Below are 57,671 nucleotides of genomic sequence, written 5' to 3' on the forward strand. Positions count from 1 at the left end.
GTTTTTGTGCTGTTGATACGGGCCCCATCGCGGGCAAGTGCATGCGGCCACCTATACTCAAAACAGAGATTTTCCAATCACCGAGCCTCCGGTTCGATGACAACTGTAGGAAGCCACCATCGTGAACCTGCGTTCACTGATCGTCGCCGTGCTGGTGGTGTTGGCGGGATGCGCCACGCCGCCCCGTGCCCCGGTGGAGGCACCGTCGGTAATGGTCCCGGCCAGCACCTGGCAGCAAGTGGACCAGGAGATCGTCGCCGCGTCGCAGTCGGCCACCGAGCAGACCCGAATCTACGCCCGCGGCGCCATGGAATACTGGCGCACGCGAGTCTATGAGTTGACCGAAGAGAATTTCATTCCATGGTTCAGCAGTTACTGGACCCAGGAATGGCTGTCGGTGAAGGTCAGCTGGTACAACCTCAGCGCCGAGGGTGAGCAGGATGCCTCGGCCAAGCGCCTGGCGGCGTACCTGCTCGAAGCCTATCAGGATAAGGTCCTGGCCCCGGTGGCGGCGGAAATCGATCCCGATGCGATTCTTGGCCTGGCCGCGGCGTTCTACGTCGACATCCTCAAGGAAGAACTGCAGAAAATCTCCACCCGCCACGGCGTGCCGATGGCCCAGCTCAACGGGCGCATCCAGAAAGTCCCGGCCATCGCCCTCGGGCCGCCGCCGGCGCGGGATGCTTCGTTGTACCAGATCGTGCATACCGAACAGCTGAACTCATTGCCGGCCTTCGCCGCGTTGATCGACAAGATCCACAAGGCCGGCGGTGACAAGGGCGTGGGTTCGACCGACACCGCGATGGCGCCGGTGGCCAAGCGCGCCAGCCAGCGCATGGAAGCCGAGATGGCCCCGCGCGGGGCCGCGAGTGCCGTGGCCGCCGCCGCCGGGAGAATCGCCGGCGGCTTGATCACCGTCGGTGTAGCGGCCATACGCGCGATCATTCAGGCCAACGACCGGCCAGACAGCGAGGCGTTGATCCGCAGCAGCCTGGGCAACACCTTCGACAAGGCCTGGATGAAACTGGTGCAGAACCCGACCACCGGTGTCATGGCCGGCACGCTGTACATGGCGGGGCAGATCGAAGGCAATCTGGGCGGCAGTGCACAACCGCCGGTCGGTTTGAGCGCCGGCACTGTCGAATGGACGCCGGCGCAACCGACTACCCAGCAGAACACCCCATGACCCAAGGAGAAACACTCATGTCTTATGTCGATGGTTTCATTGCTGCCGTACCCACCGCCAACCGTGCGCAATACCTCACGCACGCCAGAATCGCCGCTTCGGTCTTCAAGGAAAACGGTGCCTTGAGCGTGGTCGAATGCTGGGGCGAGGATGTCCCCGAAGGCAAGTTCACCTCGTTTCCAATGTCGGTGAAGCTCAAGGAAGGTGAAACCGTCGCCTTTGGCTGGATCATCTGGCCGGACAAGGACACCCGCAATGCCGGAATGGACAAGATGATGCAGGATCCGCGCATGAAGCCAGACGTCAATCCGATGCCCTTCGATGGCCAGCGCATGGTCTATGGCGGGTTCGAAGTACTCCTCCAGGCCTGACGCCGCACGCGGGATCACTCCGGCGTCGGGGTGATCCTGCAACTCTTGCGCTGGCGGATCTCGTCGTCCGTCGGCCGCTCGCGGACGAACTCGAAGCGCGGCTCACCTTCGCTGTAATGCACCAGCCAGCCCCATTCCAGCTTGAGTTCATCCTGACCTGGTTCGGGCGGTCTGGCCCACCAGGGCTCTTTGCTGATGATCTGTCGCATGGTCCCCTCCGGTTTTGCGGGATGCCAGAACTATAACTCGCCAGCCGCCCGGCGCCACAAATGCGCTGGCCGGCTGGCGGGTGTTGAGTACACTCAGACAGTCTTTGATCAAGGAGTGCGGCATGAACGACGAAACGCGCGAGCCGTTCAAGCGCCTGTTCTTTGCGCTGGACTGCGCCCCGGCCCAGCGCCGGGAGATAGCCCGGTGGCGCAGTGCGCTGCAGTTGCGCAACGGACGGCCGGTGCCGGCGGACAACTTTCACCTGACGCTGAAGTTTCTGGGGGCGGTGGCGGTGGCGCAGATCGCCGAGATCTGCACCGCCGCGGCGTCCATCCGCGTGCCGGGCGAGCGTTTGACGGTGCAACTGGATCGGCTGGACGTGTGGCGCAGGGCAGGGGCGCTGGTGCTTGCGCCAGAGCAGGCGCCCCCGGCATTGTTGCGCCTGGTGTATGACCTGGAACAGGCGATGTTGCCGTTCGCACTGGAGCAAGCGCCGAGGGAATACCGTCCGCACCTGACCCTGGCGCGGGACTATCGGGCGTCGGTACCGGAGTCCCCGACCGCACCGGAGTTCTTCCTGAGCGCCGAGCGCTTCACTCTGTTCGAATCCCACAAGGGCCGTTATCGGGCACTGGCCGAATGGCCGTTGAACGGTCCCCAATAAAAAAAGGCGCCCGAGGGCGCCAACATTCACCTGAACCGAGGGAGCCAGGTGAGGCCGTTCTACTTGCAGGAGAGGCAGCGGTGGTAAGGCGCTGCGTGAACGGAAATGGGTAAAGCTGAAATCTGTGTTGGATGTGAGGGCCCCATCGCGAGCAAGCTCGCTCCCACAGGGATCCCGGGGACCTCAAGGTACATGCCGTACCTGTGGGAGCGAGCTTGCTCGCGATGGCGATTTCGAGTGAATTATTGGCCCAACTTCACCTTGGTCCAGCCACGGGTCATGACCCGCTGAACGGCGATCGGCTGGTCCGGCACGGCATAGAGCGTGGCCATCACCGCTTCCGACGGGTAGGAGCCCGGTTCGTTGCGGATGGCTTCATCCACCAGTGGCGTGGCCGCCGCGTTGGCGTTGCTGTAGCCGATGCTGTTGGTGATGTCGGCGATCACGTCGGGGCGCATCAGGAAATTCATGAACAGGTAAGCGTTCTCGACGTTGGCGGCATCGCGCGGGATGGCGAGCATGTCGTAGAAGCTGGCCGCGCCTTCTTTCGGGATGCTGTAGTCGATCTTCACTTTGTCCCCGGCTTCCTGGGCGCGGGCCTTGGCCTGCAGCACGTCGCCGGAGTAACCGACGGCCACGCAGATGTTGCCGTTGGCCAGGTCGGAGATGTATTTCGACGAATGGAAGTACGCCACGTTCGGGCGAATCTTCATGAACAGCGCCTCTGCTTCGGCGATGTGTTGTTTGTCCTGATCGTTCACCGGGTAGCCCAGGTAGTGCAGGGCGGTCGGGATCATTTCGGTCGGCGAGTCGAGGAAGCTGATGCCGCAGGCTTTGAGCTTCTCGGCGTTTTCCGGTTTGAACAGCAGGTCCCAGGAGTCCGTCGGGGCATTGGCGCCGAGCACTTCCTTGACCTTCGCCGGGTTGAAGCCGATGCCGATCGAGCCCCACATGTAGGGGATGGCGTGGGCGTTGTCGGGATCGCTCGCGGAGGCGTTTTTCAGCAGCACCTGGTTGAGGTTTTTCCAGTTCGACAACTTCGACTTGTCCAGTTCCTGATAGACGCCGGCCTTGATCTGCTTGGCCAGGAAACTGTTGGACGGCACGACGATGTCGTAGCCGGATTTGCCCGCGAGCAGGCGTGCTTCAAGGGTTTCGTTACTGTCGAAGACATCGTAGGTCACCTGGATGCCGGTCTCGTCTTCGAACTTCTTGACGGTGTCCGGGCCAATGTAATCCGACCAGTTATAGACGCGCAGAACCTTGTCATTGGCCTGGGCGCCCGTGGCGATTGCGCCCAATAAGGACAGTGTCAGCAGAGTCCTGCCAAGCATTTTCATCGGTACAACTCCATTTCTTTTTTATTCAAAATCACATAGCAAACATTTGTAGGAGCGAGCCTGCTCGCGAAAAACGCAAGGACGCCGCGTTGATTCAGACAGCCAACGCCATCGTTTACCTCCATCGCGAGCAGGCTCGCTCCTACAGGGGGGCATCAGGCCGTTGCGCCTGCCATTTGTTTTTTCGGTTGCTGCCAGGATTCGCTGGCGGTCTGGTCCATGGCTTCCTGGATCGCGCGCTTGCGGCTTTCTTCGGCGCGGCGGCTGAAGTACCAGACCATGAAGGTCACGATGGAAACCGCCAACAGGATCAGGCTGGCCACGGCGTTGATCTCGGGCTTCACGCCCAGACGCACCGCCGAGAACACTTCCATCGGCAGGGTCGTGGAACCCGGGCCGGATACGAAGCTCGCCAGCACCAGGTCATCCAGCGACAGGGCGAACGACATCATGCCGCCGGCCGCCAGTGACGGCGCGATCATCGGAATGGTGATCAGGAAAAACACCTTGAATGGCTTCGCACCCAGGTCCATGGCCGCTTCTTCGATGGACAGGTCCAGCTCGCGGAGGCGGGCGGAGACTACCACCGCCACGTAGGCAGCACAAAACGTGGTGTGGGCGATCCAGATGGTGACGATGCCACGCTCCATCGGCCAGCCGATCATCTGCGCCATGGCCACGAACAGCAGCAACAGCGACAGACCGGTGATCACCTCAGGCATCACCAGCGGCGCGGTGACCAGGCCACCGAACAGCGTGCGGCCCTTGAAGCGGGTAACGCGGGTCAGCACGAACGCGGCCAGCGTCCCCAGTGCAACGGCTGCGATGGCGGTGTAGCAGGCGATTTCCAGCGAGCGTCCCACCGAGCCCATCAGTTGGCTGTTATCCAACAAACCGGCATACCACTTGAACGACCAGCCACCCCACACCGTCACCAGCTTGGAGGCGTTGAACGAGTAGATCACCAGGATCAGCATCGGCAGGTAGATGAACGACAGGCCGAAAATCAGCATGAACTTTGAAAATCCGAAGCGTTTCATCCCCGTGCCTCCATCTCTTTGGCCTGGCTGCGGTTGAACAGCAGAATCGGCACAATCAGGATCAACAGCATCACCACCGCCAGGGCGGACGCCACCGGCCAGTCGCGGTTGTTGAAGAACTCTTGCCACAACACACGGCCGATCATCAGGGTTTCGGGACCGCCGAGCAGTTCCGGAATCACGAACTCACCGACCACCGGAATGAACACCAGCATGCAGCCGGCGATGATGCCGTTCTTGGCCAAGGGCACGGTGATTTTCCAGAAGCTGTTGAAGGTGCTCGAACCCAGGTCGGACGCGGCTTCCAGCAGGCTCTGGTCGTGCTTGACCAGGTTGGCGTACAGCGGCAGCACCATGAACGGCAGGTACGCATACACCACGCCGATGTAGACGGCGGTGTTGGTGTTGAGGATCTCGATCGGGTGCGACGTCAGCCCGGTCCACATCAGGAAACCGTTGAGCAGGCCGTTGTTGCTGAGGATGCCCATCCACGCATAAACGCGGATCAGGATCGCGGTCCAGGTCGGCATCATGATCAGCAGCATCAGCACGTTCTGCGCTTCCTTGCTGGCCTTGGTGATGGCGTAGGCCATCGGAAAACCGATCACCAGGCACATCAGCGTGCTGAAAAACGCGACCTTCAACGAACCCAGGTAGGCGGAGAGGTACAGCACATCCTCGCCCAGCAGGGTGTAGTTGCCGATGTTGAGCATCAGCTGGAATTTCTGCTCGGCGAAGGTGTAGATCTCCGAGTAGGGCGGAATGGCCAGGGCCGCTTCCGAGAAGCTGATCTTCATCACCAGGAAGAACGGCAACATGAAGAACAGGAACAGCCAGATGAATGGAATCCCGATGACGAGCTTGCGCCCGCTGGGGACCAGTCTCAGGAATTGCTGATTGAAGGTTTTCATGCGCGCAGTACCACGCCGCTGTCGTCTTCCCACCACACGTAGACCTGATCGTCCCAGGTCGGACGTGCACCACGGCGTTCGGCGTTGGCCATGAACGACTGGACGATCTTGCCGCCAGGCAGTTCGACGTAGAACACCGAGTGACCGCCGAGGTAGGCGATGTCATGCACCTTGCCGCTGGACCAGTTGTAGCGGTTGTCCGGCTTGACGGTGCTGACCAGCAGTTTTTCCGGGCGGATCGCGTAGGTGATCGACTTGTCCTGCACCGAGGTGCTGACGCCGTGACCGACGTAGATCTTCTGCTCCAGGTCCGGGCTGTGAATGATCGCGTGACCTTCCAGGTCCTCGACCACGGTGCCGTCGAAGGCGTTCACGTTGCCGATGAATTCGCAGACCATGCGGCTGACCGGTGCTTCATAGATGTCGACCGGGCTGCCGATCTGGGCGATCCAGCCCAGGTGCATGATCGCGATGCGCTCGGCCATGGTCATGGCCTCTTCCTGGTCGTGGGTCACCATCACGCAGGTCACGCCGACGCGCTCGATGATTTCCACCAGCTCCAGCTGCATCTGCGAGCGCAGCTTCTTATCCAGTGCACCCATCGGTTCGTCGAGCAGCAACAGCTTCGGACGCTTGGCCAGGGAACGGGCCAGGGCCACGCGCTGGCGCTGGCCGCCGGACAGTTGGTGCGGTTTGCGCTTGGCGTACTGGGTCATGTGCACCAGGCGCAGCATTTCCTGCACGCGGGCGTCGATTTCGGCCGCTGGCAAACGGTCCTGCTTGAGGCCAAAGGCGATGTTCTGCGCCACCGTCATGTGCGGGAACAGGGCATAGGACTGGAACATCATGTTGATCGGTCGTTCGTACGGCGGCATGTCGGTGATGTCGACACCGTCGAGCAGAATCCGGCCTTCGGTCGGGCGCTCGAAACCGGCGAGCATGCGCAGCAGCGTCGATTTGCCGGAGCCGGAACCGCCGAGCAGGGCGAAGATTTCACCCTGGTGGATTTCCAGGGACACATCGTCCACTGCGGTGGTTTCGTCGAATTTCTTGGTGACGCGATCGACTTTCACCAACACCTTTTTCGGTGCCTGGTGACCTTCAATTGCCTTCCTGTAAATGCTGGAGGCGTTTGCCATTTGAAACTCCCAACAGGTTTCAGTCGCCCGGCCAACACGGCCCGGCTTAATAGTGGATTGCAAACCCGGAGTCGACGCCGCCTCTCTGTAGGAGCGAGCCTGCTCGCGATGGTCGCCAACGATGACGCTGGCAGTCTGAATGCCCGCGCTGTCCGGACATCCATCGCGAGCAGGCTCGCTCCTACAGGGAATTGCGTTTCCCGTCCCGGGTTGATTCGGCGCCGCCGTCCTGGCTGCCTGGTAGTACTTGTTGTTATCGCAGTGTGTTGTTCTGGCGAGCGGGACGCGCAAAAGCGCCTGCCCGCTCGCGTGGGCAGTCAATCGTTGAATGTGGGTTGGGTCGTCAGCTCGAGTGACGCAGAGCCGCCCGTTGCCGGCAGGCTTCGCCGAACGCCTGGAAAATACTCAAGTAAGGAGGGTTATCCAGCACTTGCCATTCCGGGTGCCATTGCACGCCGAGGGCGAAGGCCTTGCTGTGCTCGACCGAGATCGCCTCGATCAGGCCATCGGGCGCGACGGCTTCGGCGCGCAGGCCGGGCGCGAGGCGGTCGATGCCCTGGCTGTGAATCGAATTGACCTGGAACACCGGTGGCAGGTCCAGCGCCTGGAACACACCGCCGGGCTGCACATCCACCGCATGGGCCGCTGCGTATTGCACGGCCAGGTCCGGGTGGTTGGCTTCACGGTGATCGAGGAAGCCCGGCAGCTCATGGACTTTCTGATGCAGGCTGCCACCGAACGCCACGTTCATTTCCTGGAAACCACGGCAGATGCCGAGCACCGGAACGCCCGCTGCAATAGCGGCGCGGATCAGGGGAAGGGTGGTGGCATCCCGCGCCGGATCATGATCCGTACCGGGGGCGCTGTCCGGGCCTTGATAGTGGAAGGGTTCCACGTTCGACGGCGAGCCGGTCAGCAACAGACCGTCGAGCTGCGGGAGCAGATCATCGATTTCGGTCAGGTCGCCCAGGGAAGGAATAACGACAGGCAGCCCCAGCGCCGCAACGCTGACAGCACGCAAGTACTTGTCACCGCTGATGTGGTAGGGGTGCAGGCCAATCTGTTTGACGCACGCTGTAACGCCGATCAATGGCTTGAATGCCATTTTTATCACCTCGAAGTTTCACACTTGAACGAGCTTTTCCGGAGCTTAGCCTTGTTGATTTTAATTAACAACTCTCATGTAAAAAATTCTAAACGCCGCACGTCCGATCTTCAGGATTTACGGGCGTTTTGGGGAGTATCTGGCACTCTCGTGCCTCTGAAGTGCCCGAAAATAAACGCTGAAAGGCCAGGTGTTCGCTATTGACTTCACTTTGCCTTTCGGATTGACTGGGCTCGTGAAAGGGCAGTGAACATAATAATTAACAGCTAAATAGGTGCAACATGTCGGTCCCCCTGCGTACCGTTCAACTCAACGAAGCAAACGCATTCCTTAAGAAATATCCTGAGGTTTTGTACGTCGACCTTCTGATTGCGGATATGAACGGTGTGGTGCGCGGCAAGCGCATCGAACGCACCAGTCTTCATAAGGTTTACGAGAAAGGCATCAACCTGCCGGCGTCTCTGTTTGCTCTGGACATCAATGGCTCCACGGTGGAAAGCACCGGCCTGGGTCTGGACATCGGCGACTCCGACCGGATCTGCTACCCAATCCCGGGCACCCTGAGCATCGAACCCTGGCAGAAGCGCCCGACTGCGCAACTGCTGATGACCATGCACGAACTCGAGGGCCAGCCATTCTTCGCCGACCCGCGTGAAGTGCTGGCCAATGTCGTGCGCAAGTTCGACGACATGGGCCTGACCATCTGCGCCGCGTTCGAGCTGGAGTTCTACCTGATCGACCAGGACAACGTGAACGGTCGTCCGCAATCGCCACGTTCGCCGGTTTCCGGCAAGCGTCCGATGTCGACCCAGGTGTACCTGATTGACGACCTCGACGAATACGTCGACTGCCTGCAAGACATCCTCGAAGGCGCGAAAGAGCAGGGCATCCCGGCTGACGCCATCGTCAAGGAAAGCGCCCCGGCGCAGTTCGAAGTCAACCTGCATCACGTGGCTGACCCGATCAAGGCGTGCGACTACGCGGTCCTGCTCAAGCGTCTGGTGAAGAACATCGCCTACGACCACGAGATGGACACCACCTTCATGGCCAAGCCGTATCCGGGCCAGGCGGGTAACGGTCTGCACGTGCACATTTCGATTCTCGACAAGGAAGGCAACAACATCTTTGCCAGCGAGGATCCCGAGCAGAACGCCGCGCTGCGACACGCGATCGGCGGTGTGCTCGAGACCCTGCCGGCGCAGATGGCGTTCCTCTGCCCGAACGTCAACTCCTACCGTCGTTTCGGCGCACAGTTCTACGTGCCGAACTCGCCGAGCTGGGGCATCGACAACCGCACCGTCGCGGTACGTGTGCCGACCGGTTCGCCGGACTCGGTGCGCATCGAACACCGCGTAGCGGGCGCCGATGCCAACCCGTACCTGCTGATGGCGTCGGTCCTGGCGGGCGTGCACCACGGCCTGACCAACCAGATCGAGCCGGGCGCCCCGGTGGAAGGCAACAGCTACGAGCAGAACGAGCAGAGCCTGCCGAACAACCTGCGCGACGCACTGCGCGAGCTGGACGACAGCGAAGTCATGGCCAAGTACATCGACCCGCTGTACATCGACGTGTTCGTGGCGTGCAAGGAAAGCGAGCTGGCCGAGTTCGAGAACTCCATCTCCGACCTTGAGTACAACTGGTACCTGCACACCGTTTGATGGCGTTGGCGGCGTACACAAAACCTTTGTACGCCGCCCACTGTAGGAGCCGGCTTGCTGGCGATAGCGTCGGACCTTCCAGCATCGATGGCGCCTGACACACCGCTTTCGCCAGCAAGCCGGCTCCTACAATGATCGCATTTCATTTTTTGATTGGGCGGGCGTTCGTCCGACGATCACTCAATTCCCCTGCGTCGAGTCACAACCATGACAAACACTCGCAGCGATTGGGAGCAACGCTTCCAGTCCCTCTCCATTGAAGGTCGCGCATTCATTGACGGCCAATACTGCGCGGCCGCCAGTGGCGCCACGTTCGAATGCCTGAGCCCGGTGGACGGTCGTTTCCTGGCCAACGTCGCCAGCACCGACGAAGCCGACGCCAATGCGGCAGTCGCCGTCGCGGGCCGTGCGTTCGAATCCGGCGTCTGGGCCAACCTGGCCCCGGCCGAGCGCAAGCGCATCCTGATCCGTTTCGCCGATCTGATCCTGGCCAACCAGGAAGAGCTGGCCCTGCTCGAAACCCTCGACATGGGCAAGCCGATCAGCGACTCCATGAGCATCGACATTCCGGCGACCGCCAACGCGATCCGCTGGACCGCCGAAGCCATCGACAAGATCTACGACGAAGTCGCCGCCACGCCTCAGGACCAGCTGGGTCTGGTGACGCGCGAAGCGGCCGGCGTGGTCGCGGCCATCGTGCCGTGGAACTTCCCGCTGATCATGGCCAGTTGGAAATTCGCCCCGGCCCTGGCGATGGGCAACTCGTTCATCCTCAAGCCTTCGGAAAAGTCGCCGTTGACGGCGATCCGCATCGCCCAGCTGGCACTCGATGCCGGCATCCCGAAAGGCGTGTTCAACGTCTTGCCGGGCTACGGCCACACCGTGGGCAAGGCGCTGGCGTTGCACATGGACGTCGACGTGCTGGCCTTCACCGGGTCCACGGCGATTGCCAAGCAGTTGATGATCTACGCCGGGCAAAGCAACATGAAACGCGTCTGGGCTGAAGCCGGCGGCAAGAGCGCGAACGTGGTGTTCGCCGATGCGCCGGACCTGCGCGCCGCTGCACAAGCGGCGGCCGGTGCCATTGCCTTCAACCAGGGCGAAGTCTGCACCGCCGGTTCGCGGTTGCTGGTGGAGCGTTCGATCCGCGAGCAATTCATTCCGCTGTTGGTGGAAGCACTGCAAGCGTGGAAGCCAGGGCATGCGCTCGATCCTGCGACCACGGTCGGCGCGGTCGTCGACCAGCGTCAACTGGACAACGTGCTGCGCTACATCGGGATCGGCAAAGAGCAGGGCGCTCAGTTGATCGCCGGCGGCAGCCGCACCCTCGAAGACACCGGTGGCCAGTACGTGGAACCGACGATTTTCGACGGCGTGACCAACGCCATGACCATCGCCCAGGAAGAAATCTTCGGCCCGGTGCTGTCGGTCATCACCTTCGACACGACTGAAGAGGCTTTGGCGATTGCCAACGACAGCATCTACGGCCTGGCCGCCGGCGTCTGGACCAGCAACCTGAGCAAGGCCCATACCTTCGCCCGTGCCTTGCGTGCCGGCAGCGTCTGGGTCAACCAGTACGACGGCGGCGACATGACCGCACCGTTCGGCGGGTTCAAGCAATCGGGCAACGGTCGGGACAAATCGCTGCACGCGTTCGACAAGTACACCGAACTCAAAGCGACCTGGATCAAGCTCTAATAACAATAAAGCGGCGGTCGCCGGCAACTTGCGGCGGCCATCGGAGAAATTTATGAAACACAGCACTTCTAATCAACAGCATGTAAACAGCTACTACGCCGCCACCCGCAACTTCACCGGCGACTTCCCGGTGCTGGAAGGGGCGGTGGACTGCGACGTCTGCGTGATCGGTGCCGGCTACACTGGCCTGTCCTCGGCCCTGTTCCTCGCCGAAGCGGGCTACAGCGTGACCGTGCTCGAAGCGGCCAAGGTCGGTTTCGGCGCCAGCGGTCGCAACGGCGGCCAACTGGTCAACTCCTACAGCCGCGACGTCGACGTCATCGAAGAGCGCTACGGCGACAAGACCGCCGAAGTCCTCGGCAGCATGATTTTCGAAGGCGCCGACATCATTCGTCAGCGCATACAGCACTACGACATCCAGTGCGACTACCGTCCCGGCGGTATCTTCGCGGCGATGAACAAGAAGCAGCTCAAGGGCCTGGCTGAGCAGAAGAAGAGCTGGGAGCGCTACGGCAACAAGAACCTGAAAATGCTCGACGCGGCCGACATCAAGCGCGAAGTCGGTTCCGATGCCTACGTCGGCGGCCTGCTGGACATGCAGGGCGGCCACATTCACCCGCTGAACCTGGCCCTCGGTGAGGCCTCGGCCATCATCGGCCTGGGCGGCAAGATCTACGAGCAATCGGCGGCGGTGGAAATCACCTACGGCGAACCCATCACCGTGCGCACCGCCAAGGGCCTGGTGAAGGCCAAGTACCTGCTGATCGCCGGTAACGCCTACCTGCCGCAGGGCCTGGACAACCGCGTGACCAGCAAGAGCATGCCGTGCGGTTCGCAGATCGTCGTCACCGAGCCGTTGTCGGAGCAGCAAGCGCGCAGCCTGATCAAGAACAACTACTGCGTCGAAGACTGCAACTACCTGCTCGACTACTACCGCCTGACCGCGGACAACCGCCTGCTGTACGGCGGTGGCGTGGTCTACGGTGCACGCGAGCCGGACGACATCGAACAACTGATCCGCCCGAAAATCCTCAAGACCTTCCCGCAATTGAAGGACGTGAAGATCGACTACCGCTGGACCGGCAACTTCCTGCTGACCATGTCACGCATGCCGCAATTCGGCCGTATCGAGAAAAACGCCTACTACATGCAGGGCTACAGTGGCCACGGCGTAACCTGCTCGCACCTGGCCGGCAAACTGATCTCGGAAATGATCCGTGGCGACGCCGAGCGCTTCGACGCGTTTGCCTCCTTGCCGCACATGCCGATGATCGGCGGGCGCACCTTCTCGGCCCCGCTGACCGCCCTCGGCGCCGTGTACTACTCGCTGCGTGACCGTTTCGGCATCTAAGCTTTACCTCGCCGGCGGCATCTCCCCCAAAGGGTGCCGCCGGCTTTTTAACACCTGAAACACCGCGGTCCCCTGTAGGAGCCAGCTTGCTGGCGATGAGGCCATATCAGCCAAAGTAGATGTCGCCTGACACACCGCTTTGGCGAGCAGGCTCGCTCCCACAGGTGGTTTTTTCCAGCCGTCTATCGAACCTGCTGAGCATTACGAACAAACGTGATTTAATAGCCGCCTTTCACGTTTCCGGGACCGGAAAACGGCGTGATCCGCGCCTGCTCTCCACCCCCATTACCCTTAAGCGGTACGCACATAAGGCTGTCATGGACACGGGCTCACGACTCAAATTAGTACGCGAAAGCTACAAACTGTCCCAGCGCGAGCTGGCCCGGCGTAGCGGCGTCACCAATGCAACCATCTCCCTGATCGAACAGAATCGGGTCAGTCCTTCCGTCAGCTCCCTGAAGAAATTGCTGGAGGGCATTCCCATGTCCCTGGCCGACTTCTTCACCTTCGATCAGCCTCCGCGCGAACACCAATACGTCTTTCGCGCCAGCGAACAGCCCGACCTCGGTCGCCATGGCCTGCGCCTGCTGCTGATCGGCGCCTCCGTACCCAGCCGGCAGATGCGCCTGCTGCGCGAGCAATACGCACCGGGTGCCAGTTCCGGCGAAGAGCCGATCGTGCATTCCGAAGGCGAGGAGTGCGGGCTGGTGACACGGGGCACCGTGGAATTGACCGTGGATGGACAGGTGAGCGTGCTGAACGCCGGGGATGGCTATTACTTCCCGACGACCTTGCCACACCGGTTTCGCAATATCGGGGCGGATGAGGCGGAAATCATCAGCGCCAATACCCCGGCGAACTTCTGATAGAGTCTGCTCCCCACCAGGATCAGACGATAAAAACCCGCATTAATGCGGGTTTTTTTACGACTGGAATTGGCTTACAGCGCCTTGGAGACCTCAATACCCCGCCGCTCGCCCGCGGGAGCAAGCTCCCTCGCCACGGGGGGGTAAATTCCTACATGGTTTTCGGATGTCAGGGATGTGACTTCACTGCGTCATAAACCCGCGAATCGCCGCAATCGTCTGCGTCGGCGCCTCTTCCATCAACCAGTGCCCGGCCCCCGGAATCACCACTTCCGTGACCTTGTCCGCGGCATTGCGCATCACGATGGCCTCATTGGCGCCAAAGGATTTCTCGCCCCCGACCGCCAGCACCGGCATGCTCAGTTTTTTCGCCATCGACGCTTCATTGTCCACGGCGTCCTGGCGAATGCTGCGAAACTGGGCGAAGGCGGCGTGCATGGCGCCGGGGCGGGCGTAGAGTCTGGCGTAGTGCTGGCGGGTGCCTTCGTCGACCTTGGCCGGGGTGCCGGCGAATTCGTTCCAGAAGCGGTCGAGGTAAATGCGTTCACGCCCGGCGACGAGACGTTCCATGTCGGCGCCGCCGAAGTCGAAGTGCCAGAGCATCGGCGAATGCACGATGTCGTTCCACGGTGGAATGCCCGGCACAGGTGCGTCCATCACCACCAGGCGGTCGGTGCGCTCCGGGTAGCGCGAGGCATAGGCGAAGGCGACCATGGTGCCGATGTCGTGGCCGACGACAACCGAGTGTTCGATCTTCAACGCGTTCAACACGCCACGGATGTCCGCTGCTTGAGTCTTCTTGTCGTAGCCGCTTTGCGGTATCGACGACAGGCCCATGCCGCGCAGGTCCGGCACCACCACGGTGTGGTCCCGCGCCAGGTCGGCCGCCAGTGGTGCCCACATGTCGCCGGTGTCGCCAAAGCCGTGCAACAGCACCACCGCCGGCCCCTTGCCGCCGACGCGCACGTGCATCGTGACGCCATCGACGGGGATGTCCTGGGTGTGGAAGGACGCCGGGAACGGCGTGACATCGGCGTGCGCCGCAACACTTGCGGCGAGCAGGGCGAGAGCGGTGAGCAGGGGGCGGATCATGGCGATGTCTCCAGGGCGGCGCAGTGAGTGGAATGCAATCGACTAGCCCCATCCTTCGCTAAACGCCTGCAAGGCTTCGACCGGTTGAGCGTAGACGGTTTGGCGGCAATGACTCGAGGGAACCAACCTCGGCAATAACGTCTAAATTTCAGGGAACATTCCCGCCACGAAGGAACGACTCATGTTCAAGTCTCGAGCGTTGATTGCAGCAATCACCTGCCTGGCCCTGGTCAGCGGCCCCGTGACTGCGCTGGCCGATCCCGGTAACGGCCAGGGCAACGGCAAGGCAAGCCATGGCAACCAGGGCAGTCATGGCAACAAAAACAAGAATTCCGGCGGCGGCGACTGGAGCCATGGCCCGAGCATCGATCGCGGCAGCGTGCTCGGGATCATCGGCGCAAGCACGGGCTACTGGAGCCCGGGGCCAGCCTTGCCGCCGGGCATTCAAAAGAACCTGGCCCGAGGCAAGCCGCTGCCACCGGGCATCGCCAAAAAACTGGACGGGCGATTGGTCGGCAGGCTGCCTCACTATGACGGTTACGAGTGGCAGCAAGTCGGCACGGATCTGATCCTGGTCGCGCTGGCTACGGGGCTCGTTTATGAAATTCTCAACGGTGCGTTCGATTGACGTGTGAAGGACGGCATGGCGCTGTGCTGTAGCTGGTTTAAGGACCTGCAGCCACTGGTCGTCGAGCTTGAACTGTTCGAGGGATATCGCGTCATAAGACACGCGATATCAACCTCCTACGGAAGCAATCATGCTTTTCAAAAACAAGAGTCTCGTTGCTGTAATGTCCTGCGCCATGATGCTTGCGGCCGCCCCGTTACTGCCTGATGGCCTGTCGATCATGGGGTCCGCATACGCGAAGGATGGCGGTGGCGGTGGCGGTGGCGGCGGTGGAAACGGCGGCGGAAATGGTGGCGGAAACGGCGGTGGCCACGGCGGCGGTGTAGGTGGCGGGCACGCCGGTACAGGCCATTCCGGCAGCAACGGCCGCGGCAACGGGCTGGACAGCGACCATGCCGGCAAGTCCGTGCGCGACCATGGCCTGAGCGGGAACCATTACGGTAGTGAGCGCAATGATGACAATGGTCACGGCACCACGACCTCAGGCCTGGCCCATTCCAAAGATACCCGCGGCGTCGCCAAGGCCAGGTCCATTGCGGACTCGACACCGGGTGAACACAACACCAAGGGCTTGAGCAAAGCCGGACTGTCGGGTTCGAAAAAATCCCATTGAGTTGACAGACGTTGCGAGCAGTTCGGGAAACCCGCTGAAAAAGCGGGTTTTTTGTGCCCGGAATTTGATCGCCGGACATTGCGCAACACATTTCCCACCCGGCAAACCCTTGGTTCGCGGCGGCAATACCGGCCGCACAACGGGCCATACACGGACAGAAAGCGAGCCACCCGGACACATCGCGCAGTGATTTGCGTTTGCAGGCGGTTTGTCATGTTCAGCGCCATTTCAATGTAGATATTAGTCAGCCCAACGCTATTCCAATGAGGCTGCACTGTGTTCCAACGACTCGTTTGTTCGCTGTCTGTTTTGAGCCTGTCCATCGCTGCCGCCCAGGCTGCCGAAACGGTCTCCCTCAACACGCCACGCCTGAAGAGCATCGACAATTTCCGCGATGTCGCAGGCCTCACCACGGCGTACTCCACCGCCAATGACGGCACCATGCGCGGCGGGGTGTTTTACCGCTCCAACGCGCTGACCCCGTCGGTGGCGGATCTGGCGACCCTGAACGGCCAGGGCATCAAGGCCATCTACGACCTGCGCACGCCCGTCGAGATCGCCGCGACGCCTGACACGATGCTCACGGGCGCGAGCTACACCAACATCGACATCATCGGCGGCTCCACCTCTGGCGCGAACATCACCAACGTCGCGTTTCACAGTGCCGCCGAAGCCATCAAGATGATGGAGGACACCAACCGTGATTTCGTCAGGAACCCGGGGATGCGCAGCGAGTTCAACCAGCTGTTCAATGAACTGGCCACGGTCGACGGCGCCGCGTTGTTCCACTGCACCGCCGGCAAGGACCGCACGGGCTGGACCGCCGCCGTGCTGCAAAGCATCGCCGGGGTCGACGATGCCACCATCATGAGCAACTACCTGGCGACGAACGACTACACTGCCGCGCGGATCAAGGCGACCCTGGCGGCGTTGCCACCGAGCCTGGCGACCATCTACGGGCCGCTGATCGGCGTGGAGGCCAGCTATCTGCAAGCCGGCCTGGACGAGGTGACCGCGCAGTACGGCACGATGGACAATTACCTCAAGGAAGGCCTCGGCCTGTCCCAGGAAACCCTCTACGTGCTGCGCGGCAAGATGGTGTTCTACAACAGCCTGCCGGGCGCGGCGGACCTCGCCGGCAACGCCGCGGCCGGTGCGCAGTTGTTGCAGCAGTTGCAGAACAGCAACCTCTCGGGCACCTACAGCGCCTACAACTACTACCTGCAATCGGCCATCGATGCGGGCAGCCTCGGCGGTGTCGAGTCCACCGTCGGCGGTCAGGTGCATGCCGACGCTGCCAGCTATCTGCTGCGCCAGGGCGCGATGATTGAACAGGCTGCCGCGCCATTCACCAGCGGCATCGACCTCAAGACCGGGCAATATCGCCTGTGGAGCACCGCCCTGGCGGGGTACCTGGGCACCGACGGTTCGTCCCAGGCCTCCAGCAGCAACGAGCATAGCCAGGGCCTGATGATTGGCCTGACCCAGCGCTTTTCCGAACAGCTCAGCGCCCATGCCGGTTTCGGCTACAGCAGCGGCAATGTCGGTGGCGCCGGTGGCGAGGCCGATACCGACCTGACCTTCTTCAGCGTCGGCGCCCGCTTTGCTCCGAACGGCCTGGAGCGCGGCCTGTTCGTGGATGCCAAGGCCAACGCCGGCTACCTCGATTACGAGAGCAAGCGCGAACTCGGCGGCGGCCTGGGCACGGCCAAGGGCGACAGCCATGGCAACCTCACCGGCGCGACCCTGGCAGTGGGTTACCGTGTGCCGGTGAACGGCGTGACCCTCGAACCAAGCCTCGGCGTGCGGGTGAGCCACGTCAACCTGTCGGGCTTCCAGGAAAAAGGCAGCGAACTGGCCCTGGACGTCGACGGCATCCACGAAACCCGCAAGAGCGCGGTGGCCAACCTCAACGCCTCGTTTGCGCCTGTCAGCGTGGGTGCCTGGCAACTGGTGCCGGGCGTGCAGGTGGGCTACGAGCATGTGTTGGGCGACACTGAAACCGACAGCGAAGGGCACCTGCTGGGCCTGGACATCGAGCAGCAAGCCGCCTTCGACAACCGTGACCAGTTCACCGGTGGCGTCAACGTCATGGCCAACCTGGGTGCGTGGAGCGTGGGGGCGGAAATCGGCGCCAGCGGTGGCGGCGATAGCCACGGCTTCAATGGCGGCCTGAAGGCCAGTTATCTGTTTTGACGGACAGTCAGCGCAATCTGTGGGAATCAGCCTGCTCGCGAAGAGGTCGTGTCAGTCGACGTAGATGTTGAATGTCACAGCGCTATCGCGGGCAAGCCCGCTCCCACAGGTTGTGTGTCGTGCCCGGATCATGTGGCAAGCCCAAAACCTTGTGGGAGCGGGCTTGCCCGCGATAGCGGCCTGACAGCCAACGAAGAGGGTGGCTGACACTCCGCTCCCACACACCCTCAATTGGTCGCCATCGGCCGCGTTCGCTGGCCCTTTCTCACATCTGCCGGGCTGATGCCGTAGGCGCTCTGGAAATATTGGCAAAACCGCCCGACATTGCTGAAGCCGTGTTGCAGGGCGACGTCCGTCACCGAAGGCGACAGCCCCTGGGACAGCGCGGCATAGGCGCGCTCCAGGCGTACCTGGCGTTGATAGGCAACGATCGAAGTGCCCATGAATCGCTGAAAACCCTCCTGCAATGCGCGCAGGCTGACGTTGCTCACTTGCGCCAGCTCGGTGCCGCTGGCCAGGTGGTCGGGGTGCGCCTGAATGTACTCGACGGCCAGCTTCACATGCCGCGGCGCGATCAGCGGAGAAGGGCGCTTGAGGGCTTCGGTGAAGTTGTGCGGCCAGGTCTCGAGCACCGCGTCGACCAGCATTTCGCGAAGGCGCGAAGGCATCAGCGAGCCGGTGTTGATCAGCAGGTCGAACTCGGTCCCCGTGGCCATGTCCACCAGCGCCTTGATGCCCTGCAAAGCAGGTACGCTCAGATCCACCACGGGCTCGAAACAGACTTTTTGCAGGATCGGCTTGCCCAGCAACATCGACAGCCGTTCGGTGATCAGCGCCCGGCTGATCGAAATCCCGTGCTGCGCGTGATTGTCGGAAAAACGTGCCGAACGCACCTCGGCCTTGTCGATGGCCAAACCAATCTGAGCAAAACCTACCGACTCGGTGACGTGGTTGAAGACGATCTTGCCGGCGGTGGGAATGACGAAGGTGATTTCATCAAGGGGAACGGGGAAAGCCACCGTGAAGTCGCCGTGAAAGTGCATGCGGCGAAAGCTGACGCCTTCGTGCCTGCCGTAGACCCCGCCGATGCTGATGCTCTGGGGCGGCGGCGCAGAGTCGGAGTAAAGATTGCCGAACAGGTTCAGGAACATCGCACCGAAGTCGTCGCCGCTCATGTCGGTGGACCTGATGATGATTTGCTTGCGCGTCGAGCTTGAGTACACCTGAAGTGGCACCTTGAGCGGTTGGGCAAAGCCCGGGCGGGGATCGAGTGGGTAAGGTCGGGAAAGCGCCAAGACGTTATCAGTGAGTAATGACAGCTTTGTGACCGGCACTCGTCACCGCTCGCACCGGACAACCGGTGGCACGAGCGGTACCGGGGTGGATCGACCGACGCGGCTATTTCACCGGCTCTGCAGGCTTGATATCGCCGCAGAAAATATCGGCGTTGCCATCGGTCGAAGCCGTTCTGACGACGACCGAATACTTGCCTTCAACCAGGGTTTTGAGCGGGACGGGTGCGGTTCTGTTGAACTCCCAGCCACCGACGGGCTGGCGTTCGGTGTTGACGGTGTCGTTCATCGCATAGGCGACCGAGCCGGGCTGCTGGCAGGTGCCGTTATTGATGAAGGAGTTCAGGCGCAGGGGCAGGGTAACCCCGGTTGGAGCACCGCTGATGAAGAAGCTGAGGCCGGTTTTGTTGTCCCAGTCGGTCAGCGTGACGTTGCCGATCTGGCCGGGGTTTTGCCGGGTGGCCTCCAGTTTCACGTTCACGCCGTGGGTCGATGAGTTGGTGCAGCCGAAAAGGCTTGCCGCAACCATGAGTGCTGCCAGTGAGGTCTTGAACTTCATTGCCAAACTCCTGGGTTGAAGAACTGCAATGGGGGGAATTAGCGGGTATAGCTCATTTATCGCGTTCATGACGTCGTCCATATAAGGCTTTTCTTTTTTCAACGGTGATGCTGGGGCATTTTTCCCTTCGCCAACCATGTGGCGGCGTAGCCGTGCAAACCGGCTACATTTGTAACTGGCCGGGCCTGCGTGGATCCTTGCCGGCACGCGTGCAGTTAAAGGATTGTGCGGACAGTCGAGCCCCACTCATCATCCGCACGGGACGATCTGCGACTGGAGTGACTGATGAATCAACAAGGCAGCAATCCGCAAGAGCGGATTCCAGGCACTCCACAGCGCAGTGGCGTGCGCAGCCTGTTGATCCCGGATTGGCTCGCCAACTATCGGCCAGACTGGTTGCGCGGCGATGTGGTCGCCGGGCTGACAGCGGCGGCCGTGGTCATTCCCAAGGCGCTGGCGTACGCCACCATTGCCGGCCTGCCGGTGCAGGTCGGGTTGTACACGGTGCTGGTGCCGATGGTGATCTATGCCGTGCTCGGCACCTCGCGCCCGCTTAGTGTCAGCACCACGACCACCCTGGCCATTCTCGCCGGCTCCGCGCTGGGCCAGATCAGCCCCGGTGGCGATGCGGCGACCTTGCTGGCGGGCTCCGCCACGCTGGCCCTGATGGTGGGCGCGATCCTGATCGTCGCGGGGTTGCTGCGCCTGGGCTTCGTCGCCAATTTCATTTCCGAACCGGTGCTGGTGGGTTTCAAGGCCGGCATCGGTGTGGTCATCGTGCTCGACCAGCTGCCCAAACTGCTGGGCACCCATATCGACAAGGGCGGCTTCCTGCACAACCTGGTGGCCACGTTCCAGAGCGTCGGACATGCCTCGTTGCCGACCGTGGCGGTCGGTGTGTTCATGGTATTGCTGCTGGTCGGCATGAAGCGTTTTACCCCGCGCCTGCCCGCACCCTTGATTGCGGTGGCGCTTGGCATCCTCGGCATGAGCCTGTTGGGCCTTGCCAGCTTCGGTGTGTCCGCCGTCGGCGTGGTGCCGATCGGATTGCCGGCGCCGACGCTTCCCGTCTGGTCGATGGCCGAAATGCTGTGGCCGTCGGCGATGGGCATCGCGCTGATGAGCTTCACTGAAACCATCGCGGCGGGACGCGCTTTCGCCCGCGGTGACGAGCCCGCGCCACAACCGAACCGGGAGCTGCTGGCCACGGGTTTTGCCAACATCGGCGGGGCGTTTCTCGGGGCCATGGTCGCCGGTGGCGGGACCACTCAAACGGCGGTGAACCGCCTGGCCGGTGCCCGTTCGCAACTGGCCTCGCTGATCACCGCAGCACTGGCATTGGGCACTTGCCTGTTGCTGGCACCGCTGATTGGCCTGCTGCCCAATGCCACGCTCGCCGCCGTGGTGATTGTGTATTCGGTGGGCCTGATCGAGCCGGCGGAGTTTCGCCAGATCCTGTCGGTGCGCCGTACCGAGTTTGCCTGGGCCGTGGTGGCGATGATCGGCGTGATGCTGCTGGGCACGCTGCAAGGGATCGTCGTGGCGATCATCGTCTCGCTGCTGGCCCTGGCCTATCAGGTCTCGGACCCGCCCGTGCATGTCCTGGGGCGTAAGCCCGGCACCAACGTCTATCGCCCGCAGGCCAGCGGCAACGCAGACGACGAACAGTTTGACGGGCTGTTGTTGCTCAGGCCCGAGGGGCGGATCTTCTTCGCCAATGCCGAGCGCATCGCCGAGAAGATCCGGCCGCTGATTGACAGGGCGACACCCAAAGTCGTGGTCCTGGACCTGCGCAGTGTGTTCGACCTGGAATACACCGCCCTGAAAATGCTCACCGGCGCGGAACAGCGCATGAGCGAAAAAGGCATTTCACTGTGGTTGGTGGGCATGAACCCGAGTGTCTGGGACATGGTCATCAAGGCCCCGTTGGGCCATACGCTGGGCGAGGCGCGCATGTTCCTGAACCTGGAGCAGGCGGTTGAACATTACCAGCGCAGTCGACGCTGAATGAACGCGCCCGGACACCCTCCGGGCGCTGTGTGACGCATTGAAGGAGGTAACGGGCATGGCAAAGAAGAAGGCGGCAAAGAAAGGCAAACCGGTTGTAAGCGGCAAACTCAAGAACAAGGACTATCTCGAGGAACTGGCGCGGCTGCATGTCGAGATGGTCAAGCTGCAGGAATGGGTACAGCACTCGGGCGCGAAGGTTTGCATCATCTTCGAGGGCCGGGATGGCGCTGGCAAGGGCGGGACCATCAAGGCGCTGACCGAGCGGGTCAGCCCACGGGTGTTCCGGGTGATGGCGTTGCCGGCCCCGACCGATCGGGAAAAAAGCCAGATGTATGTGCAACGTTATCTGCCGCACCTGCCGGCGGCCGGCGAAGTGGTGATCTTCGATCGCAGCTGGTACAACCGCGCCGGTGTCGAGCGGGTCATGGGATTCTGCACCGAAGAGCAGGTGCGCAACTTTCTCACTTCGGTACCGCGCGTCGAGCAGGCACTGGTCGAATCGGGCATCATCCTGATCAAGTACTGGCTTGAAGTGAGCCAGGAAGAGCAGACCCGGCGTCTCAAGGAGCGCATCACCGACGGACGCAAGATCTGGAAACTCTCGCCGATGGACCTCAAGTCCTATAACCGCTGGTACGACTACTCCCGAGCCCGGGACGACATGTTCAAGCACACCGACACCGATTTCGCCCCATGGCGGGTCGCCAACTCGAATGACAAGCGCCGGGCGCGGCTCAACATCATCAGTGATGTGCTGGGGAGTATTCCCTATGAAGAAATACCGCGGGCAAAAGTGAAGTTGCCCAAACGGCAGGCGCCGGGTGATTACCGGGAGCCGGATTATCCGTATCGGCGGATTGCGGAGAGGTTCTAGAAGCCTGCAGAACACTGCTGCCTGTGCCCGGTCTTCAAGACTCGGGTACCGGCAGTCGTGAAATCACCTCCTCGCTTTTTCTCAATTACCTGATCATCCGTTGCCACAATGGTTATCCCGAGTGGCAACTAAAGCATTCCGCTACTCTGCATGTAGGAAGTTTCCCTGGCGCTGTGGGAAATTGCTATTTAGTGAGTGGGCAGGATCTGAGTGTAATGTAAGACGCATCTAAATATAAGTTGGGCACTTGGAATGACTTTGTAAGATGGTTCACTATTACATCTGACAGTGTTTTAGCGTGTGTTTCCGTAGTTGCGGAGCCCTTTGAAAAGGTTCATCTTTCGCCGTCGAAGCAAGCTTGCATGCTCTATCTGTTAGTCTGATTGCGATTGTGTCGACTCAACTCCTGAGTTCGATTGTGTCATTGAATTTTTGTAACGCTGCATGTTGTTACAAATATCCAAGGAGGATTTATGGCTTCTGGTAGTTTTCAAAACGAAGTGCCCAAGGCACGGGTCAACATCAAGCTCGATTTGCATACGGGCGATGCACAGAAAAAAATCGAACTGCCGCTCAAGTTGATGGTGATGGGCGACTACAGTAACGGCAAGGAACAGCGGCCGTTATTCGAGAGGAAAAAAGTCGCTGTCGACAAGAATAATTTCGATAGCGTGTTGGCCGAATATGCTCCCGAGATCAAGCTGGCCGTGGCCAATACCCTGATGGAGGACGAGAGCGAGGCCTCGGTCGATCTGAGCTTCCAGAGCATGAAGGATTTCGAGCCGGAACAAGTGGCCCGGCAAATTCCGCAACTGCGCGCGTTGCTGGCAATGCGTAACCTGTTGCGCGACCTCAAGTCCAACCTTTTGGACAATGCCACGTTTCGTCATGAGCTGGAGCGCATCCTCATGGATGAGGCTCTCAGTGACGAACTGCGAGACGAGCTGGCCGCCCTGGCTGTGGAAGAAGTCCGTTAATTCACCCCGGCTTGTTTAAAAGGAAGTTTTCAGAATGTCTATTGAGCAATCTCACGCGCATTCGCGCGGCACTACAGTGTTGTCTGAAGAAAATAACGGCGTGTATGGCGCGCTGTTTGGCAAGATCAATCTCAGCCCGGTAAAAGTGCTGGGCGAAATTGAAGTGTTTCAAAATTCCGAGGCGCTGTCGGACGTTTCTGTCGATGAGCGTGTGACGGCCGCGGTCAGTGTTTTTCTGAAGTTGATAAAAGAGTCTTCGCGCAAAGTCCGGCGTCTGGACAGGACACTGCTGGATGAACATATTGCCTCGCTGGATGCACAGATCAGCCGCCAACTGGACGCCGTGATGCATCACCCGGATTTCCAGCGGGTCGAATCCACCTGGCGTGGTGTGAAGTCGCTGATCGATCAAACCGATTTCCGCCAGAACGTGCGGATCGAATTGCTGGATATCAGCAAGGATCACCTGGTTCAGGATTTCGAGGACGCCCCAGAGATCGCGCAAAGTGGTCTGTATGTGCAGACCTACACCCAGGAATACGACACCCCGGGCGGTGAGCCGATCGCGGCTGCGATTTCCAACTTCGAGTTCGACCGCAGCCCGCAAGACATTGCCTTACTGCGCAATATTTCCAAAGTCTCGGCAGCCGCGCACATGCCCTTCATTGGCTCCGTCGGCCCGGCCTTCTTTGGCAAGCGTTCGATGGAAGAAGTCGCCGCGATCAAGGACATCGGCAATTACTTCGACCGTGCCGAATACATCAAGTGGAAAGCCTTCCGCGACAGCGACGATGCCCGTTACATAGGCTTGCTCATGCCCCGTGTGTTGGGCCGCCTGCCGTATGGCCCGGACACCGTTCCGGTGCGTAGCTTCAACTACATCGAAAGCGTCAAGGGGCCGGACCACAACAAATACCTGTGGACCAACGCCTCGTTCGCCTTCGCTGCCAACATGGTCAAGAGTTTCATCGCCAACGGCTGGTGCGTGCAGATCCGCGGTCCGCAGTCGGGTGGCGCGGTCACCGACCTGCCGATCCACCTGTACGACCTGGGCACTGGCAATCAGGTGAAGATCCCTTCGGAAGTGATGATTCCGGAAACGCGCGAGTTCGAGTTCGCCAACCTCGGTTTTATCCCGCTGTCGTACTACAAGAACCGTGACTACGCGTGCTTCTTCTCGGCCAACTCCACGCAGAAACCGGCGTTGTACGACACCCCGGAGGCCACCGCCAACAGCCGGATCAATGCGCGCCTGCCATACATTTTCCTGCTGTCGCGCATTGCCCATTACCTGAAACTGATCCAGCGCGAAAACATCGGCACCACCAAGGATCGCCGTGTGCTGGAGCTGGAGTTGAACAGGTGGGTCAGCGGGTTGGTCACCGAGATGAACGATCCGGGCGACTCGTTGCAGGCTTCGCACCCGTTGCGGGCCGGCCGGGTCACCGTCGAAGACATTGAGGACAACCCGGGTTTCTTCCGCGTCAAGTTGTATGCCGTGCCGCATTTCCAGGTGGAAGGCATGGACGTCAACCTGTCGCTGGTTTCGCAGATGCCCAAGGCGAAAGCCTGAGTCCTGTTCACCTCAAGCCACTGCGCAGGAATACGACCTCATGAAAATCGACCGCCCCTTGTGGGCCGCGGGGGCCTTGCTGTCCCCGCAGCAATTCCAGCAGCAGGCGCGCTGGGAGGCCTGGGCCAACGAGTGCCTGGCTCGTCTGTGCCTGGTGCACCCTTGGGGCGTTCGCAGTGTCGCCTTCGACCTGGAAGCTCTGCGCCTGGGCACGCTCAAGGCCACCCGGCTCAATCTGCGGATGCCGGACGGTACCCTGATCGACAGCGATCAAGTGGATCGGCTGCCCCCCGGACTCGACCTGTCGCGCCTGCAGACCGGTGACAGCCAGGCAGCTACCTTGCTGCTGGCCCTGCCGCTGGAGCAGGCCAATGGCAACAATTGCCTGTTCGATGGCGGGCAAGGGGATCGGCCTACCCGATATCGCCAGGACTGGCGTCAGGTGCAGGACATCTACGCCGATGAAGTGCAATCGGTCGGCGTGCTGGAACAGGTGCTGAGCCTGCGCTTCGTACACGACGAGAACGGCGATTACCTGACCTGTCCCATCGCGCGGCTGATGCGCGACGGGCAGGGCGCCTGGAGCCTCGACCCCGATTACATTCCACCCTTGCTCAGTTTCTCCGCGCACCCGGGGCTTCTGACGCAACTGGACAACTTGTTGACCCAGCTGTCCTCCAAGCGCCAGCGACTGATGGGCATGCGCCGCGAAAGCAACCAGCGCATGGCCGACTTCGCCGTTGCCGACGTGTCATTGTTCTGGCTGCTCAATGCCTTGAACACTTACCAGCCGGTGTTGGCCGATCTCAAGGCCTGGCCTGCGCGACCTCCCGAGCAGGTCTATCTGGAGCTGACGAAACTGGCCGGCAGCCTGCTGACCTTTTCCCTCGAACACGATGTCGAGCAGATTCCGCCGTACCGCCACGAAGAACTGGAGAGCGTGTTGCCACCGCTGTTGCGCATGATCTCCACGTTGCTGGAGGCCAGTCTGCCTTCGCGGGTTATCGCCCTGACCCTTGAGGAAAGCTCTGCCAACCGCTGGCAGGTACGACTCGACGATCCCCGACTGCGCGAGCCTGAAAGTGCCGACTTCTACCTGTCGGTACGCTGCCGCCTGCCCGCCGTGCAACTGCAGAGTCAGTTCCCGCGCCTTTGCAAGATCGGTACACCGGACGAAGTCGATCAACTGGTCAACGCCGCCCTCGACGGCGTGCCGTTGCACTCCCTCAGCCATGTGCCGGCGGCCATTCCCCTGCGCCTGGAAAACCAGTACTTCGCCCTCGACCTCAACCATGCCAAGGGCAAAGCCATTCTGGCTCAGGGCGTTTGTGCCTTCTACGTCCCGAGCACCCTGGCGGACGTCAAACTTGAACTGTTCGCGGTACTACGCGCATGAACCTGATCGAAACGAAAAAACACGACGCGGTTGATATCGACGCATTGCTGCAGGACAGCTTTCTGCTGGTGGTCGAGTTGCGGCAGGGGGCGTCGGCGCAGAACAGCGATGCAGTCAAAGCGCTGTGCGTGCAGCAGGTCGAGGGCGTTCGCCAGTCGCTTGAAAAGGCCGGCCTGGCGCAACGCAGCATCGACCATATCAGCCACGCGCAATGCGCGTTGCTGGACGAAACCATGCTCAATCTCACGTTCGATAAAGCCCATGCCAACTGGGCCAGCGAACCCTTGCAAACGAAGTTTTTCAATCGCCATCAGGCCGGTGTTTTCCTCTACGAGGACATGCGCGAGGTACTGCGTGAACCGGCGCCAGACCCGCTGGTGCTGACAGCGTTCCAGCGGGTATTGACCCTGGGCTTCAAGGGCCGTTATGCCGATATCAGTGACCCCGAGCGTGAGCAATTGCTGACCGCCCTGAATGAGCGTGTCGCGCCTTTGAAATTGCATCGGCACTCGACCGCAACGGTCAGCGGCAGTCGGGGCATGACGCTGTTCCCTGGATTGCGCTCGCCCCTGGTCAATGCCCTGGCAGCCGGTCTGTTGCTGGTCGCTCTCTGGTACGGGCTCGATCAGTGGCTGGGTGGATTGGCGGCGACCCTGTTATCCGTGGACGCCTGAGGTGGGGTCAATGACGCTCAAACTCAAACAGGGGCTCTGGCTGTGGGCCGGTGCACTGGCCCTTACGCTGCTGGCGATCATCCCGCTTGGCGGATGGACGCGCGGGGTTGGCGTCTTGATGGTTGTCGGCAGCGTCGCGCTGGCGTGGGTGCGGGCTGTGCGTCAGGCAGCAAAGCAACAGGAACTGCACAGTTCCCTCGATGATTTCACGCTGCCACTGGCGAGCTTCCGCCAACCCGTTGTGCTGGTCTGTGGTGATGGCCTGTCCAATCTGTTTGGTGAAGCGCACGCCGATCATCCGGCGCAGCGTTTGACCCAGCAGGGGTGCTACCTGCGGGTTTCCAGTACGGAGCAACTGCCGGGGCTGGTCGACCGCATCATGACCATGCGCCCTCAGTGGGGCGGACAGCTCGGGGTAATGCTCATCGTCAACCCGGGCGAACACACCAATGCCGGGGTGCTGGCCGGGCAGGTGCGCACCTTCAATCATCAGGTCGCGCTGACGCGCAAGCGCGGCTTTAGCTTGCCGTTGATGCTGGTCAGCTATCTGCAGTCCCCTGCAGCCAAAGGGGCCTGGTTCAGTTGGGGCGCCGGCCAGGACCGCTGCAACATTCTGCAGGCGGGGACCAGCTTCAGCCCGAACGACTGGTATCGGCTGTCCGCTTGCAGTGAAGTCCATACCCAACGTTTGCAGGCCGGCATCCAGCTCAACAGTGCAGCTGCCTGGCTGGACGAACATGTCCTGGCGCACTTCACCCACCGTGAAGGTCGCCACGCTATCGGCCTGCCGCTGGTGTGGGCCTGCACCCTGGTGCCGACACTGGCCGGTTATGTGCCCGGCAACCTGTGGCGGCAATGGCATCGGGACAAGACCGCGCTGCTGGACGCCGATGGCGCTATACAGGAAACGGGGGAGCCGTTGCCGTTTCCTGACCCTCTGCTGAGTCTGCTGCCCCGGCAGCCTCAACCATCGCCCAAGCGTGGCGCAATCGTGATCGCGGTATGGCTGTTCGCGTTTGCCACCGTTGTCGCCCTGATCAGCTCGACCTGGCAGAACACCATGCTGCTGCGCCAGGTCAGTGACGACCTGCGGCGCTACACATCCATTGCCCCGCCGACGCGTCTTGAGCAAGCCGAATTCGCCCGGCGCGAGGATGCGTTGAACGTGCTGCGCGAGGACGCGGTGCGACTGGACTCGTACTACCGCCTGGGCGCCCCCATGGCTCTGGGTTTTGGCCTGTATCACGGCGAGCGCCTGCGTGACCGGGTGTTGACGACCATCGCCGATCACAAGCAACCGTCGACCCGCCCGCTGGCGGCACGTACCGCGCGAACGGTGCGTCTGGACAGCCTGTCGCTGTTCAGCAGCGCAAGCGCCCAACTCAAGCCCGAATCGACCAGGGTGCTGATCGACGCCCTGGTCGGCATCAAGGCCCAGCCTGGCTGGTTGATCGTCATCGCCGGGCATACCGACGCCGTGGGCAGCGACGAACACAATCTGCACTTGTCCCGTGCCCGCGCGGCAGCGGTACGTGAATGGATGCAACGCATGGGTGGCATCCCCGACAGCTGTTTCGCGGTGCAGGGCTTTGGCAAGAGCCAGCCGATCGCGAGCAATGACACCGAGGCGGGGCGTCAGGCCAACCGTCGCGTCGATATCCGTCTGGTGCCGGAAGCGGGGGCCTGCGCGCTTCCCACGGCCGGTGCAGACGTTCAACCCCCTGCCGAAAACGCGGCATTTGTGTACTGAGAAAAGGAGCTTCACATGGCAATTCCCGTTTACCTGTGGCTGAAAAATGACGGCGGCGTGGACATTGAAGGTTCAGTGACCGTGGAAGGTCGCGAAGGCAGTATCGAGGTAATCGCTCACGACCACAGCGTCTACATCGCCACCGACGATAACACCGGAAAATTGACCGGTACGCGGACCCATGCTCCGTACGTGTTCACCAAGGAAATCGATGCCTCCAGCACCTACCTCTATAAGGCTGCGACCACGGGTCAGACTCTCGAAAGCGCCGAATTCAAATTTTATCGCATCGACAACGATGGCCAGGAAGTCGAGTACTACAACACCCTGCTGAAAAAAGTAAAGGTAGTGAAGGTCGCGTCGAAAATGCACGACGTCAAAGATCCGGACAAGGCGAAACTCAACCACCTGGAAGAGGTTGAGTTGCGCTACGAGGAGATCTTCTGGGACTTCAAGGACGGAAACCTCAAACACGACGATAAATGGGACAAACGTAGTAGAGGGTAACGCTGAATAACCAGCAGGCAAGCCTCTGCCTGCTGGTTCCGGTGCACTGGGTTGAGCGTCTGTGCGCGGACGTTCAACCCAGCCCATCCCGACACTTTCCATCGCCCTGACCGACTATCCGCTGACCCTTCAGCACAAGGACGTACCTCCATGACCGACAACTCCACGCGCCTGCTTCGCCGTCTCAATCCCTACTGCGCCCAGGCGCTCAGCGCGGCGGCGTCGTTGTGCCAAAGCCGTGCCCATGGGCGGATCAGCATCGAACACTGGCTGCTCAAGTTGCTGGAGCAGGGCGAGGGCGACTTGACCCTGATCGCCCGTCGTCATGAATGGGACATGGACGCACTGTGGCGCGGTCTGCTTGACCATCTCGACACCCTGCCGCGCAGCGTGCAAGGCAAGCCGCAGTTGTGCGGCAAGTTGCAGAAACTGATCGAGAGCGCATGGTTGCGCGCGTCGCTGGAAGGGCATGACAGCTTGCGATCGGCGCACCTGCTGGGCGCGTTGCAGGACAGTCCGCAGATGCTGGCTTGCGATGCGGCCTGGCCCATGCTGAGCCTCAGTGAAGTCCAGTTGCAGCATTTGTCGACGCTGCTCGATCAACACTCCGAGGAACGCCCGCACGTCCAACAGCAAAGTGCGTTGGACCAGCCCCCGGCACTGCCCATCTCCGGTGCTGCCGCGCACGATGCCCTGCAAGCGGTGCTCGACAAATTCACCCAGGACGTCACCGCCAAGGCGCGGGCAGGGCAGATCGACCCGGTGTTCGGGCGTGACGATGAAATCCGCCAGGTCATCGACATCCTCAGCCGCCGGCGCAAGAACAACCCGATCCTGGTCGGCGAACCCGGCGTGGGCAAGACCGCGCTGGTCGAAGGACTGGCCTTGCGCATCGCCGAAGGCAACGTGCCGGACAGCCTCAAGTCGGTCAGTGTGCGCACCCTTGACCTGGGCCTGCTGCAAGCAGGCGCCGGGGTAAAAGGCGAATTCGAACAACGCCTGAAAAACGTCATCGACGCCGTGCAGCAGTCGGCCAACCCGGTGCTGCTGTTCATCGACGAGGCACACACCCTGATCGGCGCCGGCAACCAGGCGGGCGGGGCGGATGCGGCGAACCTGCTCAAGCCGGCCCTCGCGCGAGGCGAATTGCGCACCATCGCCGCGACCACCTGGAGCGAATACAAGCAGTACTTCGAGCGCGATGCCGCGCTGGAACGGCGCTTTCAGATGGTCAAGGTCGACGAGCCGGACGATGCCAGCGCCTGCCTGATGCTGCGCGGCCTCAAGGCGCGTTACGCCAGCCATCACGGCGTGCACATCCAGGACGCGGCGGTGCAGGCCGCGGTCAGCCTGTCGCGGCGTTACCTCACGGGCCGGCAGTTGCCGGACAAGGCCGTCGACCTGCTCGACACCGCCAGCGCGCGGGTGCGCATGAGCCTCGACTGCGAACCCCAGGCACTGGTGCGGCTCAAGGCCCGGCATGCCGCGCTGGAGCTGGAGCGGCGTGCGCTGGAACAGGATGTGCAACTCAATGGCAGCGACTTGAGCGAACGATTGACGCTGATCGCCGGACAGCAGGTCGAGCTGCAACAACAGCAGGATGACCTGCTGCGCCAGTACCGCTACGAACTCGACCTGACCCGCCAATTGCTCGATGCGCGTCAGGCCGAACCGGCCCGCAGCGACCTCTGCGCGAAACTGCAGGAGCAATTGCTGCGGGCCCAGGGCAGCCAGCCAATGCTGTCCCTCGACGTCGATGCACGCAGCGTTGCCGAAGTGATCGCCGACTGGACCGGCGTGCCCCTGGGCAGTTTGCTCAAGGACGAACAGGCCAGCCTGCTGGACCTCGAACAGCAACTGGCCGAGCGGGTGATTGGCCAGGACCATGCCCTCGGTGCCCTGGCCCAGCGCCTGCGCGCGGCCAAGACCGGCCTGACCGAAGAGCAGGCGCCGCTCGGGGTATTTTTGCTGGTCGGCACCAGCGGCGTCGGCAAGACGGAAACCGCCCTGGCGCTGGCGGACTGCCTGTTCGGTGGCGAAAAATCGCTGATCACCCTCAACCTGTCCGAGTACCAGGAAGCCCACACCGTCAGCCAGCTCAAGGGCTCGCCACCGGGTTACGTCGGTTACGGCCAGGGCGGCGTGCTCACCGAAGCGGTGCGCCAGCGGCCCTATAGCGTGGTGCTGCTGGATGAAGTGGAAAAGGCCCACCGCGATGTGCTCAACCTGTTCTACCAGGTGTTCGACCGCGGCTTCATGCGTGATGGCGAAGGACGTGAAATCGACTTCCGCAACACTGTCATCCTGATGACCTCCAACCTCGGCAGCGATGAGCTGCAAAACGGTCTGCGCGAGCAGCCCGAAGCCAGCGACAGCGACTTGCACGAATGGCTGCGACCACTGCTGCGCGAGCACTTCCAGCCGGCGTTGCTCGCCCGCTTCCAGACCCTGATCTACCGCCCGCTGCTGGCCGACGCGCTCAAGCATATCGTCGCCTTGAAGCTTGCCAAGGTCGCCAGGCGCCTGCACAGCCATTACGGCCTGACCTGCCAGATCGAGGATGGCCTGCACGATGCATTGGTCGCCGCCTGCCTGCTGCCCGACACCGGTGCGCGCAACATCGACAGCCTGCTCAACCAGCAGATTCTGCCGGTGCTCAGCCAACAGCTGCTGCAGCGTCAGGCCGCCAAATACAAAACCCTTGGCGTGACCCTGGGCTGCAGCGATGAGGAGGGCATCACGCTGCAATTCACCGACGGACCTTCAGTCGTTGCACCGGAGGGCCGAGCATGAACCCGGTCTTCGGCCACAACCGCTACACACTCCAGATCGACAAACTCGACACCCACCTCGACGTCCTCGCCTTCGAGGGCCATGAGTACCTCAGTCAACCCTACCTCTACCGCATCGAATTCACCGCCAGCGACCTCGACATCGGTGCGGAAAAACTCATCGGCCAGTACGCCGAGTTCAGCCTGTACGCCGCCCCCTCCAACGTGCCCGTGTTCGACTGGGAAGTGCCCAAGCCGCCCAAGCCCATGCGCACCGTCTACGGCCGCATCACCGCCTGCCAACGCCTGTCCGGCTCGATCGACGAAGCCCGCTACGAAGTCACCCTGCAACCGCGCCTGGCCCTGCTCGACCGCGGCCAGCAAACGCGGATCTATCAGCACCAGTCCGTCCCGGACATCGTCAAAAGCATTCTGCGCGACCGCCATGGTCTCGACACCGGTCACTTTCGCTTCAACCTCAAGCGTGACTACCCGCCGCGCGAGCAGGTGATGCAGTACCAGGAAAGCGACCTGGCTTTCATCAGCCGGATCCTGGCCGACGTCGGCATCTGGTACCGCTGCATCCAGCACGAAGAGCTCGCCTTCGACGTCGTCGAGTTCTGCGACGACCAGCGCTGCTACCAGTTCGACGTCGAGCTGCCGCTGCGCTCGCCCTCGGGCTTCAGCAACAGTGAGCAGGACAGCGTCTGGGATCTGCAAACCCGCCACCGGGTGGTAGAACAGCACGTCAGCGTACGTGCCAATCACCCTGAGGACAGCCGCGCCTACCTCGACGGCGAGGTCGACCAGACCCTCGGCGAGCCCACCACCCACGGCGTGGCCACGACCCGCGGCGTCGCCGACAACACCTACGGCGAGGCCTACCACTACGCCGAACCCTACCGCGTGCTCGGCAAGTCCCACCTGCGCGACGAAGACCTGCAAAGCGAAAGCGGCTTTTTTTATGCGCGCCTGCGCCACGAACGCTACCTCAACAACCAGACCCACCTCAGCGGCACCAGCAGCAGCGCCACCCTGGCCCCGGGGCAGGTCCTGACCATCAGCGGCGACGCCCCCAAGGCCTTTACCCCCCGCGTGGTGATCACAAAAATCACCATCCGCGCCGCCCGCGACCGCAGCCTGACCTGCGATTTCGAGGCCATGCCCTACGCCTTGCGCCTGTGCTTTCGCCCAGAGGTCCCACCCAAACCACAGATCGCCGGCACCCTGCCGGCGCGCATCACCCACCCCCAGAGCAACCCCCTGTACACCGAAATCGACATGCAAGGGCGCTACCGGGTCAAGTTCCTCTTCGACCGCGACACCTGGCCCGCCGGCCGCGAAAGCAAATGGCTGCGCCAGGCCCGCGCCTACGCCGGCGACACCTACGGCCTGCACCTGCCGCTGATCGCCGGCACCGAAGTGGCCATCGCCTTCGAACAAGGCGACCCGGACAAACCCTACATTGCCCACGCCCTGCACGACGACCAGCACCCGGACCTGGTGACCCAGCGCAACGACCACCGCAACGTGCTGCGTACGCCGGCCAACAACAAGTTGCGCCTGGATGACACGCGGGGGCAGGAGCACATCAAGCTCAGTACCGAGTATGGCGGCAAGAGTCAGCTGAATTTGGGGCATTTGGTGGATGGCCAGCGGAAGAAGCGTGGGGAAGGGTTTGAGCTGCGCACCGATGACTGGGGCAGTTTGCGTGCAGGGAAGGGCGTGTTCATCAGTGCCGATGCGCAGCCCAAGGCGCAAGGCCCGGTGCTGGATATGGCGCGTGCATCCAACCAGATCGACGGGGCGAAACAGCAAATTGCCGACTGGCAAACCATCGCCCAGGCCCACCACAGCCGTCAGCCGGGTATCGAGGGTCTGCAGCAATTGCAAGCCGACACTCAAGATCTCAAAGCCCCGGCGATTCTACTAAGCGCGCCTAACGGCATCAGCGCGGTGACACCCGCCAGTGCGCTGTTGAAAAGCGGTGATTCGTTTTACCTGCAAAGCAACAACGAGATCAATCTGGCCGCTGCTCAACGCTTGTCTGCCCACGCCAATCAAGGCATTTCCCTGCTGGCCCAACAGGAAGGCATGCGCCTGGTGTCAGGCAAGGGACCGCTGGAAATCGAATCCCACGGCGACCTGATGAACCTGATTGCCCAACAGGACATCACGGTGCAATCGGTGCAGGGCCATCTGCAACTGACGGCCAGAAATGGCATCACCCTGGGCTCCGGCGAAGGCTGTATCCGGATTACCCCACAGGGCAAGATCCAATTCCTCAGTCCAGAGGTGATCGACTTCTACGGGCGATGCATTTTCAGTCCGCCTGCCGGCGAAGCGTTTCCTTTGCCTGAACTGCCAGGCTCGGTGTGCAAGGAGTGCCTGAAGAAAGCTCAGGCGAGTGCTCAGGGTTTCGTTCTCAGGGAGGCACGAGGATGACGGCTGTTGCTCACACAAAATGGCTGGAACTGCTGGAAGTCTCCTGCGCCAAGGCCTCCATCAGCTGCCTGGACGTCATCATCGACCAGGCAGGCAGCGCCACCCCGTGGCTGCCCAGCGTGCTCAGTGTCGAACCGGCGATCCCCTGGCATTCATTGTTCACCGGGTTACCGGAGGCCGGTGCCGACGAACTGGCTCCGCTGCTGGTGCGCATCGATCTGGCGCAACCCCTGCAACGGCAATGGCTGCTCGGCTTGATGCAGGCGCTGCGGGGCAGTTCGCAACTGTTGGTGCTGGCCTCCCATTGGCCTTTCCAGCACTTGGCCGAGTGCCTGGGGCGCTGTCTGGAGGCCGTCAACGGCGGCTACCCGGGACTGCTGCGTTACTACGATCCGCGGGTCTTTCCGTTGCTGTTCAGCCATGTGCTTGATCCTGATCAACAGCACATCCTGCTGGCCCCGGCGGTGTTCTGGAGCTGGCTCGATCGTGATGGCGTACCGCAGCGCCTGCTGGGAAGCAGCGAGCCGCCGGACAGGCCCGAGTGTTTCAGCCTCATCGAACTCAGTGACGATCAACTGGACATCCTTGGGTGTGTCAGCGATGCCACTTTGGTCGTGAAACGACTGAGGGATGCCTTTCCTTTGGAGTGGGGCGCCGAACGTCGTTTCCGCGCTTGCTACGTGGCCATGATCGAGGCAACTGAAGCCGGGTTGCTATCTGAGTCTCAGCGAGAAGCCTTTGTTCTTGAAAAGGTGCGAACCACAGGAGTGGAGTCACCGTGGAAACCCGCGAAATGAAGTCTATGCCTAAATCATCAGTCGCTAGTCATTGGGGGACAACCTTCTGCGTTCTGATCGGTGCTTTGTTTGCTCAAAGCACCCAGGCCAGCACGCTCGAAGCCATCAATCACACCCATTGGGCTATCAACCAGTTCAGCGTTAATGGCCGCTCGGGCCTGGACATTATCGGTCCCTACCAAGGGGGAGGGGGAGGGTGCTGTTACATCGCGCCTTCGCGCTGGAAGCCGGGGATGACCGTGCGGGTCGAGTGGGAAACCGGTGTGGCTTATCCCGATGGATTCCCCGGTTTCGCGGATGAGGTCAAGTACGAAGCATGGGCAAAATCAATCAGATCTCAAAAACGCCAACACACCCAAGTAGTTCCCATCCCCGACTACACCGGCCAGAAAGTCTGCGGCCTCACCGTGCACTTCCTGCCCTGCGACGAACTGCAGGTCACCACCTCCTGCTACGCCTACGGCAGCCCTGAATATCCGATCAAGACCCCGTTGCAATTGCCGGAGCCCTCGTCATGTCCGAAGTAAAACACGCCCCCGTCTGGTACCCGCCGCAGTTCCCGTTGCAGGGTCGTTTGCCCACCCGGGCCGCGCAGGTTCATCAGAATCAGCATCGCCAGAACAGTCAGGAGCATGACTACCACGACGCCTTGAGCATCGCGGCTGGTCGCCGGGTGTTGCCACCCTGCTGCAAGACCGTGCACATCAGCCTGTTCTTCGACGGCACCGGCAACAACCTCAACAATGACCTGTACCTGTCCAACCCCAAACATCCGACCAACGTCGCTCGCCTGTTCCGCGCCAGCATTGGCGACGGCCATGCCGGCGGCACCACCCACGGTTCCAGTACCGCCCGCGGCCTGACCGACGCACCAGGCACCGGCAATGGCCAGTTTTTCAAGTACTACATGCCCGGCGTCGGCACGCCCTTTACCGAAGTCGGTGATCTGGACTACTACTGGATGGGCCTGGCGCTCGCCAGCTATGGCGAGGAACGCATCAACTGGGCGCTAATGATGATCCTCGACGCCCTGCGCCGTACGCTGGGTCAGCCGCGGCTGGACAACACCAGTTTGCTGGCGGCGGTCCGGGCCATGGGCAGCCTGCCGGGGCTGGAGTGGGCGACCGGTTCCGGCAACCGCCTTCGTGAGTTTTACAAACAGTTCTCCGCCCTGACCCGGCCGTTGCGCATCGCCCTGCAGCAGCACCAGCCCGGGCAGGTCAAGCTGCTGGGGCTCAAGCTTTATGTGTACGGATTTTCCCGCGGTGCCGCGGCGGCGCGAGCGTTTGTCAGTGCGCTGAACCAACTGTTGGCCCGGGCTACCCAGAGCCTGAGACTGCTCGACCTGCACTTGCCGGTGAGCGTGGAATACCTCGGGCTGCTCGACACCGTGGCTTCGGTGGGTATCGCCGACATCATCCCGGGGGCGAACGGCCATATGAGCTGGGCCGATGGTAATCAGCAGCTGCCCGCTGATCTGGTCAAGCGCTGTTTGCACCTGGTGGCCAGCCATGAGCAGCGGCTGTGTTTTCCATTGGAGTCGATTCGCCGTACGCAGGGGGGTACCCGGCGAACAGTGTCGAGGTGATCTACCCAGGGGTGCATTCGGATCAGGGTGGGGGGTATCCGCCTGGGGATCAGGGGAAGGCGATTGGAAGAGATGACCGTCTGCTGCTGTCCCAGATTGCCTTGCATGATCTGTATGCCGACGCCTTTGCCCATGGCGCCCCGCTGAAAGTACCCAAAGCGGCCTTGTCGGCTTCAATGAGCCGTGAATATTGGCGAGTGATGGATCTGGAGGCAGAGGCCGAATTCGCTATTACGCCAACTCTAGTCAACCGCTTCAACGCCTGGCGACAAGTGACTCTGGGCCTCGAGCCCGCACTGCCCCCGCTTACCCTCCAACAAATCGAACACTACGAACCACTCCTCGCCAGCGACAGCCTGGAGCAGGCCCTGCAAACCCAGTTGGGCTGGATCACCGCCTGGCGCATCGACCGCTATGGCTTCGCCAGCCTGATCGACACCGACTTCTACCGCGAGGCCAGCGACAAAGAAGCCGACCCGCAAGTGCGCAAGGACGCCGAGTACAAGCGCGACGCCAAGCAGAAAGAAGTCGAAGACCGGCGCAAGCTACAACACAACCGCGAACGCCGGGAGGACGTAGCAAAAACGCTGTTTGAACCCGGGGTCAAGGACTTCGATGCCGACATGGCGCAAACCCAGTTGCGCGAAGCCGCCGGGGAGTTCGCCGCAGCCTACCGGAGCCCCGGATCGCTGCGTACCATCGCCCTGCGCGTGGCCCTGCTGAGGCTGGGTCAGCAACCCTATCGGGCCTATGAAGTTATTCTTGCCGAGCATCGGCGCATGAAAGCTGCGGGGCGAGCCTTGGTCAGCCGGTTGTTCCCGGCCCCCAGCGACTGGGGCAACCACCGCGACGAACATACCCGCGGGCATGTGGCTGAACACCTCAACGCCGCGCAGCCCGAGGGCCTGCTACGCGCCCTGTTCGACGATCAGGTCCACGACTCCCGGGCCTGGTTTCTCTATTCGATTGGACGTGAGCCCCGGGGCCACTATTTCCAGGAACGCATGGTGTTCTTCGGTGACCTCGGCCGTCGGGATCTGGCGCTATATGGAGAAGAGGGTGCCGTTCAACTGGCGGGGGGCAAGACCGTCCCCGCGTCCGAGTCTGTTCGTTCAACACCACCGGTGATGGACGCCGAGCGCCTCGCTGAAGTTCATCGTGCCATCGACGCGATCTGGGATGCCTATGACGCCAATGGTGGGGAGGTGAACGATGCGCTGGTCTGAATTGATTCGTCGCTGCCCCGCACTAGCACTCGGCTCAATGCTCACGGGGCGCCCGCTGCTCGGCGCCCTGTGCGGACTCGCCGTAATGGTGCTGACAGAAAACGTCCATGCCAGCACCCTCGAAGGCATCAACCACACCCATTGGGCTATCAATCATTTCAGCGTCAATGGCCGTTCTGGCCTGGACATCATCGGTCCCTACCAAGGCGGAGGGGGGGGTGTTGTTACATCGCACCTTCGCGCTGGCAGCCGGGGATGGCCGTGCGGGTCGAGTGGGAAACTGGAGCGAGTGGGGTGAGTGACCTCGCAGATGAATTTCCTGGGTTTGCCAATGAAGCCAAATACGACGAATGGCTTGAGAAAGTGGAGTCGCAGAAGCGTCGCCACAGCAAAGAAGTAGCCATCCCCGACTACACCGGCCAGAAAGTCTGCGGCCTCACCGTGCACTTCCTTCCTTGCGACGAGCTGCAGGTCACCACCTCCTGCTACGCCTACGGCAGCCCCGAATACCCGATCAAGACCCCGCTGCAATTGCCGGAGCCTCAGTCATGCCCAAAATAATCTGCGCCAAATGGCCGGAGGCAAGCCAATGAACGCTGTGATTGATCGGTGCATTGATAGCTGCACCCAAGTCAGTTCCATACCCCCTAGCCAGGTGCTCAAATGAAGCCAGCTCCGAAATTCCGCCCCTATCCGGAGCCGCGCGAAGCCCGTTATTCGCGCTGGTTTGCCGTTGGTGCTGCAGTGCTTTTACTAACATGGCTTGCATGGACGAACACTGTCGCCCTGCCGATGAACCTACCCAGGTTTTTACAGTTTATTTTTTTTGGAGCTCTGTCGGCACTATGGCTACTGGCATTTCTAGTACGCATACTTGTCTACTGCCTCGATTGGCATAGCGCGCGATACTATGAAAAAAACGCGAATCAGGTACAGCAAGGCTGGTGGGAACACCATCGCCAGAAGGTAGCGCTGATCGACACGGTATTGGTGGGGCCAGCCTGTACCAATCCGCTCCAAAGACAAGCCCTGTTCAGTGCGGACCACCGTCCCCCCACGCCTCAAAGTACGCCAGGCGGAGCAACGCTCAAACTGCTTCAGGTCTTCGGCGATGATCTCGTCGAGCGCGAGCGTCAACTGGCGAAGCTGCTGGTTCTACAGTGGCGGGCACAGCGGCCTGACCCTTGCGGGTTACAACCACTGTCATGCTACTGGCAAGGCTCCCAGTCCACCTGGCGAGCCTTCGCCGAGCAGATGGCTAAGTCCTTTCCCCAGATTGAATTGCCCGAGAAGCCCGAGCCTTGGGAGGGCATCTTCAGTCTCGATTCGATCATCGACCGACTGCATGGCGCCCCCACGGATGCGCGGATTCTCTGTGCCGGCTGTCAATCCTGGCCGCCCGGACAAGGCAGTCATTTGCCGGCAGGAGAGGCCGCGCTGCTGTGGCTGCTCGGTCCCCAAGGTGGAGTCGGTTTCACTCGCGGCGAATGGTTCGATGCGGACACCGAACAGCTCCCGACGGTGGCAGAGCGCGCGCTGCAACAGAGCAAATTGACCTCACCTCCGTCTGTTTGTGTCTCGTTCTCCCAGGCCGATGCACCCCTTGACTGGAACACCGGGCAGCACCTGCTAGACGCCAACTTTGGTGCCTTGGGCAGTCTGGAAGGCATGGTCGTTCAAACCCTGGCTGCCACCTGCTGCGAATTGCAGCGAGTGCCCTGTGCCTGGGTGGCAAGCGATCCTAATTACACATTTGTGCTTGGAGTTATGGAACCCGATGACTCAACAATCTGAATCCCTGAAAGTCTCTGCCTGGCGTACGACCTTATTGCTGGCTGTGTTCCTGGCGGTGCTGATCGCTGCAGGGATTGCGGTTTGGTGGTTATGGATGGAGCCGGGGCCTGTCACTCGTGCCTGGATGCTGGATGTATTGCTCAAGGCCGCATTGTTATGGGCGTTATTGTTCATCATGGCGCTGTTGACCTGGCAGACGATGCTGAACGGTATGCGCCAGCTGATAATCGGGCCATGGCTGCCGGCTTCGCAGCCCGTGAAAAACGATTCCGGTAAAGACAAACCGGCCATGGATGAGGCGTTACGCGAAAGTCATGGTCGTTTCTGGCGCCACAAGATCCGCTTGCTGCTCATCGTTGGAGAGCCCGAGCAGATCAAGGCCATCGCCCCCGGCCTGACCGAGGACCATTGGCTGGAAGACGAGGACACCGTACTGATCTGGGGCGGCAGTGTGCAGAAGGAACTGGACGAGTCGGTGCTTGAGCGCTGTTGCCGCCTGACCCGCTGGCGTGCCCTCGACGGGGTGGTCTGGGCGCTGGATAGCGCTCAGTGCGCCGACAGTAAAGTCATGGGCAGCGGCGCGCGGCACCTGCAAGCGTTGGCGCGTACGCTGGGTTGGTCGTTGCCGCTGCACCTTTGGCAGGTCTGCGCCAGTCACTGGGTGCAGGACAAGCGTCCGAGCCAGGCGGTGGGTTGCGCGCTACCGTCACGCCTCACCGCAGCAGACCTCGAAACGTCGCTGTACGGTCTGCTCGGCCCCATGCGCCAAGAGGGTTGGGCGCAGATGAACAAGGCCATGGCGCATGACTTCCTGGTGCGTCTGGCGCGGGACCTGGAGGTTGAAGGTGTGGTTCGTTGGCGCCAGACATTGACGCCTTGGTTCGGCGGTTCCCGTCAAAGCGTGCCGTTGCGCGGGTTGTGGTTCAGCTTGCCATTGAGCGAAGAAACGATTGAAGAAGACGATCACTTCTGGTCCATGGACCCGGCGTGGCACGGCGTGCTCGGCGAGCCAAAACAACCAAGCCGTCGCCTCGGCTGGAGCGCCCCGCGCATCGCCTACGGTTTGGTTTTGACCTTGGCCCTGGTCTGGAGCGCCGGCCTGCTGCTGTCGTTCATCAGCAACCGCGTGCAGATTCACCATTTGCAAACCTCGCTGACCGCACTTCAACAAGCCACCCCCGGCGACGCGCAACTGAACGCTCTCAACGAACTGACCCGCGAACTCGGCCGCCTGGATTACCGCGCCAGCCACGGCTCACCATGGCATCAGCGTTTCGGCCTGAACCAGAACGACGCGCTGTTGGCTATGCTGTGGCCGCGTTACGTCGAGGCCAATCAGCGCCTGTTGCGTGACCCGGCAGCGGCCACCCTCAAGGCCCGCCTCAACGCCCTGGTCAAGCTGCCACCGGACAGCCCCGAACGCGCCAAGCGCGCCCCGGCTGCCTACGCGCAGCTCAAGGCCTACCTGATGCTGGCGCGCCCGGAAAAAACCGATCCGGCCTTTCTCACCCAAGCCCTGGTGGGCGCCGAGCCGCAAAATGCCGGATTCTCGCCAGGCCTCTGGCACGCACTGGCCCCAACCCTGTGGCAGTTCTACGCCGAACAACTGGCCACCCACCCGGACTGGCGCATCGACGCCGATCCCAAGCTGGTCGCCCAGGTGCGGCAGGTGCTGATCAGCCAGCTGGGCCAGCGCAACGGCGAAGCCAGCCTGTACCAAACCGTGCTCGACAACGCGGCCAACCACGCCCCGGCGCTGAGCCTGGCGCAGATGGTCGGCGATACCGAGGCATCGGCGCTGTTTGCCACTTCAGCCGAGGTCCCCGGCGTGTTCACCCGCCAGGCCTGGGAAGGCCAGGTGCACCCGGCCATCGACGCCATCGCCGAGGCGCGCCGCGAGGAGATCGACTGGGTGCTCAGCGACAACCCGGCGCGCCTCGCCGCCGACTTGAGCCCGGAGCAGCTCAAGCAGCGCCTGACCGAACGCTACTTCCTGGACTACGCCCACGCCTGGCTGGACTTCCTCAACCAACTGCGCTGGCAACCGGTCGACAGCCTCGGCGAGGTGATCGACCAGTTGGCGCTGATGAGCGATGTGCGCCAGTCGCCGCTGATCGCGCTGATGAACACCCTGGCCTATCAGGGCCAGGCCGGCACCCGTCGTCAGGCGCTGGCCGACTCGCTGATGCAGTCGGCGCAGCAGTTGCTCGGCAAGGAGCCAGTGCCGGTGATCGATCAGGGCATGCCCGGCAGCGGCAGCCCACTGGACGCCACCTTTGGCCCGCTGTTGACCTTGCTGGGCAAAGACGTCGACAACCAGAACGACAGCGAACGACTTAGCCTGCAAGCCTTCCTCAACCGCGTCACCCGGGTGCGCCTGAAGCTGCAGCAAGTGAGCAACGCACCAAACCCCCAGGCGATGACCCAGGCCCTGGCGCAATCAGTTTTCCAAGGCCACAGCGTCGACCTCACCGACACCCAGGCCTACGGCAGCCTGCTCGCCGCCAGCCTCGGCGCCGAATGGGACGGCATCGGCCAGGCGCTGTTCGTGCAACCGCTGGAGCAGGCCTGGCAGCGAGTCCTGCAACCCTCGGTGGCCGGCCTCAACAGCCAGTGGCAGCGGGCGATCGTACGCGACTGGCAGGGCGCGTTTGCCGGGCGCTACCCCTTTGCCGCCACCGGCAGTGACGCCTCGCTGCCGATGCTCGGGCAGATGATCCGCGCCGACGCCGGGCGCATCGACCAGTTCCTCCAGCAGCAATTGGGCGGTGTGCTGCGCAAGGAAGGCAGCCGCTGGGTGGCCGACGCGCGGCACAGCCAGGGCCTGCACTTCAACCCGAAGTTCCTCGCGGCGATCAACCAGCTCAGCCACCTCGCCGACGTGCTCTACACCGACGGCGGCATGGGCCTGAGCTTCGAGCTGCGCGGCAAGCCGGTGCGCGACGTGGTGCAGACCACCTTCATCCTCAACGGCGAAAAACATGAGTATTTCAACCAGAAGGAACGCTGGCAGCGCTTCAGCTGGCCGGGCTTCAGCCAGCATCCGGGCACGCGTTTGCTGTGGATCAGCGTGCTGGCCAACGAACGCCTTTACGGCGATTACGAAGGCACCTGGGGCCTGATCCGCCTGCTCGAACAAGCAAAAATCACCGCCCTGAACGACACCGACAGCCAGTACCGCGTGCAGCTTCGCGCCCCTGACGGCCTCGACCTGACATGGTACCTGCGCACTGAACTGGGCGCAGGGCCGCTGGCGTTGCTCAAGTTGCGCGGCTTTGAATTGCCGGCGCAGATTTTTCTTGGTGAAGGCACTCAAGCACAGCCCTATGCGCAAAATGGAAGCTACCCATGAGCCTGCTCAAACTGATCACCCGTTGCCTCGGCGAACGTGACCCGCTGGCCCTTGCCCGTACCCAGGCCGACTGTTGGCAATCCTGGTTGCAGCCCATCAGTGCGCAGTCGCCGGTCGGTGAAGACCCGGGTTACGACGATGACTTCCAGCGCATGCGCGAAGAGGTCAACAAGCTCTCCGGCGCGAACGTCGACGAGGTCATTCAACTGGCGGAGAAATTGCTCGGCCAGCGCAGCAAGGATTTGCGCATCGCCACGTATTACCTGTGGGCACGCCTGCAGAAGGACGGTGAGACAGGGTTGGCCGACGGCATCAGCCTGCTGGCTGCGTTAGTCGAACGGTACGCCGGCGATGTGCTTCCCGTGAGGGCCAACAGCCGCAAGATGGCCCTGGAGTGGTTGACCAGTGCAAAGGTGCTGGATTGTCTGTCGCTTTACCCTGAAGTGGTCAAGGCCGAGGCGGAGCGCACGGTGGCGGCGCTGGCCTGGCTGGAACATGGGTTGCAAGCCTGGCCGGAGGATCAGCGGCCGCAGCTGGATGCGTTGCATGGGGCGTTGTCGGCGCGCCTGGCGCAGTCTGGTGGGGTCGATGCGGTGGTGCCGCAACACAGCGCCAGCCACGATTCCGTCAGCCAGGCCTGCACGCCGGACAGCCAGGCCAGCGCGCCGGACAGTCTGGCCATCAAGTCCGGGCGCGACCTGCTGAGGGGCGGCCGGACGCTGGCCGACTACCTGCGTGACCAGCCCCTGGGCTGGCTGGCGGCGCATCGCCTGATGAAAAGTTTGCGCTGGGATACCTTGCACGAGCCGCCGCTACAGGACGCCAGCGGCACGACGCGACTTTCACCGCCCAGGGGAGAATCCAGGGCGAAACTCAAGCGCTTGTATCAGCAACAGAACTGGAGCGAATTGCTTGTTCAGGTCGAATGGATATTCGCCGAGGGGGTCAATCATTTCTGGCTGGACCTGCAGTGGTACCTGGTCCAGGCCCTGAGCAAACTACCGGCGCCTCACGACGGCTGGGCCGACATCGTCAAGCGCGACCTGGGCATGTTCCTCGAGCGTCTGCCGGGCCTTGAGTTGCTGGGGTGGAACGACGGTACACCGTTCGCCGACGAGACCACCCGTGAATGGATCGCTCAGCATGTCAGCGCCGATCAGTCGCGCCAGCTCCTGCCCGCAGCGGCCCCGGCAGCGATCATGGCCGATGGCGAAATTCTGTCCCTGGAAAGCGAGGCGCTGGCCCAGGCAGACAGCGACGGCGTCGAGCATGCGCTGGCCTGGCTGGCCGCGCGCCCGGACATTCACACCGGCCGCCAGCGCTGGCTGCTGCGCCTGCTGATGGCGCGGGTGGCCGAGCAATGTGGCAAGAACGACCTGGCCCTGCACCTGCTCGGTGAACTGGATGCCACGGCCGAGCGCCAGGCCTTGGCGGACTGGGAGCCGGAATTGAATTTCGAGGTCAAGGCCCGCCTGCTCAAGCTGACCCGCCTGAAAGCGCAGCGCAACGATGCCGACAAGCCGGCCCTGGCCAGGCGCATGGAGACGTTGCTGGCGGCGCTGGTTGCCATCGATCCGGTACGCGCCGCCGTACTGTGCGGTTGAACCCCATTTATCAGGATTATTTACAGCATGGACAATCTGACACTGCGTTATTACGACGCCGAGATGCGCTACCTGCGCGAAGCCGGGCAGGAGTTTGCGCAAGCGTTTCCCGACCGCGCGGCGCAGTTGAACCTGGACAAACCCGGCGCCCGCGATCCCTATGTGGAGCGCCTGTTCGAGGGCTTCGCTTTCTTGATGGGGCGCCTGCGCGAAAAGCTCGACGACGACTTGCCGGAGTTGACCGAAGGCCTGGTCAGCCTGTTGTGGCCCCATTACCTGCGCACCATTCCCTCGCTGTCGATCGTCGAGTTCCAGGTGGAACTGGCACAGATCAGGCGCAGCGAGCTGATCGCCGCCGGCCAGGAGGTGCTCTCGCAACCCATCGGGCCGCAGCGTACCGTATGCCGTTACACCACCACCCAGGACCTGCGGCTGCAACCCATCGAACTGCAATCCTTGCGTCTGGCCCATGAACCCGACGGTCGCTCGCTGCTGCGCCTGCGGTTTGCCTGCGCCACGGCGATCGACTGGAGCCAGATCGACCTCAGCCGCGTGCCGATGTACCTGAACGCCGATGCCCCCCTGGCCAGCGCGCTGCATCAGGCCCTGACCCTGAATGCCGACGCAATGTATGTGCGCTTGCCGGGCGAAGCGCCGCGCGTTGCACTGGCAGGTCATTTCGCGCCTAAAGGCTTTGCCGATGAGGACCGCTTGTGGCCAAAGGGCGACAGCGCGTTCAGCGGCTATCAGCTGCTGCTGGAATATTTCACCTTCCGCGAGAAGTTCATGTTCGTCACTCTCCATGGCCTGGAGCAGGTGAGCATCAATGCGGATATGCCCTGGTTCGAACTGGAGGTGGTCCTGCGCGAGTCGTGGCCGCAGGCATTCAACCTGAGCGCCGAACACCTTCGCCTGCATGCGGTACCGGTGATCAATCTGTTCACCCTGGAAGCCGATCCGATGCCGCTGGATCCCTTGCAAACTGACTACCTGTTGCGTCCCATGCGCCTGCAGGACGGTCACACGGAAATCTACTCGGTGGATCGGGTCACCGCATCGAAGAACACCGAGCGTCTGGACTATGTGCCCTTCAGCAGTTTTCGTCACAAGGGCGGAATGTTGCGCGACGAGGCGCCCGAGCGTTACTTCCATACCCGCCTCAAGCGAGGTGCCAATGGCCTGCACGATACCTGGCTGATTCTCGGGGGCGACGGCTTCGATCAGGATCGCTTGCAGGGCAGCCAGAGCCTGTCCCTGCAACTGACCGGGACCCACGGCCTGCTGCCACGCAAGGCGCTGCAAAGCACCCTGCTTGATGGGCTGGTCAACACCGCCTTGAGCGGCTTGCGCGTGCGCAATCTGAGCGCCCCGACCTTGCCGTGCTATCCGCCGAACCGCGATCGTTTCCACTGGCGAGTACTCAGTCACCTGGGTTCCAACTTCCTGCCGATGCTCGATAACGCCGAAGTGCTGCGCGGCACCCTGGCGCTGTACGACTGGAGCGGTAGCGAGCTGAACCGCCGTCGCCTGGCGGCTATCGTCGAAGTCAGGCACCACCTGGTGCAGCGGTTCGAAAAGGGCTTTCTGCTGCGCGGCGTGGACATCGAAGTGACCCTCGACGCCCATGGTTTTTGCGGCGAGGGCGACATCAGCCTGTTCGGCGAAATGCTCCATCGCTTCTTCGCGCTGTACGCCGACATTCACCTGTTCAACCAGCTCACGCTGATCCTTCAACCTACTGGAAAGTGCCTGCGATGGAACGAGAACCACAGTCAGCGTATTCCCGGCTGAAAGCCGGCGGATTGCTCGAAGCGCTGGAAGGGCGGGTGGCCGAAGCGAGTCTGTACCGGTTCTGCCAGTTGCTGGAGCAAGCCCTGCCAGGCCATCCGCCGCTGGGCAGTACCAGCCAACCGGCGGACGACCCGGTACGCTTTCGCCCGGACCCCGGCATGGGCTTTCCTGCCGGTGAACTGAAGGCCATCGAAATCGACGACCGCCAACCGCTGCGCCCGGCGACCGTGCGCACCCGGCTGTTGGGCTTGTACGGCGTCGACTCGCCATTGCCGACGGCCTTTGTCGACGACATTGCCCAGCGCCGCGACGGGCATGAGGCGCTTGAGGCATTTCTGGATATTTTCAACCACCGGATCTTCACCCAGTTCTATCGGATCTGGCGCAAGTATTCCTACCCGGCCACCTTCGAGTCCGGCGGCAGCGATGCGACTTCCCAGTGCTTGCTGGGCCTGGTGGGACTGGGGATTCCCGGCACGGCCAAGCGGATTGCCACGCCGGTTTCGCGCTTTCTTGCGCTGCTCAGTGTGATGCGTATGCCCACCCGCAATGCCGAAGGCATCACTGCGCTGGTGTCGTTGCTGGCGCCTGAAACCCGGGCGAGGATCACGCCGCACTGGCCGCAGAAAATCCCCCTGGTCCATCCGGCGAGCTTGTCGGCGCGTCGTCCGGTCAGTCTGTCCCAGGGCACGCCGCTTGGGAGCAACGGATTCGACGCCAACAGCCAGCTGCACCTGGCGCTGTTCACCCGGGACCGGGATGAAGCACGGGGCTGGTTGCCCGATGGCCAGTTGTACAACGACCTGCTGGTGTTGCTGCGGGTCTACCTGGGCTGGCGCTGCACCGCCAGGCTGCAGTTATCGCTGCCGGTGCGCAGCTTGCCGCAACCGGTGCTGGGGCGGGCGCCGATCCGCCTGGGCATGACCGGCATGCTGGGTTCGGGCTGTGACACCTGGCAGGGCGGGGAACACGACACCATCACTATCAATCTGGGCCGCTATCAGGGCCTGACGAAAAATACTCGGAACAGGGAAGCACAGCATGTCGCGTACCGTTGGTAATTCATTGATCCTGACGACGCTGGCGGTAGTGCTCGCCGGCTGTGGTGTCACTCAGACTGTCTCGGAAGGCACGGCATCTGCCACCCGTTCGATTTTCTACAAACAGGTGAAAGACCTGCGCCTGGATTTCAGTGCCCGCACGGCCATCAACACTGATGTTGCGGACATGAATGCGATGTCGGTCCCGACGCTGGTGCGGGTCTATCAACTGAGCGACAGCAAGGCACTGCACAGGGCTTCCTACGACAGCCTGCTCGGTGGCGACGAGCAGGCGCTGGCCGGCAATTTGCTCGATACCCGGGCGCTGGTGATCAAGCCTGGCGAGGGCGCGAAACTGGATGTGCCGCTGGACAAGGACGCGCGTTTCGTCACGGTGGTCGCGCTGTTTCGTAACCCCGATGTGCAGATGAATACTTGGCGCCTGACCTTGAACCGCGACGATCTCGACCCGGACCGGGCGCGGGTCATCGAGCTGGGGGACAACCAATTGACCCTGCGTGCATTGGCCCGGGACTGACCATGCCTGACCTCAATCCATCGCTTTACGAAACACTGCTGCAGAACTTCGACGGTGACCTGGACCTGCATCAAGTGAATGAAGAAGACCAGCACACGCTGTCGGTACTGGACAACCTGCAACGTATCCTCAACAGCCGGGCAGGAACCCTCGCGCACTTGCCCGATTATGGTCTTCCCGACATGGGCCAGATCCTGCAGGGCCTGCCGGGCTCGGCGCACGTGCTGATGAGGGCCATGCAAAACACCCTGGTCAAGTACGAGCCGCGCCTGGCGACGGTGCACATCGCGTTGCTCGAGCAGGCTTTGCCGGGCCATCTGGAGTACAGCCTCGATGTCCAGCTCAAAAGCGGCCGGCAGGTGACCTTCGGTACCACCCTGGCAGCGGAGGGCAAAGTCCTGGTGCGCCATCTGAAACGACAGCAATGGCTGTCGAAACCCTGAACCTGTAAAGCAACGGAGGCTGACGGTGCTATTTGAAATGCGTATTCGGCTGGGCGGTGATCCGCGCGGTCATGGTGAGTTTATTGCGCTGCGCGAAGAGCTGGCGAAGTTGGGTCACCCGGCCTGTCCCGATGTGGATTGGGCGAAAGTGGAGCAGTGGTGCCTGGCACTGTTCGAACACAACGGCGCAGACCTGCAGACGGCCGCCGCGTTTGCCTTGGCGCGCAGCCAGCGGCATGGCGTGGAAGGTATGAGCCAAGGCGTGACACTAATCGAAACCCTGTGCGGCCAATGGGCAGCCTGTTGGCCACCCATGGCGTCGGTGCGCCTGGATATCCTGGCCTGGTTGTGTGTGCAGTGGCAGGCGTTGTTGCGCAATCTGGCGCCGGGGGCACAACACTTCCCCGAGCTGCTCCAACTGGACAGCGGGCTGGCGCGTTTGCAGCAGCGCCTGGAGCTGCAGGCGCAACCGCCGGTGGTGGCCTTGCATGCCTTGCGCCAGCAGATCGAGAGCCTGATCCGGCGCATGCAGCGCAGCAGCGTTGTGGTGGGCACACTCTCGCCGCCTGCAAGGGAGCCGGCGCCGCCCGGGTTGATGCCCGTGGTGATATTGCCGCCCAACCCTTTGCCCATGCCTGAAATGCCGCCGGCGAAGCGTTCCGTTGCCCGGTGGCTGTGCGCAGCAGCCGTTGTGACGGGCCTGGTCAGCGGTGCTTGGTGGCTCGGTTCGACCGGCGTTGCCGAGCAACGCCTGGCGCATCTATTGCAACCGCCACCGACTATTGTCGCGCCGGTGCACCTGGACAGTCTGTCGCTGTTCGAGGCCGGCAGCGCCGAGCTCAAGCCGGGTTCGACGAAGATCCTGATCAGCGCCCTGGTCGACATCAAGGCCCGGCCCGGCTGGCTGATTGTCATTGGCGGGCATTCGGATGGTCGTGGCAGTGAGCAGCAGAATTTCCAGCTCTCCCACGCGCGTGCCTCTGCCGTACGGGACTGGATGCAGCGCATGGGCGAGATCTCCGACAGTTGCTTTGCGGTCCAGGGCTTTGCCGCCAGCCAGCCGATCAGCGGCAATGACAGCGAAGCCGGGCGCGCCGCCAACCGACGTGTCGAAATCAGCCTGCTGCCACAGGCGGGTGCCTGCGGCCAGGAGACGCTGGGGGAGCGTCCTGCGCAAGCGTGAGGGGAATGCAAAATCAGGCGCTGTTGCAGACCCGGGTCTGCAACAGCGCCTGCTCATGGATCAAGCCTTGATCACATACCCATAAGCCCGGGTACGACCGCCTTCCTGCTTCAAGTACACCCCTTGCAACTCCGGCGTGAAACCCGGCAAGCGGTTGATGCCTTCCTCCAACGCCAGGAAGTACTTCAGCACCGCGCCACCCCAGACTTCGCCCGGGATTATGCAGAGCACGCCCGGTGGGTAAGGCAGCGCGCCTTCAGCGGCAATGCGCCCATCGGCATCCGCCAGCGCCACCAGTTCGACGTTGCCGCGGATGTACTCGATTTGCGCTTGCTGCGGGTTCATGGCCTTTTTCGGGAAGTGTTCCTTGCGGAACATGTCCTTCTGCAGTTGCTGCACGTTGTGGTGGCGGTACAGGTCGTGCATTTCCTGGCAGAGCTGGCGGATGGTGTAGTTGCGGTAGCGCTCCTGATGTTGCGCATAGATCGCCGGCAGCACCCGGCTCATCGGCGCGTCATCGCTGATGAAGCGTTCGAAGCGGGCGATCTGCGCGGCCAGGTGGGTCATCTTCGCCCAGTCTTCGGCCGGGGTGAGCAGGAACAGGATCGAGTTGAGGTCGCATTTTTCCGGGACGATGCCGTTCTCGCGCAGGAAGTTGGCGAGGATGCCGGCGTGAATACCGAAGTCGGTGTAGCTGCCGTCGACCGGGTCGATGCCCGGGGTGGTGAACAGCAGCTTGCACGGGTCGATGAAGTACTGCTTCTCGGCGTAACCGCCAAAGGCATGCCAGCGATCCTTGGGATGAAACTCGAAGAAGCGGATGTCGTTGGCGATTTCCTCCGTTGGATAGTCTTCCCAGGCACGGCCTTCAATGGTGTACGGCACGAACGGGCGGACCATGGTGCAGGCTTCGAGGATCAGCTTGCGTGCTTCGATGCCGAACTTTACGCAGTCTTCCCACAGGCGCAGGCCGCTGCGGCCCGAGTGAATGCGTGCATTCACGTCCAGCGAGGCGAACAGCGGGTAGAAGGGGCTGGTCGAGGCCTGGGCCATGAAGGCGTTGTTCAGCCGGTGATGGTTGCAGTAGCGGGCCTGGCCCTTGATGTGGCGGTCTTTCTTGTGCACCTGCGAGGCCTGGGAAAAACCGGCCTGCTGTTTGTGCACCGACTGGGTGACGAAGATGCCCGGGTCGTTTTTGTCGAGGTCGAGCAGCAGCGGCGAGCAGTCTTTCATCATCGGGATGAACTGCTCGTAGCCGACCCACGCCGAGTCGAACAGGATGTAGTCGCACAGCTTGCCGATGCGGTCGACCACTTGCCGGGCGTTGTAGACGGTGCCGTCGTAGGTGCCCAGTTGAATGATCGCCAGGCGGAACGGCCGAGCCTCTTGGGCCTTGTCCGGGGCGACTTCGGCAATCAGCTCGCGCAGGTAATCTTCTTCGAAGCAGTGGGCGTCGATGCCGCCGATGAAGCCGTAGGGGTTGCGCGCGGTTTCCAGATAGACCGGCGTGGCACCGGCCTGCAGCAGCGCACCCTGGTGGTTGGATTTGTGGTTGTTGCGGTCGAACAGCACCAGGTCGCCGGGGGTCAGCAGGGCGTTGGTCACCACTTTGTTCGAGGCCGAGGTGCCGTTGAGCACGAAGTAGGTCTTGTCGGCGTTGAATACCTGCGCGGCGTGTTTTTGCGCCAGTAGCGCCGGGCCTTCGTGGATCAGCAGGTCGCCGAGTTTGACGTCGGCGTTGCACATGTCGGCGCGAAACAGTGTCTCGCCGAAGAAATCGAAAAACTGCCGGCCGGCCGGGTGCTTGCGGAAAAACTGGCCGCCCTGGTGTCCGGGGCAGGCAAAGGTCGCGTTGGCCGCCTCGGTGTAGTGCTTGAGCGAGTCGAAGAACGGTGGCAGCAGGCTTTCTTCATAGGCCTTGGCCGCTGTCTCCAGTTGGTTGCCATGGTATTCGACGTTGCTGGGTGACAGGTCGAAGATCCCGTTCACTTGCAGCAGCACGTCATTGAGGTGTTTGTAGACTTCCCGGGGGCGGGTGCTGGTGCCGGGGGAGGCCACGAGGAAAATCGGGATATCGAAACCGGTGCGCTGGATGACATCCAGGGCGCCGGCGAGCACGTCATTGACCGAGACAACCGCTACTGCGACATCGGTGAAGTCGGTCTGGCTGAGCTGGACCACTTCCCGGGCGTTCTTGAAACATTCTGGGGTGCCATCACTGGCAGCGATCTTCAGGGATTTCATGGGTGGCGTCTCCTGGCAGGTATCCATGTGCCCGCGGCTTTGCTTGAGATCGATTGGCGCAGGAACCTTCCCGTTCCGCTAAGCGCAAATCATGTCACCACTGGTTATAGAGCAAATTACGCATCTGTCAGGCTTTTTGCCGCCAGCTTGCACAGATTGACCCCAGGCGCCTTACAACCTCTGTTTCGGCGGCCCCCTCAAAGTCACTTGCAGCAAACACCGCGCAACACGCGGAGTGACTGCCCTGGACGCAGCGGTAAACGGCCAGTGTGCTGCCCGGGCCGCCGCCGGTATGGCCGCTCAAGGTCAGGCCGTTCTCCACCGCGCCCTGCATCAGGCCGAGGCCATAACCGGGGGCCGTCCACGGGCGACCGGCAATCGGGCCGCCCAGTGCACGGGTGGTTTGCATCTCGAGTAAGAGGGCATGTGGCAGGAGATCGCCACCCAGCAGACGGTCCAGGCACAGGGCGGCCTGTGCCAGCGGGCCGACGAGCAAGCCATGATAGACCCAGCCGGGGTCGTAACCGGCGACGTTGCCCGTGATGTTGGCCAGATCGGCGCGGGTTTTCGCAAGGCGTACACGGGACAAACCCAGGGGAGTGAAGATGCGCTGGTTCAAGGCCTCTTCGAGCGTGAGGCCGGTAGTGCGCTCGATGAGACGTGCAACGAACAGGTAGCCGACGTTCGAATAACGCCAGCCGTCCCCCGGTGCGTAGCGCAATCGCGAGGCGTCGAGGCGGCGCAACATGTCTTCGGCCGACCACGGGTTTTCATGGCCGGCAACGGCGGCGTGGTAGTCGGCGAGTTCGCCATAGTCGGCCAGACCAGCCTCATGGCGCAGCAATTGGCGCAGGCTGAACGGGCCTTCGGCCACGCGGTGATCAAGCTCGACCAGGCCATCGCGCACCAGCGTCAACGCAGCCGCCGCGAGCACGGTTTTGGTGAAGCTCCACCAGGGCACCGTAGTATCGGACTGTCCAGGCGTAAGAAGGGAACCATTGGCTACGACGGACACAAGCATGAGCTGACTCAGGTAGAGGCTGGGCGCTCTATCTGCCCAGCATTCCCGGCAGCGGTCAAGCGTGTACCAGGGCGATCGTGAACGAGAACACGATCATGCAGGCAAAGGCAAAATTGATATTCATGAGGTTTCCATCCAAAGCATGAGAGACGGCGCCATCTTGAACAGGTCACGAAAAAATAAAAAATTCGCTGTAATGATTTGAAAGATCGAAAGAAATGATACCCGGCCGGTTCGTTGTCTTTGCTTGCGGTTGCGGATATCCTCGTGAAACGTGCAATTACACGCACAAGCGGGCAAAAACATGCATGACAATCATTCCGCTGCCGAACTTCCGTCAGTGCGCCGGCAAAAAATCCTGTTGATCCTCGAGCGTGACGGCAAGGTCATGGCCTCGGAGTTGAGCCAGCATTTCGCCGTGTCCGAAGACACCATCCGCCGCGATCTGGCGGACCTGGCCAGCGCCGGCCTGGTGCAGCGGGTGCACGGCGGGGCGTTGCCGCGACCCAAGGACACGGGCAAGGACTACTTCACCCGGATCAGCGAGACCGACGAGGTGAAAACCCATCTGGCGCAACTGGCGGCGCGACAGGTGCAGGACGGTCAGATCGTGGTGTTCGATTCCGGCACCACCACCTTGCAGATCGCACGTGCGCTGCTGGCGGACATCGTCATCACCGCGGTTACCGCATCGCCGATGACGGCCATTACCCTGTCTGAATACAAGGGCATCAAGGTGATCCTGGCCGGCGGTCAGCTCAACCCGGCGACGATGTCGGCCAGCGGCCACGAAACCCTGCGGTTGCTGGCGGGGATCAAGGCCGACCTGCTGTTTACCGGGGTTTGTGCGATACACCCACAGGTGGGTCTCAGTTCACTGCATTTTGATGAAGTGCCGGTGAAACAGGCGATGCTCGATTGTGCGTCCCATGTGATTGCGGTCACCACGGCGGACAAACTCGGCGCGGTGGAACCCTTTGTCGTCGCGCCCTGTCAGCGCGTGCACACGCTGATCACCGAGCGGCATGTGGCGTCGGGGAATGTCGAGGATTACCGGGGGCTGGGAATTGAGGTGGTGCAGGTTTGAGAGCTGTATAGAATGTGCCGGCCCCATCGCGGGCAAGCCCGCTCCCACAGTGGGCAATGTGAAGCACAAATTGTGCGAACACCGAAGATCCCTGTGGGAGCGGGCTTGCTCCGGGCGGCGATCCGACGATGGGGCCAGCACAATCAACCTCCATATGTGCTGGCCAACAACCTCAGCGCAACCGCTCAAGCATCTGGTAGTACCACATGCCGGCGGCGAGCATCGGGTTGCCCAGCAGGTCGCCCATGGGCACGCGGATGTGCTGGCAGGCGGCGAAGGTGTCGAACTGCTGTAATTGTCCTGTGATCGCCCGACCCATGATTTCACCCATGATGTGGGTGGTGGCGATGCCGTGGCCGGAGTAGCCCTGGCAATACCAGACGTTGTCCGACAGCTTGCCCAGTTGCGGGATGCGGTTGATCACAATGCCCATCGCGCAGCTCCACTGGTAGTCGATGGCCACGCCCTTGAGCGCCGGGAAGGTCTGCTCGATGCACGGGCGTAGCTCGGCGGCGATGTCCCGTGAATCCTTGCCGCTGTAGTTGGCGCCGCCACCGAACAACAGGCGACCGTCGGCGGTGAGGCGGTAGTAGTCGAGCACGAAGCGACAGTCATAGACCGCCAGGTCTTCGGGGTTGATCTGTTTGGCCAGCTCGCCCAGCGGCGCGGTGGTGACGATGCCGCCCATGGCCGGGAAAATCTTGCCCTTGAGCTTGCCTGGTTCCAGTTTGTGATAGACATCGCCGGCCAGCAGCACCTGGTTGGCGTCGATGTGCCCGTGGGCGGTGCGTACACCCGGCTTGTCGCCGTGGATGATTTCCAGCACTTCGCTGTTTTCGAAGATCAGCGCGCCCAGGCTTTCGGCGGCGCGAGCTTCGCCTATGCACAGGTTGAGCGGGTGCAGGTGCATGTTGCGCGTGTTCTTGATCGCGCCGTGGTACAGGTCGCTTTGCAGCAGGTCGCGCACCTGGCTACGGTCGAGCAGGCTGACTTCATCGCCCATGCCACGGTGCACGGCCTCTTCGTAATCCTTGCGCAAGCCGACCATGTGCGCCGGTTTGTACGCCGCATGCAGGTGGCCGTGCTTGAGGTCGCAGGCGATGGCGTATTTTTCCACGCGTTGCTGGATGATCTGGTGCCCGCGCCAGCGCAGGTTCCAGATGAAATCGTCGACTTCATCGCCGAGGGTCCGGCGCATCTGTTTGCGCATGGCCTCGTCACCCGACAGGCTGCCGGTGACCTGGCCGCCGTTGCGCCCGGTGGCGCCCCAGCCGATCTTGTGGCTTTCGACGATAGCGACCTTCAGGCCTTTTTCCGCCAGTTCGACGGCGGTGGCCACGCCGGTGAAACCGCCGCCGATGATCACCACGTCAACCCGGTGCCGGCCTTGCAGCGTCGGGTAGTCCGTGTCCTGGTTGAGGGTGGCGGTGTAGTAGGAATTGCAACGTTGAGTCATGTCGGTGTCCACGCAAAAGGAGATCAACCAATGCCGGTCAGGCGACCGCGGAACCTGTGGGAGCGAGCTTGCTCGCGATTGCGGTGGATCATTCGATATCAATGTTGAATGACACACCGCAATCGCGAGCAAGCTCGCTCCCACAGGGGGGCTGTAGCGTCTGAGCATTGGCAGGGATAGCGAAGGAGGGGGCCCGCCAATCAGGCGAGCAGGGCGCTATCCGGCGGACGTGCGGAATGACGCAGTTTCGAGCGGCGCAAGGCCATGGGCAGGTTGACAATACGCTTCATGCGCGTGTTTCCGGCTGCGGACAACGTTGGAGGCCGAAGCCTCCGGGGATGCTGGATAGTAGGGGGTCGCCCTTCAACCTGCAAGGTGAATCCCGAGGCCGATCAGCCCGCAGCCGATCAACACCTCGATCACCCCGCGCTTGAAACGCAGCAGCGCAATGCCCGCCAGCAGAGCGATCAGCAGCGAAGGCCAGTCCAGTTGTCCCTCGAAGCCTTTGGGCCAGAGCACGTGGTAGGCAAAGAAACACGCCAGATTGAAAATCACGCCGACCACGGCGGCCGTAATGGCCGTCAGCGGCGCGGTGAACTTGAGCTCGTTGTGCGTCGACTCCACCAGTGGGCCCCCGGCGAGGATGAACAGGAACGAAGGCAGGAAGGTGAACCAGGTCACCAGCGTGGCGGCGATGGCACCGGCGACAAACGCCTGGTCCGGGCCGAAGACCTGCTGCACGTACGCGCCGATGAAACCGACGAAGGCAACGACCATGATCAACGGACCTGGCGTGGTTTCGCCCAGCGCCAGGCCGTCGATCATCTGTGTCGGCGTCAGCCACCCATAGTGACCGACCGCGCCCTGATAAACGTACGGCAGCACGGCATAGGCGCCGCCAAAGGTCAGCAGCGCGGCCTTGGTGAAGAACCAGGCCATCTGGGTCAGCGTGCCTTCCCAGCCGAACAGTGCGGTGAGCATGGCCATGGGCAGCGTCCACAAAATCACCCCGACCACCGCCAGCCGCGCCAGCTTCAAACTGCTGAAGCGGGCGTGCTCAGGGGGTGGCGTGTCGTCGTCGATCACTGCCGGGCCGAAGGATTGTTTCGTCGCGCCGTGGCCACCGGTCCTGAACGTTTGCGGCGCCAGCCGTCCGCCGAAATAACCGATGACCGCCGCACCGAGCACGATCAACGGAAACGGCACATTGAGCACGAAGATGGCCACGAAGGACGCGGCGGCGATGCCCCACAACCAGCCGTTCTTCAGCGCCCGCGAGCCGATGCGGTGAGCGGCCTGGACCACGATGGCAGTGACCGCCGGCTTGATCCCGTAAAAGAGTCCGGCGACCACGGGCACGTCACCAAAGGCGATGTACACCCAGGACAAGGCAATCAGGATGAACAGCGACGGCAACACAAACAGCACGCCTGCGATCACGCCGCCCCAGGTCCGGTGCATCAGCCAGCCGATGTAAGTCGCCAACTGCTGGGCCTCGGGTCCGGGCAGCAACATGCAGTAGTTGAGCGCGTGCAGAAAGCGCCGCTCGGAAATCCAGCGCCGGCGCTCGACCAGTTCCTGATGCATGATCGAAATCTGCCCGGCCGGCCC

Annotated in this window: 46 protein-coding genes and 1 pseudogene (1 of these 47 only partly in view); 34 read left to right on the top strand and 13 right to left on the bottom strand. The window is 62.1% G+C overall.

The window, feature by feature from the left end; genetic code table 11:
- The first annotated feature begins 121 nt into the window (after positions 1 to 121).
- The gene (locus AB4O16_RS28955; RefSeq protein WP_460156468.1) at positions 122 to 1,186 is read left to right on the top strand and encodes a hypothetical protein; all 1,065 of its coding nucleotides are present in this window, start codon (positions 122 to 124) and stop codon (positions 1,184 to 1,186) included.
- A 17-nt stretch (positions 1,187 to 1,203) separates the two neighbouring features.
- On the top strand, positions 1,204 to 1,557 hold the full coding sequence (locus AB4O16_RS28960; protein ID WP_460156469.1) for a DUF1428 domain-containing protein: 354 nt from the start codon (positions 1,204 to 1,206) through the stop codon (positions 1,555 to 1,557).
- 14 nt (positions 1,558 to 1,571) lie between these two features.
- Here the strand turns inward: AB4O16_RS28960 and AB4O16_RS28965 are convergent, their stop codons facing one another.
- Positions 1,572 to 1,766 (bottom strand): hypothetical protein, encoded by a 195-nt coding sequence (locus AB4O16_RS28965; RefSeq protein ID WP_150715044.1) that lies wholly within the window; start codon positions 1,764 to 1,766, stop codon positions 1,572 to 1,574.
- 122 nt (positions 1,767 to 1,888) lie between these two features.
- On the opposite strand from AB4O16_RS28965, the gene thpR reads away from it, so the two are divergent.
- On the top strand, positions 1,889 to 2,431 hold the full coding sequence (gene thpR, locus AB4O16_RS28970; protein ID WP_460156470.1) for an RNA 2',3'-cyclic phosphodiesterase: 543 nt from the start codon (positions 1,889 to 1,891) through the stop codon (positions 2,429 to 2,431).
- A 242-nt stretch (positions 2,432 to 2,673) separates the two neighbouring features.
- Here thpR and AB4O16_RS28975 read toward each other — a convergent pair whose 3' ends face one another.
- From AB4O16_RS28975 to AB4O16_RS28995, 5 genes are all read right to left on the bottom strand, one after another.
- Positions 2,674 to 3,771 carry a polyamine ABC transporter substrate-binding protein gene (locus AB4O16_RS28975; RefSeq protein WP_460156471.1) on the bottom strand — a complete coding sequence of 366 codons (1,098 nt, stop codon included), beginning with the start codon at positions 3,769 to 3,771 and terminating at the stop codon, positions 2,674 to 2,676.
- Positions 3,772 to 3,926: 155 nt separating this feature from the next.
- Positions 3,927 to 4,811: an ABC transporter permease subunit gene (locus tag AB4O16_RS28980; protein ID WP_150715041.1), complete on the bottom strand. Its 885-nt coding sequence runs from the start codon at positions 4,809 to 4,811 to the stop codon at positions 3,927 to 3,929.
- Complete coding sequence (locus AB4O16_RS28985; protein ID WP_160385824.1) at positions 4,808 to 5,722, bottom strand: ABC transporter permease subunit; 915 nt, start codon at positions 5,720 to 5,722, stop codon at positions 4,808 to 4,810. The genes AB4O16_RS28980 and AB4O16_RS28985 overlap by 4 nt, the downstream gene beginning before the upstream one ends.
- On the bottom strand, positions 5,719 to 6,861 hold the full coding sequence (potA, locus tag AB4O16_RS28990) for a polyamine ABC transporter ATP-binding protein (protein ID WP_460156472.1): 1,143 nt from the start codon (positions 6,859 to 6,861) through the stop codon (positions 5,719 to 5,721). Before potA ends, AB4O16_RS28985 begins: the two co-directional genes overlap by 4 nt.
- 343 nt (positions 6,862 to 7,204) lie before the next feature.
- Positions 7,205 to 7,966, bottom strand: a complete 762-nt coding sequence (locus AB4O16_RS28995) for a gamma-glutamyl-gamma-aminobutyrate hydrolase family protein (RefSeq protein ID WP_460156473.1) — start codon at positions 7,964 to 7,966, stop codon at positions 7,205 to 7,207.
- A 281-nt stretch (positions 7,967 to 8,247) separates the two neighbouring features.
- Between AB4O16_RS28995 and AB4O16_RS29000 the strand changes: the two genes are divergently transcribed.
- The 4 genes from AB4O16_RS29000 (at position 8,248) to AB4O16_RS29015 (ending at position 13,539) form a co-directional block, all read left to right on the top strand.
- Complete coding sequence (locus AB4O16_RS29000; RefSeq protein WP_046042407.1) at positions 8,248 to 9,624, top strand: glutamine synthetase family protein; 1,377 nt, start codon at positions 8,248 to 8,250, stop codon at positions 9,622 to 9,624.
- Positions 9,625 to 9,831: 207 nt separating this feature from the next.
- The gene (locus AB4O16_RS29005) at positions 9,832 to 11,322 is read left to right on the top strand and encodes an aldehyde dehydrogenase (protein ID WP_460156474.1); all 1,491 of its coding nucleotides are present in this window, start codon (positions 9,832 to 9,834) and stop codon (positions 11,320 to 11,322) included.
- Between the two features lie 52 nt (positions 11,323 to 11,374).
- On the top strand, positions 11,375 to 12,673 hold the full coding sequence (locus AB4O16_RS29010) for an NAD(P)/FAD-dependent oxidoreductase (RefSeq protein WP_460156475.1): 1,299 nt from the start codon (positions 11,375 to 11,377) through the stop codon (positions 12,671 to 12,673).
- 317 nt (positions 12,674 to 12,990) lie between these two features.
- A complete protein-coding gene (locus tag AB4O16_RS29015; protein WP_007982140.1) occupies positions 12,991 to 13,539 on the top strand; it encodes a cupin domain-containing protein in 549 nt (182 codons plus the stop codon).
- Positions 13,540 to 13,722: 183 nt separating this feature from the next.
- Here AB4O16_RS29015 and AB4O16_RS29020 read toward each other — a convergent pair whose 3' ends face one another.
- Entirely contained in the window at positions 13,723 to 14,631 is a 909-nt protein-coding gene (locus AB4O16_RS29020; RefSeq protein WP_460156476.1) for an alpha/beta fold hydrolase, read from the bottom strand.
- A gap of 181 nt (positions 14,632 to 14,812) precedes the next feature.
- Here AB4O16_RS29020 and AB4O16_RS29025 point away from each other — a divergent pair, with 181 nt between their 5' ends.
- The 3 genes from AB4O16_RS29025 to AB4O16_RS29035 all read left to right on the top strand — a co-directional run bounded on the left by AB4O16_RS29025 (position 14,813) and on the right by AB4O16_RS29035 (position 18,068).
- A complete protein-coding gene (locus tag AB4O16_RS29025; protein WP_460156477.1) occupies positions 14,813 to 15,259 on the top strand; it encodes an anti-virulence regulator CigR family protein in 447 nt (148 codons plus the stop codon).
- Between the two features lie 130 nt (positions 15,260 to 15,389).
- Positions 15,390 to 15,872, top strand: coding sequence for a hypothetical protein (locus AB4O16_RS29030; protein WP_460156478.1), 483 nt, complete (start codon positions 15,390 to 15,392; stop codon positions 15,870 to 15,872).
- 276 nt (positions 15,873 to 16,148) lie between these two features.
- Complete coding sequence (locus AB4O16_RS29035) at positions 16,149 to 18,068, top strand: tyrosine-protein phosphatase (RefSeq protein ID WP_460156479.1); 1,920 nt, start codon at positions 16,149 to 16,151, stop codon at positions 18,066 to 18,068.
- 227 nt (positions 18,069 to 18,295) lie between these two features.
- Here AB4O16_RS29035 and AB4O16_RS29040 read toward each other — a convergent pair whose 3' ends face one another.
- Both AB4O16_RS29040 and AB4O16_RS29045 read right to left on the bottom strand, forming a co-directional pair.
- Positions 18,296 to 19,243, bottom strand: a complete 948-nt coding sequence (locus tag AB4O16_RS29040; protein ID WP_178120631.1) for an AraC family transcriptional regulator — start codon at positions 19,241 to 19,243, stop codon at positions 18,296 to 18,298.
- A gap of 223 nt (positions 19,244 to 19,466) precedes the next feature.
- A complete protein-coding gene (locus AB4O16_RS29045; RefSeq protein WP_160387917.1) occupies positions 19,467 to 19,919 on the bottom strand; it encodes a hypothetical protein in 453 nt (150 codons plus the stop codon).
- 285 nt (positions 19,920 to 20,204) lie between these two features.
- Between AB4O16_RS29045 and AB4O16_RS29050 the strand changes: the two genes are divergently transcribed.
- From AB4O16_RS29050 to AB4O16_RS29160, 23 genes and pseudogenes are all read left to right on the top strand, one after another.
- The gene (locus AB4O16_RS29050) at positions 20,205 to 21,926 is read left to right on the top strand and encodes a SulP family inorganic anion transporter (protein WP_460156480.1); all 1,722 of its coding nucleotides are present in this window, start codon (positions 20,205 to 20,207) and stop codon (positions 21,924 to 21,926) included.
- A 58-nt stretch (positions 21,927 to 21,984) separates the two neighbouring features.
- Complete coding sequence (gene ppk2 / locus AB4O16_RS29055) at positions 21,985 to 22,803, top strand: polyphosphate kinase 2 (protein ID WP_460156481.1); 819 nt, start codon at positions 21,985 to 21,987, stop codon at positions 22,801 to 22,803.
- 473 nt (positions 22,804 to 23,276) lie between these two features.
- Positions 23,277 to 23,780, top strand: coding sequence for a type VI secretion system contractile sheath small subunit (tssB, locus tag AB4O16_RS29060; RefSeq protein ID WP_160387914.1), 504 nt, complete (start codon positions 23,277 to 23,279; stop codon positions 23,778 to 23,780).
- 34 nt (positions 23,781 to 23,814) lie between these two features.
- Entirely contained in the window at positions 23,815 to 25,353 is a 1,539-nt protein-coding gene (gene tssC, locus AB4O16_RS29065) for a type VI secretion system contractile sheath large subunit (RefSeq protein ID WP_160387913.1), read from the top strand.
- 40 nt (positions 25,354 to 25,393) lie between these two features.
- Entirely contained in the window at positions 25,394 to 26,749 is a 1,356-nt protein-coding gene (tssK, locus tag AB4O16_RS29070) for a type VI secretion system baseplate subunit TssK (protein ID WP_460156482.1), read from the top strand.
- The gene (tssL, locus tag AB4O16_RS29075) at positions 26,746 to 27,423 is read left to right on the top strand and encodes a type VI secretion system protein TssL, short form (RefSeq protein WP_460156483.1); all 678 of its coding nucleotides are present in this window, start codon (positions 26,746 to 26,748) and stop codon (positions 27,421 to 27,423) included. Before tssK ends, tssL begins: the two co-directional genes overlap by 4 nt.
- A 10-nt stretch (positions 27,424 to 27,433) precedes the next feature.
- Positions 27,434 to 29,173 (top strand): OmpA family protein, encoded by a 1,740-nt coding sequence (locus AB4O16_RS29080; RefSeq protein WP_460156484.1) that lies wholly within the window; start codon positions 27,434 to 27,436, stop codon positions 29,171 to 29,173.
- A gap of 15 nt (positions 29,174 to 29,188) precedes the next feature.
- Positions 29,189 to 29,680, top strand: coding sequence for a type VI secretion system tube protein TssD (tssD, locus tag AB4O16_RS29085; protein WP_160387909.1), 492 nt, complete (start codon positions 29,189 to 29,191; stop codon positions 29,678 to 29,680).
- 150 nt (positions 29,681 to 29,830) lie between these two features.
- The gene (gene tssH / locus AB4O16_RS29090) at positions 29,831 to 32,473 is read left to right on the top strand and encodes a type VI secretion system ATPase TssH (protein ID WP_460156485.1); all 2,643 of its coding nucleotides are present in this window, start codon (positions 29,831 to 29,833) and stop codon (positions 32,471 to 32,473) included.
- On the top strand, positions 32,470 to 34,896 hold the full coding sequence (locus AB4O16_RS29095) for a type VI secretion system Vgr family protein (protein WP_460156486.1): 2,427 nt from the start codon (positions 32,470 to 32,472) through the stop codon (positions 34,894 to 34,896). Before tssH ends, AB4O16_RS29095 begins: the two co-directional genes overlap by 4 nt.
- A complete protein-coding gene (locus tag AB4O16_RS29100; RefSeq protein WP_160387906.1) occupies positions 34,893 to 35,693 on the top strand; it encodes a DUF4123 domain-containing protein in 801 nt (266 codons plus the stop codon). Before AB4O16_RS29095 ends, AB4O16_RS29100 begins: the two co-directional genes overlap by 4 nt.
- Before the next feature lie 5 nt (positions 35,694 to 35,698).
- Positions 35,699 to 36,220, top strand: a complete 522-nt coding sequence (locus AB4O16_RS29105) for a DUF3304 domain-containing protein (RefSeq protein ID WP_160387925.1) — start codon at positions 35,699 to 35,701, stop codon at positions 36,218 to 36,220.
- Positions 36,208 to 37,281, top strand: coding sequence for a DUF2235 domain-containing protein (locus tag AB4O16_RS29110; protein WP_460156487.1), 1,074 nt, complete (start codon positions 36,208 to 36,210; stop codon positions 37,279 to 37,281). Before AB4O16_RS29105 ends, AB4O16_RS29110 begins: the two co-directional genes overlap by 13 nt.
- Complete coding sequence (locus tag AB4O16_RS29115) at positions 37,218 to 38,507, top strand: T6SS phospholipase effector Tle1-like catalytic domain-containing protein (RefSeq protein WP_460156488.1); 1,290 nt, start codon at positions 37,218 to 37,220, stop codon at positions 38,505 to 38,507. Before AB4O16_RS29110 ends, AB4O16_RS29115 begins: the two co-directional genes overlap by 64 nt.
- A 37-nt stretch (positions 38,508 to 38,544) precedes the next feature.
- A pseudogene (locus tag AB4O16_RS29120) lies at positions 38,545 to 39,068 on the top strand (DUF3304 domain-containing protein).
- Between the two features lie 102 nt (positions 39,069 to 39,170).
- On the top strand, positions 39,171 to 40,301 hold the full coding sequence (locus AB4O16_RS29125; RefSeq protein ID WP_160387904.1) for a hypothetical protein: 1,131 nt from the start codon (positions 39,171 to 39,173) through the stop codon (positions 40,299 to 40,301).
- Positions 40,285 to 43,653 (top strand): ImcF-related family protein, encoded by a 3,369-nt coding sequence (locus tag AB4O16_RS29130; RefSeq protein WP_460156489.1) that lies wholly within the window; start codon positions 40,285 to 40,287, stop codon positions 43,651 to 43,653. The genes AB4O16_RS29125 and AB4O16_RS29130 overlap by 17 nt, the downstream gene beginning before the upstream one ends.
- Positions 43,650 to 45,257, top strand: coding sequence for a type VI secretion system protein TssA (tssA, locus tag AB4O16_RS29135; protein WP_460156490.1), 1,608 nt, complete (start codon positions 43,650 to 43,652; stop codon positions 45,255 to 45,257). Before AB4O16_RS29130 ends, tssA begins: the two co-directional genes overlap by 4 nt.
- Before the next feature lie 27 nt (positions 45,258 to 45,284).
- Positions 45,285 to 47,048, top strand: coding sequence for a type VI secretion system baseplate subunit TssF (tssF, locus tag AB4O16_RS29140; RefSeq protein ID WP_460156491.1), 1,764 nt, complete (start codon positions 45,285 to 45,287; stop codon positions 47,046 to 47,048).
- Positions 47,012 to 48,109 (top strand): type VI secretion system baseplate subunit TssG, encoded by a 1,098-nt coding sequence (gene tssG, locus AB4O16_RS29145; protein WP_460156492.1) that lies wholly within the window; start codon positions 47,012 to 47,014, stop codon positions 48,107 to 48,109. Before tssF ends, tssG begins: the two co-directional genes overlap by 37 nt.
- Positions 48,090 to 48,626, top strand: coding sequence for a type VI secretion system lipoprotein TssJ (gene tssJ / locus AB4O16_RS29150; RefSeq protein ID WP_160387900.1), 537 nt, complete (start codon positions 48,090 to 48,092; stop codon positions 48,624 to 48,626). Before tssG ends, tssJ begins: the two co-directional genes overlap by 20 nt.
- Before the next feature lie 2 nt (positions 48,627 to 48,628).
- Positions 48,629 to 49,069, top strand: a complete 441-nt coding sequence (tssE, locus tag AB4O16_RS29155) for a type VI secretion system baseplate subunit TssE (protein WP_223593814.1) — start codon at positions 48,629 to 48,631, stop codon at positions 49,067 to 49,069.
- A gap of 37 nt (positions 49,070 to 49,106) precedes the next feature.
- A complete protein-coding gene (locus AB4O16_RS29160) occupies positions 49,107 to 50,252 on the top strand; it encodes an OmpA family protein (protein ID WP_460156493.1) in 1,146 nt (381 codons plus the stop codon).
- A 60-nt stretch (positions 50,253 to 50,312) separates the two neighbouring features.
- Here the strand turns inward: AB4O16_RS29160 and speF are convergent, their stop codons facing one another.
- On the bottom strand, positions 50,313 to 52,496 hold the full coding sequence (gene speF / locus AB4O16_RS29165) for an ornithine decarboxylase SpeF (RefSeq protein WP_460156494.1): 2,184 nt from the start codon (positions 52,494 to 52,496) through the stop codon (positions 50,313 to 50,315).
- A 127-nt stretch (positions 52,497 to 52,623) separates the two neighbouring features.
- Complete coding sequence (locus AB4O16_RS29170) at positions 52,624 to 53,517, bottom strand: serine hydrolase domain-containing protein (RefSeq protein ID WP_460156495.1); 894 nt, start codon at positions 53,515 to 53,517, stop codon at positions 52,624 to 52,626.
- A gap of 304 nt (positions 53,518 to 53,821) precedes the next feature.
- Here AB4O16_RS29170 and AB4O16_RS29175 point away from each other — a divergent pair, with 304 nt between their 5' ends.
- On the top strand, positions 53,822 to 54,604 hold the full coding sequence (locus tag AB4O16_RS29175; RefSeq protein WP_460156496.1) for a DeoR/GlpR family DNA-binding transcription regulator: 783 nt from the start codon (positions 53,822 to 53,824) through the stop codon (positions 54,602 to 54,604).
- Between the two features lie 172 nt (positions 54,605 to 54,776).
- Here AB4O16_RS29175 and AB4O16_RS29180 read toward each other — a convergent pair whose 3' ends face one another.
- Both AB4O16_RS29180 and chrA read right to left on the bottom strand, forming a co-directional pair.
- A complete protein-coding gene (locus AB4O16_RS29180) occupies positions 54,777 to 56,060 on the bottom strand; it encodes an NAD(P)/FAD-dependent oxidoreductase (protein WP_160387894.1) in 1,284 nt (427 codons plus the stop codon).
- 363 nt (positions 56,061 to 56,423) lie between these two features.
- Positions 56,424 to 57,671: the 3' portion of a chromate efflux transporter gene (gene chrA / locus AB4O16_RS29185; protein WP_460156497.1), read on the bottom strand. Its footprint extends 111 nt past the window's final position; the window shows 1,248 of its 1,359 coding nt (coding positions 112–1,359); its start codon lies beyond the right edge, outside the window; the stop codon is at positions 56,424 to 56,426.

This window comes from Pseudomonas sp. S2_H10, from assembly GCF_054668285.1.

Excerpts from the sequence above, each read along its gene's own strand:
- tssC (WP_160387913.1), top strand. The coding sequence starts at position 23,815 with ATGTCTATTGAGCAATCTCACGCGCATTCGCGCGGCACTACAGTGTTG.
- AB4O16_RS29130 (WP_460156489.1), top strand. The coding sequence starts at position 40,285 with ATGACTCAACAATCTGAATCCCTGAAAGTCTCTGCCTGGCGTACGACC.
- AB4O16_RS29010 (WP_460156475.1), top strand. The coding sequence starts at position 11,375 with ATGAAACACAGCACTTCTAATCAACAGCATGTAAACAGCTACTACGCC.
- ppk2 (WP_460156481.1), top strand. The coding sequence starts at position 21,985 with ATGGCAAAGAAGAAGGCGGCAAAGAAAGGCAAACCGGTTGTAAGCGGC.
- AB4O16_RS29045 (WP_160387917.1), bottom strand. The coding sequence starts at position 19,919 with ATGAAGTTCAAGACCTCACTGGCAGCACTCATGGTTGCGGCAAGCCTT.
- AB4O16_RS29030 (WP_460156478.1), top strand. The coding sequence starts at position 15,390 with ATGCTTTTCAAAAACAAGAGTCTCGTTGCTGTAATGTCCTGCGCCATG.
- AB4O16_RS29040 (WP_178120631.1), bottom strand. The coding sequence starts at position 19,243 with ATGAGCGGCGACGACTTCGGTGCGATGTTCCTGAACCTGTTCGGCAAT.
- AB4O16_RS29100 (WP_160387906.1), top strand. The coding sequence starts at position 34,893 with ATGACGGCTGTTGCTCACACAAAATGGCTGGAACTGCTGGAAGTCTCC.
- tssG (WP_460156492.1), top strand. The coding sequence starts at position 47,012 with ATGGAACGAGAACCACAGTCAGCGTATTCCCGGCTGAAAGCCGGCGGA.
- tssD (WP_160387909.1), top strand. The coding sequence starts at position 29,189 with ATGGCAATTCCCGTTTACCTGTGGCTGAAAAATGACGGCGGCGTGGAC.
- AB4O16_RS28960 (WP_460156469.1), top strand. The coding sequence starts at position 1,204 with ATGTCTTATGTCGATGGTTTCATTGCTGCCGTACCCACCGCCAACCGT.
- AB4O16_RS29160 (WP_460156493.1), top strand. The coding sequence starts at position 49,107 with ATGCGTATTCGGCTGGGCGGTGATCCGCGCGGTCATGGTGAGTTTATT.
- AB4O16_RS29095 (WP_460156486.1), top strand. The coding sequence starts at position 32,470 with ATGAACCCGGTCTTCGGCCACAACCGCTACACACTCCAGATCGACAAA.
- AB4O16_RS29015 (WP_007982140.1), top strand. The coding sequence starts at position 12,991 with ATGGACACGGGCTCACGACTCAAATTAGTACGCGAAAGCTACAAACTG.
- AB4O16_RS28995 (WP_460156473.1), bottom strand. The coding sequence starts at position 7,966 with ATGGCATTCAAGCCATTGATCGGCGTTACAGCGTGCGTCAAACAGATT.
- AB4O16_RS28985 (WP_160385824.1), bottom strand. The coding sequence starts at position 5,722 with ATGAAAACCTTCAATCAGCAATTCCTGAGACTGGTCCCCAGCGGGCGC.
- AB4O16_RS29110 (WP_460156487.1), top strand. The coding sequence starts at position 36,208 with ATGTCCGAAGTAAAACACGCCCCCGTCTGGTACCCGCCGCAGTTCCCG.
- AB4O16_RS29000 (WP_046042407.1), top strand. The coding sequence starts at position 8,248 with ATGTCGGTCCCCCTGCGTACCGTTCAACTCAACGAAGCAAACGCATTC.
- AB4O16_RS29005 (WP_460156474.1), top strand. The coding sequence starts at position 9,832 with ATGACAAACACTCGCAGCGATTGGGAGCAACGCTTCCAGTCCCTCTCC.
- tssA (WP_460156490.1), top strand. The coding sequence starts at position 43,650 with ATGAGCCTGCTCAAACTGATCACCCGTTGCCTCGGCGAACGTGACCCG.
- tssH (WP_460156485.1), top strand. The coding sequence starts at position 29,831 with ATGACCGACAACTCCACGCGCCTGCTTCGCCGTCTCAATCCCTACTGC.
- AB4O16_RS29105 (WP_160387925.1), top strand. The coding sequence starts at position 35,699 with ATGCCTAAATCATCAGTCGCTAGTCATTGGGGGACAACCTTCTGCGTT.
- AB4O16_RS29180 (WP_160387894.1), bottom strand. The coding sequence starts at position 56,060 with ATGACTCAACGTTGCAATTCCTACTACACCGCCACCCTCAACCAGGAC.
- thpR (WP_460156470.1), top strand. The coding sequence starts at position 1,889 with ATGAACGACGAAACGCGCGAGCCGTTCAAGCGCCTGTTCTTTGCGCTG.
- AB4O16_RS28980 (WP_150715041.1), bottom strand. The coding sequence starts at position 4,811 with ATGAAACGCTTCGGATTTTCAAAGTTCATGCTGATTTTCGGCCTGTCG.
- AB4O16_RS29080 (WP_460156484.1), top strand. The coding sequence starts at position 27,434 with ATGACGCTCAAACTCAAACAGGGGCTCTGGCTGTGGGCCGGTGCACTG.
- tssF (WP_460156491.1), top strand. The coding sequence starts at position 45,285 with ATGGACAATCTGACACTGCGTTATTACGACGCCGAGATGCGCTACCTG.
- AB4O16_RS29125 (WP_160387904.1), top strand. The coding sequence starts at position 39,171 with ATGAAGCCAGCTCCGAAATTCCGCCCCTATCCGGAGCCGCGCGAAGCC.
- tssL (WP_460156483.1), top strand. The coding sequence starts at position 26,746 with ATGAACCTGATCGAAACGAAAAAACACGACGCGGTTGATATCGACGCA.
- potA (WP_460156472.1), bottom strand. The coding sequence starts at position 6,861 with ATGGCAAACGCCTCCAGCATTTACAGGAAGGCAATTGAAGGTCACCAG.
- AB4O16_RS29170 (WP_460156495.1), bottom strand. The coding sequence starts at position 53,517 with ATGCTTGTGTCCGTCGTAGCCAATGGTTCCCTTCTTACGCCTGGACAG.
- AB4O16_RS29050 (WP_460156480.1), top strand. The coding sequence starts at position 20,205 with ATGAATCAACAAGGCAGCAATCCGCAAGAGCGGATTCCAGGCACTCCA.
- AB4O16_RS29175 (WP_460156496.1), top strand. The coding sequence starts at position 53,822 with ATGCATGACAATCATTCCGCTGCCGAACTTCCGTCAGTGCGCCGGCAA.
- AB4O16_RS29025 (WP_460156477.1), top strand. The coding sequence starts at position 14,813 with ATGTTCAAGTCTCGAGCGTTGATTGCAGCAATCACCTGCCTGGCCCTG.
- tssK (WP_460156482.1), top strand. The coding sequence starts at position 25,394 with ATGAAAATCGACCGCCCCTTGTGGGCCGCGGGGGCCTTGCTGTCCCCG.
- tssB (WP_160387914.1), top strand. The coding sequence starts at position 23,277 with ATGGCTTCTGGTAGTTTTCAAAACGAAGTGCCCAAGGCACGGGTCAAC.
- AB4O16_RS28965 (WP_150715044.1), bottom strand. The coding sequence starts at position 1,766 with ATGCGACAGATCATCAGCAAAGAGCCCTGGTGGGCCAGACCGCCCGAA.
- tssE (WP_223593814.1), top strand. The coding sequence starts at position 48,629 with ATGCCTGACCTCAATCCATCGCTTTACGAAACACTGCTGCAGAACTTC.
- speF (WP_460156494.1), bottom strand. The coding sequence starts at position 52,496 with ATGAAATCCCTGAAGATCGCTGCCAGTGATGGCACCCCAGAATGTTTC.
- AB4O16_RS28975 (WP_460156471.1), bottom strand. The coding sequence starts at position 3,771 with ATGAAAATGCTTGGCAGGACTCTGCTGACACTGTCCTTATTGGGCGCA.
- tssJ (WP_160387900.1), top strand. The coding sequence starts at position 48,090 with ATGTCGCGTACCGTTGGTAATTCATTGATCCTGACGACGCTGGCGGTA.
- AB4O16_RS29020 (WP_460156476.1), bottom strand. The coding sequence starts at position 14,631 with ATGATCCGCCCCCTGCTCACCGCTCTCGCCCTGCTCGCCGCAAGTGTT.